The following is a 57,671-nucleotide window of genomic DNA, read 5'->3' on the forward strand; positions in this document are numbered from 1 at the left end:
TCGCCGGGCAGTCGGTGCAGGTCGGCGGCGGGGACACGGCGTTCGTCCGCCCCGTCGTGCACCAGCACGTCGGCGTTCAGGGCGGTGAGGGCGACCGCCATATCTGAGGGGTGGGTGGCCACACAGCTCTTGGAGGCCCCGAGGATTGCGTGGTGGCGCACGTACCCGCCGATCGCCGAGCAGCCGCTGCCGGGCCGGCGTTTGTTGCACGGCGTGGTGACATCCTGGAAGTACACACATCTGGTGCGCTGCAAGAGATTTCCGGCGGTGGTAGCCGCGTTGCGCAGCTGCCCGGACGCACCCGAGAGCAGGGCGCGGGCCAGCATCGGATAGTGCGAACGGATCAACGGATGTGCCGCCAGGTCGCTGTTGCGGACGTTGGCGCCCACCCGCACCCCGCCGTCCTCGGTCCCCGAGATGTCGGCCAGATCGAGGTGACTGACGTCGATGAGCAGATCGGGTTGTGCGACGCCCAGTTTCATGTGGTCGACCAGATTCGTGCCGCCGGCCAGATAGACCGCGTCGGGGTGGCCGGTCAACATGGCGACCGCGTCGGCGGGGCTGGTGGCCACGCGGTATTCGAAGGCCTTCACGACAGTGCCACCCGCCGGATCGCGCTGACGATGTTGGGGTAGGCCGCGCAGCGGCAGAGGTTGCCGCTCATCCGCTCCCGGATCTCGTCCTCGTCGAGTTCGGGGCTCGACTCCAGATCGTCGGTGACGTAGCTGGGCGATCCCGCTTTGGCTTCGTCCAACATGCCGATCGCAGAACAGATCTGGCCGGGGGTGCAGTAACCGCACTGGAAGGCGTCCTCGTCGCAGAACGCCTGGGCCATCTCGTGTAGGCGCTCACCGTCGCCGAGCCCGGCGGCGGTGGTGATGTGCGCGCCGTCGGCGGCCACCGCGAACGTCAGGCAACTGGTCATCCGGCGGCCGTCGACCAGGATGGTGCAGGACCCGCACTGACCGTGATCGCAACCCTTCTTCGGCGCGGTCACCCCGAGATGCTCGCGCAGTGCGTCGAGCAGGGTCACCCGGTTGTCGACGGTCAGCGAACATCGTTCGCCGTCCACGTCCAGGGTCAGGTCAGAGGTGTGATTGGGCTGGGCCACCCACGGCGGGTACCCGAGGGTGCGCGCTGCGAAACGGTGTCAGCGGGTGGCGCCCCGGGTGGTGGAGAGCACGGCGGCGATGGCGGTCGTCAGCGGGACCGACAGGGCCAGGGCGATGCCGCCGACCGCGGACCGGGCGATCTCGATCGCGACGCTCTCACTGACCAGCACATCGCCCAGGGCCCGGTTGGCGACACTGAACAACAGCAGCAGCGGCAGCGCGCTGCCGGCATAGGCCAGCACCAGGGTGTAGACGGTGCTGGCGATGTGGTCGCGGCCGACCCGCATGGCCCCGAAGAACACCTCGCGCCGCGAATCGCTGTGTTCGGCGAGTTCGAATGCCGTCGATGCCTGGGTCACGGTGACGTCGTTGAGTACGCCGAGCGAGCCGATGATGAATCCGGCCAGCAGCAACCCGGTGATGGATACGCCCCCGAGATAGGTCGCGACCGCGTTGTTCTCCTCCTCGGACAGCCCGGTCAGTTGGGTCAGTTCGATTGCTCCCCAGGACAGGGCGGTGGCGAGGATCAGCGAGGTGAGGGTGCCCAGCAGGGCGGCGCTGGTCCGCAGGCTGACGCCGTGCGCCAGGTACAGCACCGCGTACAGGATCAGCGAGGAGGCCACCAGCGCCACCGGGATGGCGGCGGCTCCGTCGCGCAGGGCGGGCAGCATGAACACCACCAGCACACCGAATGCCACCACGATGCCGATCAGCGCGCGCAGCCCCCGCCAGCCCGCGATGGCGACCACCACCACCGCGAAGACCGCGGCCAGGGCGGCCAGCGGCCAGGCCCGCTCGTAGTCATAGAACGAATAGGCGGTGGTCCCGGTGGGATCCACCGCGCGGGTGATCCGGATGTCGTCACCGACCATCAGCTGCGGCTGGCCGGGGCCACCGCTGAATTCCAGCACGGTGTAGGCGCCGGCATTCGGGCCGGACTCGATGCCGATCAGCGACTGGGTGCAATGCGCGTCCGTGCCGGCCGTGGACCCCGGTGGGGCGGTCAGGACGACGCCGACGGCAGGTCCGCCACACGGGGCGGCACTGCTGGACAGCACGCGGCCGGCCTCGGTGCTGACGCTGCCGCCCGCGGAGTTCTGGAACGGCAGCGGGATGTCGACCTTCTGCTGGCTCGGCCACAGCCAGGCCGCTCCGGCCAGCGTCAGCACCCCCAGCGCGATCAGCAGGCCGACCACGATGCGGGCCGCCAGCGGACCCAGCGGGTTCGGTCCCGAGCTGAGCGAGTGCGAATGTGAGTGCGCCACCGGCACAGCCTAGATCGGTCGCTACTGCCGGTAGCTCACCAGGAAGTTGCCGAGCCGCTCGATGGCCGCCGCCAGGTCGCGTGACCACGGCAGCGTCACGATGCGCAGGTGATCCGGTGTGGGCCAATTGAATCCGGTGCCCTGAGTGACCAGGATCTTCTCCTGCAGCAGCAGATCGAGCACCAGTTGCTCATCGTCGTGGATGTCATAGACCTCGGGGTCCAGGCGGGGGAACGCGTACAGCGCGCCCTGCGGCTTCACGCAGGACACCCCGGGGATCTCGTTGAGTTTGGTCCAGGCGGTATCGCGCTGCTCGAGCAGCCGCCCGCCCGGCAGTACCAGATCATCGATGCTCTGATGGCCACCGAGCGCGACCTGAATCGCATGCTGGGCCGGAACATTCGGGCACAGGCGCATGTTCGACAGCAGGCTGATGCCCTCGATGAAGCTGGTGGCGTGTTCCTTGGGTCCGGTGATGACCAGCCAGCCGGAGCGGTAGCCGGCCACCCGGTAGGCCTTGGACAACCCGTTGAACGTCAGGCACAGCAGATCCGGCGCCAACGTGGCCAGGCTGATGTGCTTGGCATCGTCGTAGAGGATCTTGTCGTAGATCTCGTCGGCCAGCAGCAGCAGCTGATGCTTGCGCGCGAGTTCCACCATCTGCTGGAGGACCTCGCGGCTGTACACCGCCCCTGTCGGATTGTTCGGGTTGATCACCACCAGCGCCTTGGTGCGCTCGGTGATCTTGGATTCCAGATCGGCGATGTCGGGGTTCCAGCCCTGCGTCTCATCGCACAGGTAGTGCACCGGGGTGCCGCCGGCCAGTGCCGTCGAGGCCGTCCACAGCGGGTAGTCCGGCGCCGGGATGAGCACCTGATCGCCGTTGTCCAGCAGCGCCTGCAAGGTCATGGTGATCAGCTCGGAGACGCCGTTGCCCAGGTAGACGTCGTCGACGTCGAACTTGGGGAAGCCCTCGACGAGCTCGTAGCGGGTGAACACGGCGCGCCGCGCCGGGATGATGCCCTTGGAGTCGGAGTACCCCTGCGCATACGGCAGCGCCTGGATGATGTCGCGCATGATCACATCGGGGGCCTCGAAGCCGAACGGGGCGGGGTTGCCGATGTTCAGCTTCAGGATGCGGTGGCCCTCGGCTTCCAGCCGCGAGGCGTGCTCGTGTACCGGGCCGCGGATCTCGTAGAGAACGTCCTGCAGCTTGGTCGACTGCGCGAACGTCCGAAGCTTCGGCTGGCTGCCGGTATGCCAGGCCTTATCGGGCAGCTGATGGGTACTCACGCGTCCCAGTGTCCCACGATGTGGCAACCCGATTTATCGCAGCGAGAACACGATTCTGACGAGAGTGTGGAAAAACGGCTGCGCATGCGCCTTTTCACCGTGACCCGGTGCTACCTTCCTCAATCACTATGACGCTTATTACACGTGCGGTGAGTGCGGGATTCGGGATGGTGGCGGCGGCCGGGCTGGCGCTGTCGGTGGGAGCGGGGGCCGCGTACGCCGACCCCCCGCTGCTCAACGGCAATTTCGCCGGCGGCGACGCCGAGAACCTCTGGACCATCGCCTCCACCTGCGCCCCGGCCGGCTGCACCGGTACGGTGTCCAGCAACCAGGGCTGGAGCAGCCCGATGACCCTGCACGACGGCCGCTGGTACTTCTTCGTGACCAAACCCGACGGATTCGTCTGCAGTGACGGCAGTTTCGCGCCCGCGGTCATTCACATGGCGATCGATCCGGTGACGCTCGGCGGGGTGCTGTCGGCCGACTCGAACGGTGCTTGCCCGGGCGGTATCACCAGCGCCACGCCGTTCCAGCTGAAACAGGTCTAGCGCAAAAAAATTTGCGCACATTCCGTAACGGTGAGCGTTACGGAATGTGCGCAAATCGAGGTGTGTCAGCGTTTGCCGGGCCGGCGGGCACCCTTGGCGATACCCAGACCCTTCACCGGGGGCTCGTCACCCACGACGCAGTCTTCACCCGACCCGTTCGACGACGACGCGGGCTCTGCGGCCGGTTCCGGCTCGACAGCCGTGGACGGCGGCTCGGTGGCCGACGACACCGGCTCGGCCGCTGCGGCGGGAGCCGCCGGAGCCGAAGCCTTGGGGGCGGCCTTCTTCGCACCCGGGCGACGTGCGCCCGCGGCGATACCGAGACCCACCACCGGCGGTTCGGACTTGTGCTCCTGCAGGCCCATATCGGAGTCGGCGGTCTCTTCCTTGGCGCCGGCGACCGCCTGATCGGGATCGACGTTCGGCGGCTGTGTCACCGTCGGCTCGCCCTGGTTCGGCGACGCCGGGGCGGCCTTCTTGGCGCCGGGGCGCTTGGCACCGGCGGCCAGGCCGAGTCCCTTGACCGGGGCTGCCGGTGCGGCGGCCTCGGTGGGGGCCGCCTCGGCCGCGGGGGCCGCGGCAGCGGCGGGCGCGGCCTTCTTGGCGCCGGGGCGCTTGGCGCCGCCGGCCAGCCCGAGTCCCTTGACCGGGGCAGCAGGTGTCGCCGCTGCGGCGGCCTCGGCGGGAGCGTCGGCAGCGGCGGGCGCGGCCTTCTTGGCGCCGGGACGCTTGGCGCCACCGGCCAGCCCGAGTCCCTTGACCGGGGCAGCAGGTGCCGCCGGTGCGGCAGCTGCGGCGGGCGCCGCGGGAGCCTCCTCGGCCTCCTCCACGACCGGAGCGGCGGCGGCGACCTTGGCCTCAGCGGCCTCGCGGGCCTCCGCCCGCTTGGCGGATTCGGCCGCGGCAGTGCCCTTTTCGGGCAGCGTGTACAGGCTGGTGTCCAGCGAGCTCAGCAGCAGCTGAGCGACGTCGAGCACCTCGACCTTCTCGATCTCTCGGGTGGCGGCGACATCGTCGACACCGTCGGTGATCATCACGCGGCAGAACGGGCAACCGGTGGCGATCGCCGAGGCGCCGGTGTCGATGGCCTCCTCGGTGCGCTCGGTGTTGACGCGCTTACCGATGTGCTCTTCCATCCACATCCGGGCACCACCGGCGCCACAGCACAGGCCGCGTTCGGCGTGCCGGGGCATCTCGGTGAGCTTGGCGCCGGCCGCGCCGACGAGCTCACGCGGGGCCTCGTACTCCTTGTTGTGCCGGCCCAGGAAGCACGGGTCGTGGTAGGTGACCTCCTGGTCGACCGTGGTGACCGGGATCAGCCTCTTGTCCCGGACCAGGCGGTTCAGCAGCTGGGTGTGGTGCACCACGGTGTAGTTGCTGCCCAGCTGCGGGTATTCGCGGTTGATCGTGTTGTAGCAGTGCGGGCAGGTGACGACGACCTTGCGGTCGACGGCCTCGACGCCCTCGAACAGCTCGTTGATGGTCTCGACGTTCTGCGCGGCGAGCTGCTGGAACAGGAACTCGTTGCCGGCGCGGCGGGCGGAGTCGCCGGTGCAGGTCTCGCCGGTGCCCAGCACCAGGTACTTCACACCCGCGGTGGCCAGCAGTTCGGCGACGGCCTTGGTGGTCTTCTTGGCTCGGTCCTCGTAGGCGCCGGCGCAGCCGACCCAGAACAGGTACTCGAAGCCGTCGAAGGAATCCACGTCCTCGCCGTAGACCGGGACGTCGAAATCGACCTCGTCGATCCAGGTGGTGCGCTCCTTGGCGTTCTGGCCCCAGGGGTTGCCCTTGTTCTCCAGGTTCTTGAACAGCACACCGAGCTCGCCGGGGAACTCGGATTCGACCATCACCTGGTAGCGGCGCATATCGACGATGTGGTCGATGTGCTCGATGTCGACGGGGCACTGCTCGACGCAGGCACCGCAGTTGGTGCAGGACCACAGCACGTCGGGGTCGATGACGCCGCCCTGCTCGGCGGTGCCGACCAGGGGGCGAAGCGCCTGCTCGGGTCCGGAACCCTCGATGCGTGCGAAGCCGTCCTCGGGCACCCCGTGCCCGTGCAGGCTGTCACCCAGCTTCGCGAAGTCGACGGAGCCCTCTTCGGGCATCTCCTTGCCCTCGATCAGATAGGGCGCCTTCGCGAACATGTGGTCGCGCAGGTTCATGATGACGAGCTTGGGGGACAGCGGCTTACCGGTGTTCCAGGCCGGGCACTGCGACTGGCAACGACCGCACTCGGTGCAGGTGGTGAAGTCGAGGTAGCCCTTCCAGGTGAAGTCCTCGATCTTGCCGCGGCCGAAGACCGCATCCTCGGCGGGATCCTCGAAGTCGATCGGCTCGCCCTTGTGCTCCATCGGCAGCAGCGGGCCGAGGCCGTCGGGCAGCCGCTTGAAGGTGACGTTGATCGGGGCCAGGCCGATGTGCAGGTGCTTGGAGTGCAGCACGATCAGCAGGAATACCAGCATGACGCCGATGTGGCCCATCAGTGCCACCGTCTCGATCCACATGTTGGCGGTCGGGCCGAGTGGGGCCAGCAGGGCGGCCATGCCATCGGAGAGGAAGGCGCCGGACTGGTAGGGGAAGTTCTCGCCGAGCACGTTGACCGCGGCACCGCGGAACAGCGCGTAGGTCGCGATGACCAGGAAGATCATGAACAGGATCTCCCACGCGCCACCGGTGTGTGAGCCGTAGAACCGGGAGTCGCGGCCGATCTTCTTGGGGGCGCGGACGACGCGGATGATCGCGAACACGACGATGCCGATGAGCACCGCGAGAGCGAAGAAGTCCTGCAGGAAGCCCAGCACCGGCCAGCGGCCGACGAGCGGGATGTGGAACTCGGGGTTGAACAGCACGCCGTACGCCTCGACGTACACCGAGCCGAGGACGAAGAAGCCCCACATGGTGAAGAAGTGCGCGATACCGGGGATGGACCACTTGAGCAGCTTCGACTGTGCGAAGACTTCCTTGTTCTGGTTCAGGAAGCGGCGCACGAGGTCGTCCTTGCGGCCGCGTTCGTCGCCCAGCTTCTGTCCCGAGCTGATCAGCTTCGTCAGCCACAGCACGCGCCTCGCGGCGAACACCAGGACGATGGCGGTTCCCAGCAATCCGAGGACCAACCTGCTCACTTCGAGCGTGTGCTGCACCGCGCGCCTCCCGAGGTATAAGTTACCGGCTGGTAACTTGAAACGTGTTACTCACCGGTAACTTAAGCTATTTGCCTGCTCATAGTTACATCAACGGTTGACCCATCGCTAGCAAGGCTGTCCTAACTCACCGGTTGGTAGCGAACGGCGGCCCGCAGCGGCGGTCAGGCCGGGGTGCCCAACAGTGCCCGCAGCATGGACAACATCTCCGGCCGCGACTCCGCGCCGAGGCGCCGCCGGATTCGGGCCACGTGATGCTCGACGGTCTTGGCCGAGATGAAGAGTTGGCTGCCGATGTCGCGGTAGGGCATGCCGAGCAGGAGCAGTTCGGCCACCTCGCGTTCCCGGTCGGACAGCCGCGACGAGGGGATCGCCGCAGCCCGCGGCGCCACCCCGGCCGGCCGGGACGGCTCCTCGAACGTTCCCGAGGCCGCAGAGGCCGCAGCGGCCTCGGTGTCGTCCGCAACGGCCGGGACGTCGTCCGCATCGTGGGCCGATACCTTGAGCTCGCGCGCCAACTGCAGCATCACCCCCGACACCCGGGGATCCGGGGTCTGCAACGCGGCCTGGCCGGCCAGCCGGGTCGCATCCCAGGTCAACCCGAACTGGGTGAGCCCGCGCGCCGCCGGCGTCACCTCCTCGACGTCGACCTGATTGGCCAGCACCCGCAGCCACGCCCGCCCGGCCCGTGCCAAGGCCTGCGCGTAGGCGCTGTCGGCGGCCGCCGCGGTGAGTGCCTGACCGTGCGGGGCGACCGCATCCGGCGAGTTGGCCAGGATCCCGGCGTGCACCCCCGCCCAATGCAGCGGCACCGACCACAGCGGTGGCCGGCCGAGGCGCTCGAGCAGGCCCATCGCCTCGTCGAGGTGATGCTGTAGCCGGTCGACCTGGCGCAGCCGCGCGGCCGCGACCCACAATTCGCCCAACGGCAGCAGGGAGTAGAGGTCGAGCGAGTACTCGGCCAGCACGTCCAGCGCGGCATACCAGTGTTGCTGCATGGCGCCGCTGTCCCCGGCGCGGCGGGCGATGGCGGTGTGCAGCGCGGCCGACCACAGTGCGTCCCGGCGGTGCAGTCCCGGTGCCCCGGCCGCCGTGGCATCGGCGGTTGCCCGGTTGAGCCGGCCGTCCAACATCCGGGTCCAGCCCAGCAGCAGCCGGTGCCGAGGCGCGGTGAACGGCGACGACTGCGCGGCGGCCCGGCCGATGATGCTGCGCGCCCGCACCGGGTCCCCGCCATGGATCGCGGCCAGCGTCACCAGGGCCGCGGGGCTGTCCGGGGATACCGATTCCAGCGACCACTCCGAGGTGATCGATCGGCTCAACCCGGCGATGGCGGCCGGGAACGGCCGGTCCAAGGTGTCCAGCAATCCGTCGGCCAGGCTGCGGGCGGCGCGGGCCGTCGACGTGGGCGGGCCCGGATCCTCGACATCGAGGGCGGCCCGGGCCGCGGGTACATCGCCGGTGGCCACCGCCACCACCACCGCCGCGGACGCGATGAACGCATCCGGGTAGGGGCCGAGCCAGCCGAACAGGTCGGCAGCCGCGGCGGCGTCGCCGTCGTGCATGGCCACGCTGGCCGCGATCCGCACCGCGGCGGCTCGCTGCGCCGGGTCGGCGGAGCCGAGCAGATCATCGGCCAACCGCGCGGCGGTCGCGCAGTCTCCGGTCAGTGCCAGCGCGTCACCGAGTTCGGTGCTCAACTGCGTCGAGCCGGCCTCGGATGCCGCCCGGTACAGCGCCGCCGCCCGGGCGGGATCGTCACGGTGCCGTGCCGCCAGCGTGGTCAGAGCCTTGGCGAGCCGCTCGTCCCGCAATCCGTGCTCGGCCATCCGGAGAGCGAGATCGGCTGTCAGCGTGGTCATTTCGAGTTGGGTGTACAGCAGTGAGATCTCGGTGTCGTGGTGGCGGGCGGCCCCGACGATCTCGGCGACCGCCTGGTGCAGTGTGCGGTGGAACGTCGGAGGCTGACCGGGTTCCAGCAGCCCACTCGCCCGGGCGTGGTCCACCAGGAGCTGGGCCGCCGCGGCGTCCACCCGCAAGGCGGCGGCGATGTCGTCGGACCCCAGCCGCCGGTCCAGGGAGCACACCAGCAGGGTGTCGAGCACCGGTTGGTCGAGCCGGCGTAACCGTTCGATGAGCGCGACCCGGGTGGCGTCGACCGGTGCGTCGGCGTCCAGTGCCGCCGACACCAGGAACGGCACGCCGGCCGTCGCGGCCAGTACCGCCTCCGCGTGCCCGACACTGCCGGGACGCAACCGGGCCACCTGGGCCGCGGTCCACGGGCCCAGCACCACCGCCGGATTCTCGCGGGTCAACGCCAGGCCCAGGTCACGCAGTGCGCCGTGGTGTGCCAGCGGTTCGGCGGCGACCACGACGGTGCGGCCCGGGTCGGCGGCCGCCTCGGTCAGGCGCGCCAGCTCGCCCTCGGAAAGCAGCTGGGCGTCATCGACGACCAGTGCCGCGCCGGTCTCGTCGTCGGGGCTGCTGCGCACCGGCACCCCGGCATCCCGCAGTGCGCGGCGCACGGCACCGAGCAGCGTGGTCTTCCCGGCGCCGATGCCACCGGACACCAGAATCTTGGCCGGATCGCGGGGAGCCGCGATCAGGGCCGCGATGGCACCGGAGTCCGAGCCCACGACCGCCGGGGAGGACATCGCCGGGTTACCCCTCTTCGACGGGCGGTTCCACGGGCTCGGGTGCCGGGGCGGGCTCAGGCTCGGGCTCGGGCTCCGGCGCGGGGGCCACCGTGGTCGTGGTGACCGGCGGCTGCGTGGTCGTGGTCACCGGTTTCGTGGTGGTCGTCGTCGGCGGAGTCGTCGTGGTGGTCGTGGTGGTGGTCGTCGTGGTGGTGGTGGTGGTCGTCGTCGTGGTGGACGGAGTCGTGGTGGTGGTGGTGGTCGTGCTCGCCGGCGGCGGCGGGATCTCCGAGGTGGTCACCACGCCGTTGTCGCCGGTCACCGTCACCGTCTGCGGTTGGTTGGCCGCGGGTTCGCCGGGCTGACCGGGCTCGGTGGAGAAGCTGGTCGCGGTCTCGGTCACCGGGCCGCTGGGGCTGCTGGTCCCGGTGAGCGTCACCGCCAGCCCGCCCACCGCGAGCAGCGCGGCCGCGGCCGCGGCGCCGAACAGCAGCGGAGGCCGCTTGTACCAGGGCAGCGGCTCGGGCTCGAGCGGGTAGTCGTCCTCGCCGGGGGCGAAGGCGATCGGCGGGCGGGCATCGGTCGGGGTTGCGGCATAACCGGTTTCGTAATCGGGGCCCTGGTAGGGAACCGGTTCGCCGGTCGGGGCCTCGTCGTCCTCCGACCAGGCCAGCCCGCCGGGGGCGCCCGATTCCGCGGCGGCTGCGCCACCGGCCCAGCCCATCGTCGGGGCCATGCCGGTCGGTGCGGAATCCGGGCTGGCGGCCGGGGCCAGGCCCGTCGGGGCGCCCGCCTCGAAGGCGACGTCGGCAACCAGGGCGGCGCCGGTCGCCGCCGCGGTGAGGGCCTGCGGCGTGGTGGCCACCGGGACCCGCAGCCGCTCGGAAAGCCGCTGCGTGACAAGCGGAATGGCCGCGCCACCGCCGACCGTCGCCACAGCCGACAGTCGATTGCTCGCAATACCGTTGTGCTGCAACAGCTCTTCGATGGCGGTGAGCAGGCCGTCCAGCGGCTGATCGATGAGCTGGTCGAGCTCGGCGCGGGTCACCCGGACATCGGAGCGGAAACCGGGCAACTCGGCGGGCACCACGGTGGCGGTCTCGGCCGACAACCGTTCCTTGGCTCGACGGCATTCGTCGCGCAACCGCCCCAGCGAGCCCACCGCGGCGGTCCCCGCGGGGTCGGCGTCACCCGCGTCGGCGATGCCGGCGATGACGTGATTGAGCAGGGCCTGATCGATCTGCTCCCCGGAGAAGTCGGGGTAGCGCAGCGTCGCGCCGATGGGGGCGAACTGCGCGTCGGCGTCGGCCAGCGTCACGCTGGTGCCGCTGCCGCCGAAATCGCACAGCGCCACCACACCCTGGGGCGGCAGGCTGCCCGCGGCACGCAGGCCGGCCAGTGCGGCGACCGAATCCGGGACCACGGCCGCCGAGGCGAGCCCCGGCTTGTTGCGCAGGGCGGTCTGCAGAGCGGCCACCACAGAGGGGGCCCAGTGCGCGGGCACCGCGATGGTGATGGGGTTGCCCCCGCCGACGGTGTGCGTCATCGCGTCGAGCGCCTCGGCGAGCACCTGGTCGCCGCGGTGTGAGGAGCCGTCGGAGGCCACCAGCGGCACCGGGTCGCCGACCCGGTCGACGAAGCCGCCGAGCACCAGGCCGGGCTGGTTCAGGTTGGGGTTCTCGCTGGGCACACCCACCTCGGGCGCCCGGTCGTTGAACAGGGTCAGCACCGACCGGCGGGTGACCGGTGGCCGTCCGTCGCGGGCCGCCACCAGGTTGGTCATCCCGACGGACAATCCGAGCGAGTCGCTCACGCGATTTCCTCGCAGGCTTGGATCTCGCATGTCAGTCCGATGGTTCGCTCGCAAGCGTCGCTCACGCGAATGCTCCCCTCCTTGTAGACAGTCCCCCACCTTAATGGGAGGGAACCCGGTAGAGCCGGAATCCCCCTAACGTGTCGGAACCCCTAATGGGCGATCCCCTAACGGATGTCGACGACGATTGGGCTGAACACCGATCTCAACGGTGCCGTTCCCCAATAGCATCGGTTCACGAGCTTGCGACGTAACGGAAAAATCGGGGGCGAGACCTGACTCATGGCCAATTCACTGCTCGACTTCGTGATGGCGCTGGTGCGGGACCCCGACGCCTCGGCGCGGTATGCCGCCGATCCCGCGGCCGCTCTCGCCGCCGCCGACCTGCCGGATGTGACGACCGCGGACGTCGACCAACTCATCCCGGTGGTCGCCGACTCGCTGTCCGGACCGGCCCTGTCCACGGGCCTGCCCGCGACGGACGCCAACGTCTGGGCGAGCGGCGCCGCCACCGCGGCCTTCGATGCGTTCGGTATCGACGATGCCTTCTCGGACGCCCTCCCGGTCGTGGCGCACGACCTGGACGATTTCTCGGTGCGTGAGGTGGTGACCACCGTCGCCGAGCCCGACTCGGCGGTGCCCTCGGCCGACGATCTGCCCGCGCTGGAGGTGCCGCTGCTCGACGACCTGCCGGGATACGAGTCCGTTCCCGACGCCGCCGTCCCCGACCCTGGGACCGATCAGGACTGGACTGCCCCGGACCCGTCCGGCTTCGACCTCTTCGACTGACGCCACGAACTGGCCCCACGAACTGGCCCGCGCACCGCGATTCACCGCGGTGAGCGGGCTTTTTCGTGTCTGCGAAGCAGACCCCAATGTCACCCCCTATGCCCCTAATGGGGGACCCCCTAGTGCCCCGTATGGGGGTTTCGGGGGAGGGGATTCAACCCCGTTTCAGCGGGGCCGGAGCGCCCATAACGTGGTTTTCAGTTCGCCGGACCACCCAGCGACAGGTTCTACCCACAACCTGAGAAAGGCCCCGAAATGACCACCATCATCGACTACATCCTCGATCTGTTCCGCAGCCCGAACCTGGCCGGTGCCTTCGTGGCCAACCCGGAACAGGCCATGCGCGACGCCGGCCTGCCCAACGTGACGGCCGCCCAGCTGCAGGCCGTCGCCGCCACCGCGGCCCCGGCCGGCGTGGCCCTCGGCGGCGGGGACCCGGTCCTCGGCCTGCAACGTGCGGTCGCCGACCACCACAGCATCGCCACCTCGTTCGCGCCGATGTACGCCCCGCAGCGGACCTTCGCCCCGGAGACCGACATCGCCAGCCACAACCGGACCAACGCCGAGTTCATGAGCCCCGAGCAGAGCTCCGGCGCCAACTCCCAGATCGGCGGCTTCAACTTCGGCTTCGGTGACATCACCTTCGGCAACAAGACCACCACCACCGCCACCGACGGCGGCGTCATCGTCGCCGGCCCGAACACCGGCACCGTCACCACCGGCGACGACAACGTCGTCGGCGACGAGAACATCACCGGTGATGACAACGTCGTCGGCCACGGCAACACCAAGGTGGACGTCGAAACCGGCAACCACTCACCGGTCATCATCGGCCACGGCAACGACGTCGAGGACAACTCGCAGATCGCCGGCGACGACATCATTTCCGGTAACAAGGGCCCGGTGCTCAACGACGTCGACACCAGCGGGGGGAACGGTGGCGGCGCGGTGGCCGGCGGCGGTCTGCTCGGCGGCGGTCACGCCGACGCCGGCAGCGGCGGAAACGGTGGCGGTATCACCATCATCGACAACTCCGGCGTACTGGACAACAGCGACGACGACAGCTCGGTCGTCACCGTCGTCGACACCGACATCGACAACTCGGTCGACAACTCCAACACCCTGGACATCGACAACACCATCGAGACCAACGTCGACGTGTTCTAACCACGCCCGATCCCGACTGGCGGGGACCGCTTCCTGGTCCCCGCCAGTCGGCGCGCCTACGGTTGACGCTCAGGAGAGGACCCCATGACCCAACCCGCGAGACCGATCGCCGAGGGCGCCCCGGCGAGGCCGGTCAAGGTGATCGTCGAGCTGATCGACCACACCGCCAAGATCGCCGGCCTGTATGACCGCGCCGACCTGGTGGAACGGTTGCACATCGCCAAGGAACGCATCTGCGACCCGCAGATCCGGGTGGTCATCGCCGGCCAGCTCAAGCAGGGCAAGAGCCAACTGCTCAACTCGCTGCTGAACGTGCCGGTCGCCCGCGTCGGCGACGACGAGAGCACCGTGCTGGCCACCGTCGTCTACCACGCCGAGACGCCGACCGCCCGGCTCGTGGTCCTCGGCGCGGACGGCACCGAGGCCGAACTGGTCGACATCGAGATGGCCGACCTCAAAGACGACCTACGCCGGGCCCCGGCCGCCGGTGGGCGTGAGGTGCTGCGCGTCGAGGTCGGGGTGCCCAGCCCCATGCTCAAGAACGGTTTGGCGTTCATCGACACCCCCGGCGTCGGCGGGCACGGGCAGCCGCACCTGTCGGCGACCCTGGGCCTGCTGCCCGACGCGGACGCCGTCCTGATGGTCAGTGACACCAGCCAGGAATTCACCGAACCGGAACTGACCTTCATCCGCCAAGCCGTCGAAATCTGCCCGCTGGCATCGATCATCGCCACCAAGACCGACCTGTACCCGCGCTGGCGCGACATCGTCGCCGTCAACACCGCGCACCTGCAGCGGGCCGGCATAGACACCCCGGTGATCCCGGCCAGCTCGGTGCTGCGCAGCCACGCCATCACCCTCAACGACAAGGAACTCAACGAGGAGTCCAACTTCCCGGCCATCGTGAAATTCCTCTCCGAGAAGGTGATGTCGCGGGAGAACGACCGCATCCGCGACCAGGTTCTCGGCGAGATCCGCGCTGCTGCAGAACATCTCGCGCTCGCGGTGAGTAGCGAACTGTCGGTGCTCGACGATCCGGGAATCCGCGCCCGGTTGACTTCCGAACTGGAGCGGCGCAAGGCCGAAGCCCAGGACGCATTGGCACAGACGTCGTTGTGGCAGCAGACCCTCAACGACGGGATCGCCGATCTGACCGCCGATGTCGACCACGATCTGCGCAACCGGTTCCGGCACATCACCGCGCACACCGAGTCGGTGATCGACGGCTGCGATCCCACCCTGCACTGGGCCGAGATCGGCACCGAACTGGAGAACGCGGTGGCCACCGCGGTGGGGGACAACTTCGTCTGGGCCTATCAGCGTGCCGAGGCGCTGGCCACCGAGGTCGCCCGGTTGTTCACCGAAGCCGGCCTGGACGCGGTCGACCTACCGCAGGTGAGTGCCCGCGACATGGGCGCCGGGCTCGGCGAATTCAAGTCGGTGGCCCGCCTCGACGCCAAGCCCATCAAGGCCGGCCACAAGGTGGTCACCGGTATGCGGGGTTCCTACGGCGGCATCCTGATGTTCGGCATGCTCACCTCCTTCGCGGGGCTGGGCATGTTCAACCCGCTGTCGCTGGGCGCCGGATTCGTGTTGGGTCGCAAGGCCTATAAGGAAGACATGGAGAACCGGATGCTGCGGGTGCGCAACGAGGCGAAGACCAATGTGCGCCGGTTCGTCGACGATGTCTCCTTCGTGGTGAACAAGGAATCCCGGGACCGACTCCGCCTGGTGCAGCGCCAGCTGCGGGATCACTACCGCGCCATCGCCAACCAGACCAGCCGCTCGCTCAACGAGTCGCTGCAGGCCACTCTCGCGGCGGCGAAAATGGAGGAGGACCAGCGCAATACCCGGATCCGGGAACTCGAACGCCAACTCGACATCCTCAAGCAGGTCGTCGACAACGTCGACAAGCTGGTGTCGTCCTGAACACTGCCCGTCGCCCTTAAGCTGGGCACGTCATGAGTACCAGCGATACCGTGCGCGCGATCCTCGGTGGCACCATCGCCGCCTACCGGGCCGATCCCGCGTACCGGCAGCGGCCCGACGTGCACGCCGCGCTCGAGCAGATCGGGCGACGACTCAACGAGCCGATGCGGATCGCGCTGGCCGGCACCCTCAAGGCGGGTAAATCCACCCTGGTCAACGCCTTGGTCGGGGAGGACATCGCGCCGACCGACGCCACCGAGGCCACCCGTATCGTCACCCGGTTCCGGCACGGCCCGTCGCCGAAGGTGACGGCCAATCACCGCGACGGTTCCCGGTCGAACGTCCCCATCGCCCGGGCCGCCGGGGAGCAGCGCAGCCTGACCTTCAGCTTCGCCGGACTCGATCCCGACGGAATCGAGGACCTCGACGTCGAATGGCCCGCCGCCGAACTGATCGACACCACCATCATCGACACCCCGGGCACCTCATCACTGTCGCGTGACGTCTCCCAGCGCACCCTGCGGCTGCTCGTCCCCGAGGACGGTGTGCCCCGGGTGGACGCGGTGGTGTTCCTGCTGCGCACCCTCAACGCCGCCGATATCGCGCTGCTCAAGCAGATCGGTGAACTGGTCGGCGGCGCGGCCGGTTCCGCGGGCGCGCTCGGGGTGATCGGGGTGGCGTCCCGGGCCGACGAGATCGGCGCCGGCCGCATCGACGCGATGCTCTCGGCCCGCGATGTGGCCACCCGCTTCACCGCCGAGATGGACAAGACCGGCATCTGCCAGGCGGTGGTCCCGGTGTCCGGGCTGCTCGCGCTGACCGCGCGGACCCTGCGCCAGAGCGAGTTCGTGGCGCTGGAGAAGCTGGCCGGGGTCCCGCCCGCCGAACTGGCCAAGGCGATGCTGAGCGCGGACCGGTTCGTCCGCGAGGACAGCACGTTGCCGGTGGACGCCGCGACCCGGGCGGCCCTGCTGGAACGGTTCGGGATGTTCGGGATCCGGATCTCCGTCGCGGTGCTCAGCGCCGGCATCAGCGATTCGGTGGCGCTGGCCGACGAGCTGCTCGAGCGCAGCGGGCTGATCGCCCTGCGCGATGTCATCGATCAGCAGTTCGCGCAGCGTTCGGATCTGCTCAAGGCGCACACGGCGTTGCTGTCGCTGCGGCGCTTCGTGGAGGTCAACCCGGTCTACGCGAGCCGCCAGATCCTGGCCGACATCGACCCGCTGCTCGCCGATGCGCACGCCTTCGAGGAACTCCGCCTGCTGAGCCAATTGCGTTCCCGGGAAACCACTTTGACCGAGGACGAGATGGCGTCGCTGCGGCGGCTGATCGGTGGCTCCGGGACGGACGCGGCCAGCCGGCTCGGGCTGGGACTGCCAGGCCCCGACCTGCCCTCTGATGATGGCCCGCGCGCCGCGTTCGCGGCCACCCAGCGCTGGCGCCGCCGGGCCGAGCACCCGCTCAACGACCCGTTCACCAGCAGGGCCTGCCGGGCGGCGGTGCGCAGCGCCGAGGCCCTGGTGGCCGAATTCCGTGCCATGGGGCGGTAAGAGCGCGTTACGGCGCCGGATACAGCGTGCGCGTCTCGTTCTGCCGGGCCCGCCGTTTGGTGGTCGTCGTGGTCTCTTCCGCGTCTTCGGCTCGGGTGGTCGAGGTCCGCGTCCTCGTCGTGGTCGACGAGGTCGTCGAGGACGCCGACGGATCGATCACCTCGCTGATATCGGTGGTCTCCACCGGTCTGGTGGTGGTGGACACCGACGTGGTCGCGGTGGTGGTCGTCGCGCTGCTGCTCGAAGTGTCCGCGAACGGCGTCACGTACTCCAGCGGCGCCGGCTCGGTGCTGCCGGCCTGCCGGACCACGACCATCGTCAACCACACGATGAGGCCGATGGCCGCCAGCGCCGCGACGCTGGCCGCCAGCAGGGTGGGCGTTCGTTCATGCCACTTCGGATCGCCCGTCACGGCCACCGATAGTAACGGTGGGTCAGTCCAGCTGCGGGATGACCTCGGTGGCGAAGAACGCCAGGTGGTCGAGATCGGACATGTCCAGGACCTGGAGATAGACCCGCTGCACTCCGGCGCGGATGAAGGCGCCCAGCTTCTCGACGACCTCGTCGGCGCTGCCGGCCACCGGCGAATTGCCACGCATCTCGTCGAGCTCCCGGCCGATTGCCGCCGCCCGGCCGGTGAGTTCGGCTTCGCCGCGTCCCGCGCACAGCACGAACGCCGCCGAATACACCAGCGAGTCCGGCGCGCGACCCGCCGCGGCGACCGCGGCTGCCACCCGGTCGTACTGCGCCGTCAGGTCCTCCAGGGAGGCGAACGGGATGTTGAACTCGTCGGCGAACTGCGCGGTGAGCGCCGGGGTGCGCTTGGGGCCGGCCCCGCCGATGATGATCGGCGGGCGCGGCGACTGCGCGGGTTTGGGCAGCGCGGGGGAGTCCTTGACGGTGTAGTGCGCCCCGGTGTAATCGAAGGTCTGCCCGGCCGGGGTCTGCCACAGCCCGGTCAGGATGTGCAGTTGCTCGGTGAGCCGGTCGAAACGCTCACCCAACGGCGGGAACGGGATCGCATAGGCCTGGTGCTCGGCCTCGAACCAGCCGGCCCCGATGCCGAGTTCGACTCGGCCGCCGCTCATTTCGTCGACCTGGGCCACCGCGATGGCCAGCGGCCCGGGGTACCGGAACGTCGCCGAGGTGACCATGGTGCCCAACCGGATGGTGGTGGTCTCCCGCGCGATGCCGGCCAGCGTCACCCACGAGTCGGTGGGTCCGGGCAGCCCGTCACCGCTCATCGCCAGGTAGTGGTCGGATCGGAAGAACGCGGAGTAGCCCAGTTGTTCGGCGGCCTTCGCGACGGCCAGCTGGTCGCCGTAGGTCGCGCCCTGCTGTGGTTCGACGAAGACCCGGAAGTCCAGAGATGCCATGCGCTCCAGCCTACGGCGGGGGACAGCGACCCGGGGATGAGGCTAGAGGCCGCGGCGGCTGGCCCGCACCGCCGCGACGGCCTCGGCGTCCCCGTCGAACGTCACCCGGGCCGGTTCGCGGCCCGCCGCGAACAACAGCAGTTCGCCGGGATCGCCGGTGACGGTGACGGGCGCGCCCTTGCCCGCGGTGGCCAGCACCTTGCCCGCGGGGTTGGTCAGAGACACCGCGGCCGGCGCCTTCGACAGCGTCATGCGGGCGAACGAGCTCACCTGCCGTGCCAGGGACGCCGTCGTCTGCTCGTCGAGAACCCTTGGCTCCCATGCGGGCCCGGCGCGGCGGACATCCTCGTGGTGGATGAACATCTCGGCGACGTTCACCAGCGGGTCGAGCAGGATGAACGGCGAATACAGCGGGGGACCGGCCGCCACCTGATGGAGCAGCTCGGCCCAGTCGGTGGAGGCTCTCACCTGCTGCTGGACCCGGGCGGTGTAGCCGGCCAGCTTGGGCACCAGGATGCCCGGCGCGGCGTCGAGACGCCGCTCCCGCACCACCAGATGTGCGGCCAGATCCCGGGTGTCCCAGCCCTCGCAGAGCGTCGGCGCGTCGGGGCCGACAGCGCGCATGGTGTCCACCAGTGCTGCGCGTTCTCTGCGGGCGATGCTCATGAGACGACAGTGTCCATCAGACGACAGTATCCATCAGTACGTCTCCACACCCTCGATCCGGACGAGCATGCCGTGGCCGGTCCCGTCGTTGGTGAACCGGGTGCCCGCGGCAGAGGCTTCGATGGTCCAGCCCAGCGCCGTGTAGGTCCGGTAGTCCAGCGGCACCGTCGGAATATCGCCGAGGTTGCCCACGATCCAGGTGACCGTGCCGTCGGCGGTGAGGTTGACCCCATTGGCCGGGAAACCGTCGATGGACGGGGCGTTCTCGAACTGCGCCTCGCAGCCCACCGCGTCGGCGGTGAGTTGGCAGCGCGTCAGCCCCGACTTGGTCTCGATGTAGACGTAGCCGTCCTGCGGGGTCAGCGCCTGCGCGCCCGGCGGTATCGGGGTGGTCGACGACGGGGGCGCGCTCGGTGGGGCGGAGGTGGTCCGACTCGGCCGGGTGGTCGGGAAGTCCGGTTCGGTGCCCGAGGGTGCCGAACCGACCGGGGTGCCGTCGGTGCTGTCGCTACAGCCGCTCAGGACCACGGCGAGCGCGACGGCGCCGGTCCCGATGCATGTCGCTGCCCGTATCGCCTTGCCTGCCACGGAACCGAGGCTACCGGGCCGGACACCGATTACCCGGGCAGCGCACCGCGACGCGGTCTACTGGTGCAGCAGGATCCGCACCGTTTCGGGGAGCGCGTTGACGGCCTCGGGTTCGTTCCCGAAGTGCTCGATGAGCACCACCTGGAGCTCGCCGACCACACCGCCGAGGATGGCACCGACCGCGATCATGGTCGGTTCGTCGTCCTTGAACACCGGCCGCAGGATCGACTCGTACTCCTCGTTGGTGAGCTGACTCATCTTGTCGATGATGGTGTGCTCCAGGTCGAGCGCCTGCATGGCGTAGTCCTGCGCCTCCAGCAGTGTGGTGGGCAGGCGCTGCACCACCAGTCGCACCAGGCCGTCCTTGAGGGCGTTGTAGCGCTGGGTGCCGACGGCGAGTTTGACCAGCGGGGTCGCGATCCCGGTCTGCGAGTCGATCGCGGCGTTGACCTCCTTGCCCACCAACGCGAACAGTTTGTCCGCGCCGGGCCCGCGCAGGATGCCGTCGAACAGGATCTCGGGGGAGAACAGGTCGTCGGCCAGGATCTTGGCGTAGTCGCGGGTGATCTTCTCGCGCTGCGCGTGCAGCAGACCCTGGAACGTGATGAAGCCGAGATACTTTTTCGGTTCGATCGGCCGGAACAGCATGTTCAGCGCGATGTAGTCGCTGATGAAGCCGACGCCGAACCCGAAGGCCGGCATGATCCACGGGTTCTGGAACAACGCCCAGGCAAACATCTGCACGACACCGATGACCAGGCCGAAGTAGATGCCGCTGCGGCGGACGAACGCCATCGCGTCATCGCCCATGCTGCGCATCAGCTTGTTGAGTTTGTCCTTGTTGCGGACCAGCGTTGTGACGGCGAGGTATTGGATGTCGACGAAGCGCGGGAGGTCCGCGCGCATCTCGTTGAGCAGCGACTCCACCACCCGCGGAGTCTCCTGCTCGATCCGCTTCTGGATGGCGCGCCGGCCCGCCTCGGGCAACGAATCCCACAGGCCGGGCCGGATCTGCTCGGCGACCTCGCGCGATATCTCGTCGATGGCCTCGGTCAGCGGGACCCGCAGCGCTTCGACGGCCTCCTTGGCGTCGACGCGCTCGAGCAGTTCCTCGGGTTTGAGCAGATTCTGGGTGAGCAACTCGATGGTCTTGGAGCCCACCTTGCCGGCGCGCCGCGGCACGATGCCCTGCCAGCCGAACGGGCCGATGCCCTTGAATTCCATTGGCCGGTATAGCATTTCCACCGCGACGATCTTGGTGCTCCACCCGACGAACGCCGCGATGAACGGCATGGACAGGTAGATGAACCAGTTGACCTCGAAGTCGGCCAGGATCTCCGGCCAGGATTGCATGGCCAGGACGCTGTAGGTCATGCGCGATCCGCCTCCGGCTTCTCGCTGGGCGTCATGCAGCGATCCGTCTCCGGCTTATCGCTGTGTGTCACAGACCGTCCTGCTTGATCGCGGCCGCCCACAACCCCTTGCCCAGTCCGGACAGTCGCAGCGACAGCTTCTCCGTGCGGGCGATCAACGGGCCGCGCGATGCGCTCTTGATCGCCTTCAACACCATCGGCTCCGCCATCAACACCTCGTAATCCGCTTTCTGTGACGGGTCCTCCGGACCGATCTCGACCAGTCCAAGGGATAGCAGATGATCGACGTACTGCGGGACCATATTGGGAAGTGCGACGTTGGCGGTCCGCCCGATCAGGCAGGCGTTCTGCAGGACCACCTGGCTGCGGGACCGGCTGTGCACGTTCACCAGTGGTGAGGACGCCCCGTCGGAGAGGGCGCCGATGATCCGGGCCTCATCGGCCACCAGTTGGTCGAGCAGCCGGTGGTAGAGCTCCTGCTGGCTGCCGCTGGTGCTCTGGTCCAGGGCCCGGTCGAGCAGGCGCCCCAACTTGATGTGCAGCGAATCGTTCGACGACGGCTCGGGCGCGGCGGGCTGGGCGGGCCGGGGCGCGGTCTCGAGCGCTTCCAGCCGGGCCTTCACCATCGTGGCCAGCTGTTCCTCGCCCCAGGTGGCGAGTTTGAAGCCCATCTTCGCGGCGTCGATGGCACGGTCGGAGAGGCCGAGCGGGTCGAAAAGCTTGGGCACCACCGGCCGCTGCGTGGGGGTGCGGATCGCGATCGCGATATCACCCAGCGGGGTGGCGAAACGGAACCCCCGGCGGTTGAAGCCGTTGCGCTTGACCGGTGTCTTCTCGGTGACGGTGCCCTCGACGTGTTCCTCGGCGGGGTCGGGTGTGCCGGTGGGTCCGGTGGCCTCGTCATCGATGTCGATGACCTCGGCGACCGGGACCTCGGTCACCGGGATGTCCCCGGGGACCTCCGCAGGGCCATGATGCGGAAATTGCTCTGACACCAGTGATCGACCCCCATGCACGAGACGGTGAGTGGCGCGGTCACCTACGACCGGTTAAGGCACGGTACCGGCTGGCCGGGGGCCGGGGGCTACCGCGGGGGTAGCAGTGGCGGACGGCACACAGCGGAGATCGGGTCCGGCCACCGTCCCCGGGCGCAGGCGGCGCGCTGCCCGGGCTTCGCGGCGCCTCACCCCGGCCGCGTCTGGGCGCAGAGCAGAGTGCTCAACGGCACCGCGAACAACAGCAGCGCCAGGGTCGGGTCGTCGGCGGAGATGTCCGGATAGACCGTGACGATGGCGGCGGTCGCGGCGACCAGCAGCAGCTGGGCCGACACGGTCAGCACGATCCCGCTGTGCGCGTCGCCGGAATCCGATGGCATCGCCCACAGCAGCGCGAACAGTGCGGCCGTCACCGCGATCACCGGCGTCAGTGGAGCGGCGATGACGCTCGGCAGCCAGGATGTGCCGACGACGATGAGCAACGGGATCAGCACCAGCCGGTTCGCCAACTCCGCCGGGATCGGACCGGGTCGCCCGGCCAGGCCGAACAGCGTTGCGGCACAGACGATGACGGTGAGGCAGATGACCACCTGGGATGGCTTGGCCCAGAACGAGACCGGCACCTCGATGCCGAGCTGGTTCAGGGTCACATTGACATAGACGGGCACCAGGAACAGCAGACCCACCCGGGCGACCAGGCGGCCGACCGTGTCGCGCCAGCGGGCGCGCACCGCGACCGGGGCCAGCGTCAGCAGCGCCACCCACATGATCACCAGTTCCAGGCCGGGCGGCGGGGCGATACCGGTCGCCGACGGTCCCATGATCGCGTTGGCGACCAGGTTGGCCGTCACCACGACGGCGATCAGGATCTGATTGGACAGCGCGCTGATGCCGACCGCCAGGGTGGTCGTCACGTCGCCGCGCGGGCTGACCGGGGACCGGAAGGTGCGCTGCGTCCCGTACGCGATGGCCGCGGCGACCAGCATCGCGTGCGGCCAGGTGCCCGGGCCGCCGGGCGTCCAATAGCCGCTCTGGAAGCCCGAGGCGATGCCGCCGACACCGGTGGTCTCCAGCACGATGACGATGACGGCGAGGGTGCACAACAGCGCGGTGAATCCCCACGTCGTGCGGTGCCGCGAGACCGTGTGGGCGATCGCGGACCGCGAATGCGCGGCCATCGCCACACCGCCGGTCGCCATGGCCGCCACGAAGGCCAGCGCGATGGCGGGCACGTAGGTCTGGGTGCCGAGGTCGTCGAGCAGCAGCAGGAGCAGGGCATGTTGATCCTGCTGCGCGGCCGGCGCGTTCACCGCCAGTCCGAGCCGGATGTTGGCGTAGACGGCCGGAAGCCACGGTGCCGCGACCAGGCCGGCGAGCGCGATGCCGGGCCAGGCTCCGATCGGCCGGCGGCGCACGTGCAGGCACCGGAACATCAGCACCGCGGCGGCCAGCCAGGCCGCGACCGCCGGCAGGGCCGGCCAGGCCCGGTCGATCGCCAGCACCAGGATCGGGATCAGCGGGGTGCCGACGCCCGCACACCAGGCGACGATCGCGTGGTGGCGCGGGGCGTCCGCGCCGGTGGCGGTGTACAGGTATCCCACCGCGGCCACCCCCGAGCCGAGCGCGATGCCGCACAGCAGCGGCCAGATGGGGGAGTAGTCGAAGACCAGTTCGCCGGCGTAGAGCGCGTGCTGTTCGGGGGTGAACAGGCCCGGGATGAAGCCGAACCCCAGCATGACGGCGGCGCCGACCCAGCTGAGGATGGCCAGTGCACGGAGGGGCCGCGGCAAGGCGCCCGGGCGAAGACGGGCCGGGCGGTTTTTGGCCTCTTCCCACGCGGTTGCCGCAGCCTCCCATGTGTACACGTGCAGCATCGTCGGGGGCCGCACTTGCAGTCGACTTGCAGTCGGTGTGGGTTGCGGCCGGGCGACCGGGGATTTGAGTAGCGCACTACTCAGATACCCCGTGCCCGGCGCGAGGAATATTCGGCCACAGGACCGGCAACGGACGGGGGCGCGGCGATGAGTATCACCAGCTATATCGGTCGTATCGGTGCAGTGGCTGTTGCGGTGCTGGTGGCAACGGCCACCGCATTTCCGGCGCCGGTGTCGCAGGCGGTCCGGCCGGCCGCCGACACCACCGTGCTCGCGGTGTGCGGGGCCACCTGCCCACAGTGGCCCGCCGCGGACGTCGACCGCATCATCGATGAGTTCGTCACGCCGCTGTTTCCGACTGCCCCGGGCGGTGACATCACTTCGGTCGCGGTGCGCACGCGGGGCGAGTCATGGCCCCTCACCGGGATCTTGCGCCTCCTCGGGCTCGCGGTCGGGGACCCGCGCATCTTCGGACCCGGTGGAGGGTCCTGGCCGAATGTGCCGTGGTGGAAACTCACCGGGCTCTTCGACCTCACCGGCGATCAGTCGATCCGAGCAGGGGCCGCCGCACTGGAGCAGGCGATCGCCGCAGCAACCCCCGGCAACCGTCTGGTGATCTACGCACTGTCCCAGGGTGTGCAATCCACCAACACGGTGCGGGACCGGCTCACCGCGCAGTACTCGGACGGCACTCCGGCACCGGATATCGACTTCATCCTGGAGGGCGATGCCCGGGTTCCCAACGGTGGCCTGCTGTCCCGGTTCCCGGGCTTCTACCTCCCGATCCTCGATTGGACGTTCAACGGACCTGAACAGACCGACACCCCGTTCGACACCGTCGTGGTCAACCGGCAGTACGACGGTTTCGCCGATTTCCCGCTGTATCCACTGAATCTCGTGGCCACGCTGAATGCGGTTCTGGGCATCGTGTACCTGCACACCTGGCCGTTCGGCCTCGACATCCCCGCCGGCGACCCGGCCGCCTCGCCGGCCTATCAAGGTAAGGACGGCAGGACCAGCTACTACCTGTTCGACAGCGATGACCTGCCGCTTTTCGGCCCGCTGCGTTCGTTGGGGGTACCCGAGAGATTCATCGACGTGATCGAGCCGTTCTTTCGGGTGCTCGTGGAGTCGGGTTATGACCGCAGCATCGATCCATGGGAACCAACCCCGGCGCGGCTGATTCCCAGGTTCGATCCGGTGAAGCTCGCCGTAGATCTGATCAACGCCATTGGGGAGGGCATCAACAACGCGCTGGCCATCGTTGGCGTGCCGCCGCTGGTGCGCACCCCCACGCCGGCAATTCCTGCGCCATCGGTTCCCCAAACCGCGAAAGTCGGCATATCCCCACAGCTGACGTCACGCCGCGCGCCGACTGAAACCGAGCAGGAGATGTCGACGCGAACGGAGACGGACACCCGCCAGATTTCGACGAATGTCACCACATCGACGGCGGTGACCGAAACCACGAAGTTCGACGTCCCGCGACAGCGCGCTGCCTCTGAACTGCAGGGTGCTACCGATCTCGAACATCCGCCGTCGATGGCAGTCGGTGCGGTCGAACCTGGCGGGCCCATGGCCGAGGACTCGACTGAGAGCGCCTCGACGACCAAGCAGGCGGAACCTCGACTGCTGTCGCAGGACTCCCTCGAGAGTCAGCAACGGCCTGACCGGCTCGACCGCGGCGACGCTGACCAGCCGACTGTCCGAACTCGCGATGCCGAGGACGCCGACGGTGGTGAGTACGGCGACGGTGGTGAGGGCTCGTCCGGGGATACCAGCGCACCCGGTGGCACTGGAGGAGCAGCCGAGTAGCCCGAGAACGACGGAGTGGCTGTTCCGCGACCCCGCGGGGCAGCCACTCGGTCTATCACCACACCAAGCACGACGGCCTGTGCATCTCTGCCTGTCCGGGAACAATTTCGCACAGACACCCGTTGACCATTTCGACAACTTGAGTGAGACAGACTCAACTCTGGCTTGACAGGCAACCCCGGGTGGGTGCAGGCTTGAGCGAGGTTCACTCAGATCCGAGAAAAGCTATATCAGGAGGCAACACTATGGCTCGTGCGGTCGGTATCGACCTCGGGACCACCAACTCCGTCGTCGCAGTGCTGGAAGGTGGCGACCCCGTCGTCGTCGCCAACTCCGAGGGCTCCCGGACCACCCCGTCGGTCGTCGCGTTCGCGCGCAACGGCGAGGTGCTGGTCGGTCAGCCCGCCAAGAACCAGGCGGTGACCAACGTCGACCGCACCATCCGTTCGGTCAAACGCCACATGGGCAAGGACTGGTCCGTCGAGATCGATGGCAAGAACTACACCCCCCAGGAGATCAGCGCCCGTGTGCTGATGAAGCTCAAGCGTGACGCGGAGGCCTACCTCGGTGAGGACATCACCGACGCCGTGATCACGGTGCCCGCCTACTTCAACGACGCCGAGCGTCAGGCCACCAAGGAAGCCGGTCAGATCGCCGGCCTCAACGTCCTGCGCATCGTCAACGAGCCCACCGCGGCCGCACTGGCGTACGGCCTGGACAAGGGCAGCAAGGAACAGACCATCCTGGTCTTCGACCTCGGTGGCGGCACGTTCGACGTGTCCCTGCTGGAGATCGGCGACGGTGTCGTCGAGGTGCGCGCCACCTCCGGTGACAACCACCTCGGTGGCGACGACTGGGACGACCGGATCGTCGAATGGCTGGTCGACAAGTTCAAGAGCACCAGCGGCATCGACCTGACCAAGGACAAGATGGCCATGCAGCGGCTGCGTGAAGCCGCCGAGAAGGCCAAGATCGAGCTGAGCTCCGGACAGAGCACGTCGATCAACCTGCCCTACATCACCGTGGATGCGGACAAGAACCCGCTGTTCCTCGACGAGCAGCTGACCCGCGCGGAGTTCCAGCGCATCACCCAGGATCTGCTGGACCGCACCCGTGCGCCGTTCCAGCAGGTGATCAAGGACGCCGGCATCTCGGTCGGCGAGATCGACCACGTGGTGCTCGTCGGTGGTTCGACGCGTATGCCCGCGGTCACCGACCTGGTCAAGGAACTGACCGGCGGCAAGGAGCCCAACAAGGGTGTCAACCCCGATGAGGTTGTCGCCGCGGGCGCCGCGCTGCAGGCCGGTGTCCTCAAGGGTGAGGTGAAAGACGTTCTGTTGCTCGACGTCACCCCGCTGTCCCTCGGCATCGAGACCAAGGGTGGCGTGATGACCAAGCTCATCGAACGCAACACCACCATCCCGACCAAGCGCAGCGAGACCTTCACCACGGCCGATGACAATCAGCCCTCGGTGCAGATCCAGGTGTTCCAGGGTGAGCGCGAGATCGCCTCGCACAACAAGCTGCTCGGCTCCTTCGAGCTGACCGGCATCCCGCCGGCCCCGCGCGGTGTCCCGCAGATCGAGGTCACCTTCGACATCGACGCCAACGGCATCGTGCACGTGACCGCCAAGGACAAGGGCACCGGCAAGGAGAACACGATCAAGATCCAGGAGGGCTCCGGCCTCTCCAAGGAAGAGATCGACCGGATGATCAAGGACGCCGAGGCGCACGCCGACGAGGACCGTCAGCGCCGCGAGGAGGCCGATGTCCGCAACCAGGCCGAGTCGCTGGTCTACCAGACGGAGAAGTTCGTCAAGGAGCAGCGTGAGGCCGAGGGTGGATCCAAGGTCTCCGAGGACACCCTGGCCAAGGTCGACGGCGCCATCACCGAGGCGAAGACCGCGCTGGCCGGTACCGACATCGCGGCGATCAAGGCCGCGATGGAGAAGCTGGGCACCGAGAGCCAGGCCCTGGGCCAGGCGATCTACGAGGCCACCCAGGCCGAGCAGGCCGCTGGGACCGGGGGCTCGTCCAGCGCCGATGACAACGTGGTCGACGCCGAAGTCGTCGAAGACGAGGACAATCGGGAGAACAAGTGACACAGGGCGATTCGCACGAAGAGCCGGTGACCGTCACCGACAAGCGGCGCATCGACCCGGAGACCGGCGAGATCCGTGACCCGAGCACCGGGCCGGCCCCCAGTGGGTCGGCTCCGGAGCCGGGTGCGGAGCCCGCCGCCTCCGCGGAGGGCGCCAAGGTTGCCGAACTGACCGCCGATCTGCAACGGGTCCAGGCCGAGTTCGCCAACTACCGCAAGCGGGCCCTGCGCGATCAGCAGGTCAGCGCCGAGCGGGCGAAGGCCACCGTGATCACCCAGCTGCTGGGCGTGCTCGATGATCTCGATCGGGCCCGCAGCCACGGAGATCTGGAGTCCGGCCCCCTCAAGTCGGTCGCCGACAAGCTGGTCAGCACCCTGGAGGGGCTCGGACTGACCGGCTTCGGCGCCGAGGGCGACGAGTTCGACCCGGCACTGCACGAGGCCGTCCAGCATGAGGGTGACGGATCGGTTCCGGTCGTCGGCACCGTCATGCGCCGCGGCTACAAGGTCGGCGACGTCGTGGTGCGCCACGCGATGGTCGGTGTGGTCGACACGGTCGAGAATGCCGACGAGAACAGTGATCAACCAGCAGAATCAGCAGAGTAGAACGGGCGAGGAGGTGACGCACAATGGCTCAGCGTGAGTGGGTCGAGAAGGATTTCTACAAGGAACTCGGCGTCACCTCCAGCGCCACCAAGGATGAGATCAAGCGCGCCGCGCGCAAGATCCTCGCCGAGAACCATCCCGATCGGAACCCGGGCAACACCGCGGCCGAGGAGCGGTACAAGGCCGCTTCCGAGGCCAAAGAGGTGCTCACCGACGACGCCAAGCGCAAGGAGTACGACGAGACCCGGCGGCTGTTCGCCAACGGCGGCTTCGGCCGGCGTGGCGGCGGTACCGGTGGCTTCGGCGGATTCTCCAGTGAGGGAGCCGAATTCAACCTCGGCGACCTGTTCGATCAGGCCGGCCAGGCGGGTGGCGCCAATATCGGCGACCTGTTCGGCGGACTGTTCGGCCGCGGCGCGCAGCAGCCGCGACCCAGTCGGCCGCGCCGCGGCAACGATCTGGAGACCGACACCGAGTTGTCGTTCCTGGAGGCGACCAAGGGCGTGGCGATGCCGCTGCGGCTGACCAGTCCGGCTCCGTGCACCAACTGCCATGGCAGTGGTGCCCGGCCGGGCACCAGCCCGAAGGTGTGCCCCAGCTGCAATGGCGCCGGTGTGGTCAACCGTAACCAGGGCGCGTTCGGTTTCTCCGAACCCTGCACCGAGTGCCGGGGCAGTGGTTCGATCATCGAGCACCCGTGCGATGAATGCCGAGGCACCGGTGTCACCACCAGGACTCGCACCATCAACGTGCGGATCCCGCCGGGCGTCGAGGACGGTCAGCGGATCAGGCTGGCCGGCCAGGGCGAGGCCGGGCTGCGGGGCGCCCCGTCGGGTGACCTGTATGTCACCGTGCACGTGCGCCCGGACAAGGTGTTCGGCCGTGACGGCGACGACCTGACCGTCACCGTACCGGTGAGCTTCCACGAGTTGGCTTTGGGTACAACCCTTTCCGTGCCGACTCTGGAAGGCAAGGTCGGAGTCCGGGTGCCCAAGGGCACCTCGGACGGGCGCATCCTGCGGGTGCGTGGCCGCGGTGTGCCGAAGCGCTCGGGTGGTCACGGTGACCTGCTGGTCACGGTGAAGGTGGCGGTGCCGCCGAACCTGGACGGTGAGGTCGCCGAGGCGCTGGAGGCCTACGCGAAAGCCGAGCGGGCCAGTGGATTCGATCCGCGTGCGGGATGGGCAGGGAACCTGTCATGAGCAAGCGCAACGAAGCTCGGACATTCCTCATCTCGGTGGCCGCCGAGCTGGCCGGTATGCATGCGCAGACCCTGCGCACCTACGACCGGCTCGGTCTGGTCAGCCCGCAACGTAGCTCCGGAGGAGGTCGACGTTATTCGCAGCACGACGTCGACCTGCTCCGCGAGGTGCAGCGGCTGTCCCAGGACGAGGGCGTGAATCTCGCCGGCATCAAACGCATCATCGAGCTGACCAACCAGGTCGAAGCGCTGCAGGGCCGGGTGGCCGAACTGACCGCCGAGGTGGAGCAGCTGCGCAAGCCGAGCACCGCGCTGGTGCTCTGGCAACCCAGGTCGGGGCCTCGGGCCAGCCGGGCCTGACGGCGCCGGCTACGGCCGGTCCCACATCGCCAGGCCCGCGCGGGCCCCGACGGCAGCGGCCTCGCTGCGGTTGGTGACCCCGAGCTTGCGCAGCAGGCCGGTGACGTGAAATTTGACGGTGCTCTCGCTGATGCCCAGGTCTGCGGCTATCGACTTGTTGCGTTTGCCGGCGGCCAAGTGTCCGAGCACTTCCAGCTCGCGCGGATTCAAAGTGCCCAAACGACTCTCGTCGTGGTGCAGCGCGGGCGGGTCGAGCGGCAACGTCGCGACGATGCGGTTTCCCCATCCGGCAACGGTGTCGATCACCAGGCTCCCGTGCAGCGCGTCCACCCGTCCCGCGAGTTGGCGCAGTAAGCCGTTACGGTCGAGGTCGCCCGAACTCTGGTCTCGGACTTCGATGATCACATTGCGTCCATCGCAGTCCCAGGCGATGCGCAGTCGGGTGAACACCGGTTGTGCGCTGCAGGCGATGACGATACTGCGCACAACGGCTCGCGAACCGTGTGCCACCTCTCCGGGTAACGGACGTCCATCGGCAGGCGGTTCGGCGAATTCGACGACGGCTCCATCGCCACGGAACAGTGGGGAGAGTTCTTCGCGCAGCCGGGCGAACGCGGTCAGCACCGATTCCTCGGAGAGCGCGCGGTCGGCTTCGTTGACCGACCGGGTGGCCAGCAGCGCCGCCGATGCTGTCTGACCGGCGATGACGCGGGCCTTGCGGTCGTCCAGATCACTGGACCTCAGGGTGCGCAGGATAGCCGACAGTGTCGCTTCATGGGTCTCGCTCAGTTGCGCGACGGCGCGGGCGCGTTCCTGCGACGCGGCCCTCGACCCGGCGAGGTAGTCGGGGCTGGCCTGCGCCACCTGCTGCCGGATGGAGGTCGCGACGATGCCGAACATCGCAGAAACCTGTTCGGCGGCAGCGGGTTCCATCTCCGAGTCGGTATCCGCTGCCGGTACCAACAGCAGCAGGGTGTCACTGGCGTCGCGCCGCAACCAGACACTGCGGTAAGTGCCGGCGATCAGGCACCGCTGAATCCGGCTGTGTCCCAGCGGTATGGCGTGCCGGAGTTCTTCCAACTCGCCGACTGTCACCCGGTCGATGATGTCCGGGCTGCCTGCGACCTTGCGGGGCCGGCCGGTGCATTCCCGGGTGAAGATGACCAGCGCCACGTGGGGCGCCGTGCTCGCGATGAACGCGGAGAACCGCACCGCGATCTCCGACAGGGCACCGTCGATGACTTCCCGTATGCCCAGCCACGCCGCTGCAGGTGGTGCAGCGCACGGATCCGCAACCGTCACAGACCCACCTTAGTGTGCACGGTCCGGTGTCCCGATCACCGCCGTCGAAGCCGCGCATCGGTTGGCGTCCAGGGCCCTTCGCATATCCAGATCGTTTGCCGGGCCGGTTGGGATGCCAGCTAGTACCATCACCGGAATGGGTTCGCCTCACTCCGTCTCTCGCGTCACCGCGGGCGGTCTGCCTGCCGAGCCCACCCGTTTCGTCGGGCGCTCGCGCGAGCTGAAGCAGCTGACCCGGCTGCTCACGAACGAGCGGCTGATCACTCTCACCGGGGCCGGCGGAGCCGGTAAATCGCGGCTGGCGATCCAGGCGGCGACCCGGGTACGCAGCACCTTCACCGACGGCGTGATCTACGTGTCGCTCGCCGACCTGCAGGACGGTGAACTGCTCTACCAACTCGTCGGCGAGGCACTCGGGTACCACGGCTCCGTCCATCGATGGACCGCCCACACCGTGGTCGCGCACCTCGGCGACTCCCGGCGTTTGCTGGTGCTCGACAACTGTGAGCACCTCATCGGCGTGTGCGCCGAACTCATCGAGGCGGTCCTGCACACATGCCCGGACGTCGCCGTCCTGGCGACCAGTCGCGAGCCGGTGATGGTGTTGGGAGAGAACGCGTTTCCCATCCTCCCACTGGAGGTTCCCGGACCGGACTGCGCGCTGGAGGCGTTCGGCCTGCATGACGCGGTCCGGCTGTTCGTGGAACGGGCCGTCGCGGTGGTGCCGGAGTTCGCGGTCAACGAGGCCAACCACCGGGCCGTCGCCGAGCTGTGCCGCCGGCTGGACGGTCTGCCGCTGGCGCTGGAGCTCGCGGCGGTCCGGCTGCGAGCCCTGTCCCTGGAACAGATCCTGGGGCTGCTGTCGGCCCGGCCGGAACTGCTCGACGGCGGACGCCGCGGTGGACCGGCCCGTCAGCGCACCCTGAGTGCGTCGATGTCGTGGAGCTACGATCTGTGTTCCCCGGCCGAGCAGCTGTTGTGGGCGCGGTTGTCGGTGTTCTCCGGAGGCGTGGAAATCCAAGCTGCCGAGGGGATCTGCGCCGACGACGAGCTACCCGTGGGGGTCATCCTGCCGCTACTCACGGCCCTGGTGGACAAGTCCATCCTCATCCGCGAAGAGCACTCGGGACGGGTGCGGTTCCGTTTGCTGGAGACGGTACGTCAGTTCGGCTTGAGCCGGCTCGACGGTCGCGACGACGATGTGACGGCATGGCGGCGACGGCACTGCCGCTGGTATGTGGACATCGTCGAACAGACGATGTCGGGCTGGCGGGCCCCCGGCCATCCCGAACGGCTGTCGATGCTCCGCTCCGATGTGTCGAATCTGCGCGCAGCGCTGGAGTTCTGCGTCGAGCACCCACAGGACGCCGCCGTCGGGCTCCAGATGGCCAGTTCGCTGTACCACTATTGGCTGATGAGCGGGCTGCTCGGTGAGGGCAGTTACTGGCTCGATCGGCTGCTTGCGGTGGTGGGCGAGTCCGAACCGGTGCGTGCCCGGGGTCTGTACGCGACCGCCTGCCTCGCGATACTGCGCGGTGACCTGCGGGACGCCGAACGTATGCTGGGCGAAGCCGAGGACCTGTGCCAGCGGCACGGCGACAAGATCGGCAGTGCCTACGTGGTGCAGGCACTCGGGCTGAAGGCCTTCATCGAAGACGACACCGCCCTGGCGTCTTCGCTGCTGGCGGAATCAGTGCAGACCCTCGACGCGTCCGGGGACCACGCCGGAGCGACGTACGGCACGGTGCTGTACTGCATCATGTCCATGTTGAGTGGCGAGTCCGACCGGCTGGCCGAGGCACACGAGCGATGTCGCGAGATGACGGTCCCGTACGACGAGTCGTGGATGTGGTCGTTCTCGCTGTGGGCGATGGGCATGGATGCCTGGAACCGTGGAGATCTGGTTACGGCATCGGAAACACTCGACGCGGCACTGCGGCTCAAACGCCCGCTGCAGGACCTGATGGGCATCGCAGAGTGCATCGAGGGCATCGCCTGGGTGATGGCTACCAGCAACAAACTTCAGCGCGCCGCGGTCCTGTTGGGTGCCGCCGAGACTGCTTGGGAGAGCATGGGATTGCACATCGACACCATCCCGGGCTTCAACCGGCACCGGCAGGACAGCGCGAAGGTCGCCCGCACGCTGGGTGAACGTCCTTTTCAGGCCGCACACCGGCAGGGACGGCTGCTGGATCTGGACGAGGCCATCGCATTCGCGCTTGACGAAACCCGTGCCGAGCCGGGTTCCCCCGATGCCACCAAACCCACCAAGCGGGAGTTGCAGATCGCCGAGTTGGTCGCACAGGGGCGCAGCAACCAATCCATCGCCGACGAACTGATGCTGTCCCGCCGCACCGTGGAAGCCCACATCCAGCATCTACTGGCGAAACTCGGCTTCAATTCACGCAGCCAGGTCGCCGCCTGGGTGGCTCAGCGCAATGCCGCACTCGATCGCTGAGCCGGCGTAACCCCTGGTCTCAGTCTGCGCTTCGGGTAGCCGCGAGCAGATCACCGGCCAGCTGGTCGGCGACCCTTCCCGGCGTCACCGAATCGGAACGTGCGCGGTCCAGGATCGCCAGCACGGTGTCGTAGATCTTCTCCACGCGCTCACATACCCACGCCTCGCCCGCGCCGGACAGCTCTCCGGAAACCTGGATCAGGCCACCGGCATTGGCGACATAGTCGGGGACCCAGAGCACGCCGCGATCGCTCAGCGTCGCACCGATGTGCGGACTCTGCAACTGGTTGTTCGCGCCACCACAGATCACCGACGCCTGGATTGCCGCGGCCGTCTCAGCGGTGACCGTGCCACCGAGCGCACACGGTGCGTAGACGTCCATCCGCTCCCCGAGTACATGGCCGGTGGTGCCGATCTCGGGGAACCGTTCGGTGGTCCTGGCCAACGCGAACGGATCCGCGTCGCACGCCACCACATCGGCGCCGTCGGCGAGCAGCAACGCGATCAGCTCACTGCCCACCTTTCCGACACCTTCCACACCGACTTTGCGCCCGGCCAGGCCGGGTTCGCCCCAACGCACCGTCGCGGCCGCTCGCATGGCCTGGTGGACACCGAGCGCGGTGGTGGGCCCGCTGTTTCCGGAACCGCCCGCCGCCGAGGTGCGGCCGACGACGTGTGACGTGCGCTCACCGACCACGTCGAGGTCCTCGGGGCCGATGCCCACATCGCCTGCGGTGATGTACCGCCCGCCGAGGTATTCGACGACCTGACCGTAGGCGCGCAGCAGGCCCGCGGTCTTCAGCTCTGCCGGGTCACCGATGATGACGGCCTTGCCGCCGCCGAGCGGTACCCCGGCGATCGCCGCCTTGTAGGTCATTCCGCCGGACAGCCGCAGGACATCGGTCAGCGCGGCATCCTGATCGGCGTAGGGGTAGAAGCGGGTGCCTCCGAGTGCCGGACCGAGGGTCGTCGAGTGGATGGCGATGATGGTCCGCAGTCCGCTGGCATGATCCTCGCTGAACAGCACCTGTTCATGGGGGAGTCCGGGAATCACATCGGGACGATCGAACACGGCGGCAGTCGACATATGAGTTCTTCTCCAGGTGGTCGGGATTCAGCGGTGTGCGTGCAACGGTTGGCCGGCCAACGCCATGGCCGCCTCACCGAGCGCCTCGTTCTGGGTGGGATGAGCGTGGACCAGGGCGGCGACGTCCTGCGGGAATGCGCCCCAGTTGACGATCAGCTGGGCCTCACCGATGAGTTCGCCGACGCGCTCGCCGTACATGTGCACGCCGACGATCGGACCGTCGGCGACGCGCACCAGTTTGATGGCCCCGGCGGTCTGGAGTATCTGGCTCTTCCCGTTGCCCGCGAGGTCGTAGACGGTGGTCTGGATGGCCGGATAGCGTTCCCGCGCCGCGGATTCGGTCAGGCCGACGGATGCGACCTCCGGTGCGGTGTACACGACCCGGGGGATGTTCACATCGTCCACCGCAGCCGGAGCCAGGCCCGCGATCGATTCGGCCACGAATGTGCCCTGCTGGAATCCGCGGTGTGCGAGTTGCGGACCGGGCGTGATGTCGCCGACCGCGTAGACATCGTCGACGGTGGTCCGCAACCGATCGTCGACCCGAACGAAGCCTCGATCGTCAAGGGCCACTCCGTGTTCGGCGAATCCGGTGTCCGCGGTGCGGGGTGCACGCCCGACGGCGACCAGCAGGACGTCGGCGTGCAGCGTCTCCCCGGACTCCATGGTGACGGTGACCGACGACGCGTCCTCGTACGCAGCCGCGACGCGGGTTTCGGTCAGCACGGTGATGCCTCGCTTGCCGAGCGCTCGGGTGAGGTGCTCGGAGGACCACTCGTCCTCGCCGGCGATCAGCCGGGGCAGCGCCTCGATCACGGTGACATCGGCGCCCAGCGACGCCCAGATGCCGGCGAATTCGACGCCGATGACGCCACCGCCGAGGACGATGGCACGGCGGGGAACGTGCGGGTGGGTCAGCGCCTGTTCACTGGTCAGGATCCGGGCACCGATCGGGAACCCGGGCAGGTCGCGGACCTGGGATCCGGTGGCCAGCACCAATCGTGATCCGGTGATGCGGCGGCCGCCGACCTCGACGGTGGTGCCCCCGCCGTAGCGTCCGGTGCCCTGCACCAGTTCGATCTTGCGGCCCGCGATCAGGCTCCGCAGGCCCTGGTGGAGGCGGTCGACGATGCCACTCTGGTAGCGGTGTACCGCCGCGAGGTCGATGTCGCCGAGGGTGGCGGTGATGCCGATCGACGGCGCATGCCCGATCGTGTCGACGACCGAAGCGGCGTGCACCAGCGCCTTGGTCGGGATGCATCCGCGGTGCAGGCAGGTGCCGCCCACCTTGTCGGCCTCGATGAGCGTGACGGTCTTGCCGAGTTGGGCTGCCCGCAGTGCGCAGGCGTAGCCGCCGGATCCGCCGCCCAGGATCAGGACATCAGGATGCTCTGTCAACGATGGATTCCTTTGCGTGTCAGGCGAATGCGATGAGGGTCAGCGGGTCGGCCAGGATCGCGGCGATATCGGCGAGGAACTTCGACCCCTGCTCGCCGTCGGCCAGCCGATGATCGAACGACAGGCCCAGCGTCGTCACCGAGCGCAACGCGACCTCGCCCCGGTACTCCCACGGTCGGCGCCGGATGGCACCGACGCACAGGATCGCGGCCTCGCCCGGGTTGAGGATCGGTGTGCCGGTGTCGATGCCGAACACGCCGATGTTGGTGATGGTGATGGTGCCGTCGGAGAGGTCGGCGGGAGGTGTCTTGCCCTCCTTGGTGGTGCTGGTCAGTTCCGACAGTGCGACGGCCAGATCGCGGAGACCGAGGGTGTGCGCGTCCTTGATGTTGGGCACCATCAGGCCGCGCGGGGTCGCCGCGGCGATGCCGAGATTCACATAGTGCTTGGTGACGATCTCCTGGGCGGCCTCGTCCCAGGCGCTGTTGAGACTCGGATGGCTGCGGACCGCGACGAGCAGCGCCTTGGCCACCAAGGCCAGCGGTGTCAACCGCACACCGGCGAAATGCGTTGACGCACGCAGGTGCTCGATGAGCTCGACCGTCGGCGTCACGTCGACGTCGACGAACACCGTGACGTGCGGTGCGGTGAACGCGCTGCGCACCATGGCGTCGGCGGTGTGCTTGCGCACACCCTTGACCGGGGTACGGACTTCCCGGGCTTCCGGTACTTCCTCGCCGGCGGTCGAGCCGGAATTCAGGTGCCGTTCGAGATCGACCCGGGTGACTTCACCGCGGGCGCCGGTCGGCACCACATCGGCGAGATCGATGCCGTGCCGGCGTGCGGCGAAACGCACCGGCGGTGCGGCCAGCGGCCGCCCGCCGGACGCCTCGGCCGGGGCAACCTGGTGGTTCTGCCGGGATCGGACGCGTCGGCGGGTGGCGGCCTCTTCGGCCACGCCGTACCCGACCAGAACCGGGACCCGCTCGCCGCCGCCGGTCTCCTCGGCGACCTCGAAGTCGATGAGCGGCTTGCCGACATCGACGGTGGTGCCCGCGGCGGCGTGCAAGGCGAGCACGGTTCCGGCATACGGGGACGGGAGTTCCACCATTGCCTTGGCGGTCTCGACCTCGGCGATGATCTGATTGAGCGTGACCGTGTCGCCGACGCCGACCGACCAGGACAGCAGCTCCGCCTCGGTGAGACCCTCGCCGAGATCAGGGAGCAGGAATGTCTTGACGGTGCCCGTTCTCTCGGCGCCCATTGTTTCGGTGCCCATCGGGGATCCAGTCCTTCCTTAGTGGGTGAGGGTGGTGTCCACCGCGTCGAGCATGCGGTCGATATCGGGCAGGTAGTGCTCTTCGAGCTTGGCCGGCGGGTAGGGCAGCGCGAATCCGCCCACCCGGGCCACCGGAGCCTCCAGGTGGTAGAAGCACCGCTCGGTGACCCGCGCGGCGATCTCGGCGCCGATGCCCAGGAAGACCGGGGCCTCATGGGTGACCACCAGGCGCCCGGTCCGCTGCACGGACTCACAGATGGTGTCCATGTCGAGCGGGGACAGTGATCGCAGGTCGATAACCTCGATCGAGATGCCTTCGGCGCGAGCGGCTTCGGCGGCCCGGAGCGCGGTCGTGACCAGCGGTCCGTAGGCCACCAACGTGACGTCGGTGCCCTCGACGAGTACGCGGGCCTTGTGCAGCGGGTACGCACCGGCGGGTGTGTCCAGTGTGCCCTTCTCCCAATAACGCCGCTTGGGCTCGAAGAACAGCACCGGATCATCGGCGGCGATCGCCTGCTGGATCATCGTGTAGGCGTCGGCGGCATTGCCGCAGGTGACGACGCGCAGGCCGGCGGTGGCGGCGAAGTAGCCCTCGGGTGACTCGGAATGGTGTTCGACGGCGCCGATCCCGCCACCGTAGGGGACCCGGATGGTGATCGGCATCTTGATGTTCCCGGACGTCCGGTAGTGCAGCTTGGCGACCTGGGACACGATCTGGTCGAAGGCCGGGTAGATGAAGCCGTCGAACTGGATCTCGCACACCGGGCGGTATCCGCGGATGGCCAGCCCGATTGCGGTGCCGATGATTCCGGACTCGGCCAGCGGGGTGTCGATCACCCGGTCGGGGCCGAAGTCGGCCTGCAACCCGTCGGTGATGCGGAAGACACCGCCCAGCTTGCCGATGTCTTCACCCATCAGGACGACTTTGGGATCGTCCTGCAGCGCGCGCCGCAGACCGGCGGTGATGGCCTTGCCGAGCGGCAGGGTGGCCGGCACCGGAATCGCGGCCGGCGCGGCGTTGACGGTGGCTGCGGTCATCGATCGACTCCTTCCAAGGTGTCCAGGTATCGCCGGAATGTGGCGCGTTCCTCGTCGATCAGCGGATGCTGGTCGGCGTATACGTTGTCGAACATCGACATCGGGCTCGGCTCAACGGTTTCCAGGCAGCCACGGCGCAGGGCGGCTGCGATGTCGTCGGCGCGTCGCTGCACGACCGCCTGATGCTCGTCGTCCGTGGCGCCGATCCTGTCGAGCAGCTTGTGCATCCGGTCGATCGGGTCTTTGTGCCGCCACGCCTCGTCGGCGCTCGCGTCGCGGTATTTGGTCGGATCGTCGGAGGTGGTGTGCGGCCCCATCCGGTAGGTCACGGCCTCGATGAGAGTGGGCCCGTCACCGCGCCGCGCTCGTTCGAGGGCGGCGCGGGTGACGGCCAGGACGGCCAGCACGTCGTTGCCGTCCACCCGCACGGCGGGGACACCGAAGCCGGGACCGCGGTGCGACAGCGGGGTGCGGGTCTGCAGGTGAACCGGTTCGGAGATGGCCCACTGGTTGTTCTGGCAGAAGAACACCACCGGGGCGGCGAAGCTGGCGGCGAAGACCATGGCCTCGGAGATGTCACCCTGGCTGGTCGCGCCGTCGCCGAAGTAGGTGATCGACGCGTTGTCGGAGCCGTCGAAGTGGATGCCCATCGCGTAACCGGTGGCGTGCAGCGCCTGGGCGCCCACGATGATGGCCGGCGTGTTCATCCGGTAGCGGATCGGGTCCCAGCCGGAAAACGTTGAGCCGCGCCAGAAGCGGAGCAGTTCGGCGGGGTCGATGCCGCGGCAGTAGGCGACTCCGTGCTCGCGGTAGCTGCTGAACACGAAATCGTCGGCATGCAGGGCGCGTGCCGATCCGACCTGGGCGGCCTCCTGGCCGAGTAGCGGGGGCCAGAGGCCGAGTTCTCCCTGGCGTTGCAACGCGGTGGCCTCGGCGTCGATGCGCCGGACGATCACCAGGTCCTCGTAGAGGGCTCGGAGTTCCGCCACGCCGATGTCCTGGACGCACGGGGAGAAGTCGGGATGGTCTTGTCGCTCACCGTTTTCGGTGACGAGTTGCACGACCTCGTCGGAATCGAGCATGGGTACCTCCGATGGCATGACGGACCTGCTGTGTGGGTCGCAACCCAATCAGCGGTGCTGCAAGCTGCACAAGATGTGTGGACAAAATGACGCAATATGCCCAAACTGCCGAAAAGTGGACGTGCATACTGTGCTTTATGGCCAATCTCGATCGCACCGATGCCCGGATTCTGCTCGCGCTCTGCGAGGCGCCCCGGGCATCCGGAGTGCAGGTCGCCGCGATGCTGAACCTGGCCCGCAACACCGTGCAGGCCAGGATGGCCCGCTGGGAGGAGCGCGGACTGCTTGCCCCCGTCGACCGCTGCGTATCACCCCGCGACGCCGGTTATCCGCTGCGGGCCTTCGTATCTGCAGTGGTGGATCAACACAAGATGGAGGCCATCATCCGGAATCTGGCCGAGATCCCGGAGGTGGCCGAGGTGGTGGGGATATCGGGGGCGGCCGATCTGCACATCGAGGTGAACACCCGCGACGCCGACGACCTCTACCGGGTGGCGGGGCTCATCCTGGCGGTGCCCGGCGTCGAGCGCACCGTGGTCTCGGTCGCGGTCCGCCAGGCCATCCCGTACCGGACACGACCACTGCTGCAGCGGGTCGCCGGCCGCCGCTGAGGCAGCGTCGACAGTACCTACATAGGTAGCAAGTCTGCGGTTCATACGGATGTGTCGGACCGCGCTCGCTCGCATCCTTGCTGGATACACATCACACGTGTGGCCGGAAAGGCAGCGGATGGCGAATGCAAGGGGATGCAGCGGTCCCGGACGGGTGCGGGCTCACAATTGACTGCGCCGACAATACTAGCGAAGCCGCTGCGCTCGATCGGCGACTTCTTCGCGATGAGCCTGGACACCTTCGTCCAGATCGTGCGTGGGCCGTTCGCCTGGCGCGAGTACCTGGTGCAGACCTGGTTCGTGGCCCGGGTGTCACTGGTCCCGGCGCTGATGCTGACGATTCCCTACTCGGTGCTGCTGGTGTTCACCCTCAATATCCTGCTCATCGAATTCGGCGCTGCCGACCTGTCCGGCACCGGGGCGGCACTGGGGACCGTGACCCAGATCGGCCCGTTGGCAACCGTTCTCGTGATTGCCGGGTCCGGGGCGACCGCCATGTGCGCGGACCTGGGCGCCCGCACGATCCGCGAGGAACTCGACGCCTTGCGGGTCATGGGCATCAATCCGATTCAGGCGCTGGTGGTGCCGCGGGTGCTGGCCGCCGCGACCGTGACCACCGCGCTGTCATCGACGGTGATCCTGGTCGGCCTGGTCGGCGCCTACTTCTTCTGCGTGTTCGTGCAGAACGTGTCGCCGGGCAACTTCGTCGCCGGGTTCACCCTGCTGACCGGCATCGGTGAGGTCATCATCGCTCTGGTCAAGGGCGCCATCTTCGGTACGGTCGCCGGGCTCATCGCGTGCTACAAGGGCATCTCGGTCGGGGGCGGGCCCGCCGGCGTCGGTAACGCGGTGAACGAGACGGTGGTGTTCACCTTCATGACGCTGTTCGCCATCAACATCCTGGTGACTGCGGTGGGAGTGCAGGCGACCTTATGAGCACCGCACTCGGCGGGCTGCGCCAGGGCTGGCGCAAACTCGGCACGCAGACCGAGTTTCATGTCCGGACACTGCAGTACAGCGCCGACGCGATATTGCATTACCGCAAGGAGGTGTTGCGGCTCATCGCCCAGATGGGACTCGGGGTCGGGGCGTTGGCCATCATCGGCGGCACCGTCGCCATCGTCGGGTTCCTCACGCTGTCCACGGGGGCCGTCATCGCGGTACAGGGGTACAACCAGTTCGCCAACATCGGCGTGGAAGCGCTCACCGGCTTCGCGTCGGCCTTCCTGAACGTCCGCATCATCGCCCCCGGCACCACCGCGATCGCGTTGTCGGCCACCATCGGTGCCGGCGCCACCGCGCAACTCGGTGCGATGCGCATCAACGAAGAGATCGATGCGCTCGAGGTGATCGGCATCCGCAGCATCGCTTATCTGGCATCCACCCGGGTGATCGCCGGGGTCATCGTGGTGATCCCGCTGTACTGCGTCGGTGTCGCGATGTCCTTCACCGCCGCCCGGGTGGGCACCACCGCGATCTACGGCCAATCCACTGGCGTCTACGACCATTACTTCAAAACGTTCCTCAACCCCACCGACCTCATCTGGTCCTTCGGGCAGTCGATCACGATGGCCGCCGTCATCATGCTCGTGCACACGTACTACGGCTTCACCGCATCGGGCGGCCCCGCCGGGGTCGGCGAAGCGGTGGGCCGGGCGGTACGTACGTCGCTGATCGTCGCGGCGTGCGTGGTCACCATCATCTCGCTCGCTGTCTACGGACAGTCCGGCAACTTCAATTTGGCGGGGTGAGGATGGCGACCGGGTCGGCGGGCCGGCGGATATCACCGGACGTCTGGGCGTTGCTGCTGGTGGGCGCCATCGTCCTCATTCTGCTCACGGCTGCGGCCATGTTCACCGGGAAATTCAATTCCTATGTGCCGGTGACGGTTACCTCTCCTCGTGCCGGTCTGGTGATGGACTCGGGCGCCAAGGTCAAGATGCGGGGCGTGCAGGTCGGCCGCGTCGCGGGTGTCGACAGCGGCGGGCCGGTACGGCTCAAGCTGGAACTGTTCCCCGACCGGGTCGATCACATTCCCGCCAATGTGCAGGCCGAGATCCTGGCCACCACCGCGTTCGGGGCCAAGTACGTCGATCTTGTCGTCCCGGAGAACCCGAGCCCGCAACGGATTTCGGCGGGCGCGGTGATCGCGTCGCGCAACGTGGCGATCGAGGTCAACACCGTCTTCCAGAACCTGGTGGGCGTGCTGGACCGCATTGATCCGGTGAAGCTCAACGCGACGCTCAGTGCGCTCGCCGAAGGGGTACGCGGGCAGGGCCCCCGGATGGGCGAGGCCACGTCGGCCGCCAACACGGTGCTGCTGGAGCTCAACCCGCGGATGGGTACCGCGCAGGAAGGGTGGCAGGCGGTCCGAGGCGCTGCCGACGTCTACGCCGGCGCCGCGGACGACATCGTGGAAATCCTCGACGCCTCGGCCACACTCAGCGAAACGATCACCGACAACGCTGCCGCGCTCGACAGCCTGCTGATCAATGTGATCGGTTTCTCCGAGTCGGCCAACAGCCTGATCGGTCCGAACCAGGAGAACCTGGTCGACGCGATCAACAAGCTGGCTCCCACCACCGCTCTGCTGATGAAGTACAACCCCACCTACACCTGCATGTTGCTGGGAGCCGTGTGGTTCCTCGACAACGGCGGGCACAAGCAGGTCGGCGGGAACGGCCGGAGCATCGTGCTGGACAGCGCGATCAACCTCGGTGAAGACCCGTACCGGTACCCGGAGAATCTGCCCATCGTCGCCGCCAAGGGCGGCCCCGGCGGCAAACCGGGTTGCGGGTCGCTGCCCGACGTCAGCAAGCAGTTCCCGGTGCGGCAACTGATCACCAACACCGGGTGGGGCACGGGTATCGACTGGCGGCCGAACCCCGGCATCGGGCATCCCTGGTGGGCGAACTACCTGCCGAGCACCAGGGCCGTGCCCGAAGCCCCGAGTGTCCGCGGCGCCGGACCACCGGCACCTGGACCGTTCACCTACCCCGGGGCCCCGCCCTATGCGCCCCTGCCGCCGCCAGTAACGGAGACACCGCAACCGTGAGATACGAGATGTCCGGCGTGCTCTGGCGGCTCGGCGCCTTCCTCACGGTCTGCGGGATCGGCGCGTTCGTCCTACTGAGCGTGTTCGCGGAACTGAGGTTCAACGCGGAGAAGACCTACCGCGCCGAGTATGTCAACGTCAGCGGCCTGGAAAACGGGAACTTCGTGCGCATCGCAGGAGTGGAAGTCGGCAAGGTCAAAGACATCTCGGTCAACTCCGACAACCTCGCGGTGGTCGAATTCTCGGTTGACGACTCGGTGGTCCTCACCGAGGGGACCCGCGCGGCGGTCCGCTACGACAACCTGATCGGTGGCCGTTTCATGGAGCTGCTGGACGGCCCGGGGGACGTGCGGCCGTTGGCGGCGGGCCAGACGATACCGGCCGGCCGCACCGAACCCGCGCTGGATCTCGATGCGCTCATCGGCGGCTTCCGGCCACTGTTCCGTGCGCTGGACCCGGAGAAGATGAACGCTCTCACCGGACAACTGATCCAGGCCCTGCAGGGGCAGGGGCCCACCATCGGATCCTTTCTGTCCCAGACCGCCTCGCTGACCAATTCGCTCGCCGATCGGGACGAGTTGATCGGACAGGTCATCGGAAACCTGCAGACGGTGCTGGGCTCACTGGCCGACGAGAGCGACCGCTTCGACGACACCGTCGACACCCTGGCCCAGCTGGTCCATGCGCTCGCCGAACGCAAGGAGGATGTCAGCGCGAGCATCGTGTCCACCAACGCCGCCGCGGCCGGCATCGCCGGGCTGCTCGAACAATCCCGTCCGGCGATCAAACCCGTCGTGGAACACGCGAACCGGGTCGCCACGACCGTGCTGGCCGACAAGGACTACGTCGACGACCTGCTGAACACGCTGCCGGACACCTACCGCGCCCTGAACCGGATGGCGCTGCACGGTGACTACTTCTCGTTCTACCTGTGCGACGCGATCCTGAAAGTCAACGGTAAGGGCGGACAACCGGTCTACGTGAAACTGGCAGGCCAGGACACCGGGCGGTGCGCACCGAAATGAAACCATTCTCCGAGCGGAATCCCTTCCTGATCGGCGGTGTCGGGCTCGTCGTGGTCGCCGTCATCGCGGCGGCTGCCCTGCAATACAAGAACCTGCCGTTCTTCAACTCCGGCCGGCAGTACTCGGCGTACTTCGCCGATGCCAGCGGGCTGATGACCGGAGCCGCGGTGCAGGTCGCCGGCCATCAGGTCGGGGAGGTCCGCGATATCACGCTGGACGGCCCACGGGTGCTGATCACGTTCGACGTGGACCGCTCCATCCGCCTCGGTGACCGCACCGAGGCTGCGGTCAAGACCAAGAGCCTGCTCGGGTCCAAGGTCCTGGAAGTCACTCCGCGGGGTGCGGGGACGCTGGCCGGCGCCATCGAGATGGACCGCACCACACCGGCGTATCAGCTTCCCGACGCCCTGGGCGACCTTGCCGACGTGGTGGGCGGACTCGATACGGATCAACTGAACCGGTCGCTGGCGACGCTGACCGATGCGTTCCGTGACACCCCACCGGAGCTACAGGTCGCCGTCGACGGCGTCGCCCGGTTCTCCCGCACGATGGGCGAGCGGGACGAGCAACTGCGGGCGTTGCTGAAGAACGCCGAGAAGGCCACCGCGGTCCTCGGCAGACGCACCGATCAGGTGGTCGATCTGATCGCGCAGAGCAACGCCCTGCTGGCCCAACTGCGGTCACAGAGCGCGGCACTCGATCAGATCGCGGGCAACATCGCCGCGGCGACACAACAGATGTCGGCGTTCGTCGAGGAGAACCAGGCCGAACTCGGGCCGGCGCTGGAGCGGATCAACGGCGTTCTGGCGATCATCGACCTGCGCAAGGAACGCATCCAGGAGGTGCTGGGCATGCTGCACCGGTACGCCATGTCTCTCGGTGAGTCCGTCGCCTCGGGCCCCTTCTTCAAGGCCTACCTGTCGAACCTGCTGCCGGGGCAGTTCGTACAACCGTTCGTGGAGGCCGCCTTCTCCGATCTCGGTCTGGACCCCGCCGTGCTGGCCCCCACCGAGTTGCACGACCCGCAGGTGGGGCAACCCGCGCTACCGGCGCTGCCGGTGCCCTATCCGCGGACCGGACAGAGCGGCGAGCCACGCCTGAACCTGCCGGATGCGATCACCGGAAATCCGGGCGATCCGCGCTACCCGTACCGGGAACCACCGCCCGCCCCGCAGCCCGGCGGACCACCGCCGGGACCACCCGCTCAGGAAGGTGAATCATGATGCGGCGCCGTCATCTCCAGATCGGACTGGGTGTGCTGCTCGCCGTCGTCATGGTCGCCGGATCGATCCTGCTCACCGGCGCGCTGCGCGCGAAGAACAGGACGACGGTCACCGCGTACTTCGACAACAGCAACGGCATCTTCGTCGGCGACAACGTCGTGATGCTCGGCGTCCGCATCGGACGGATCGAGAGTATCGAGCCGCAACCCGACCGCGCCAAGATCACCTTCTGGTTCGACCGCAAGTACCAGGTCCCCGCGGACGCGAACGCGGTGATCCTGTCGCCACAACTGATCACGTCGAGGGCCATTCAACTGACACCGGCCTACACGGGCGGCGCCGAGCTGACCGACGACGCCGTCATCCCGCAGAGCCGCACCGCGGTCCCGGTGGAGTGGGACGACTTCCGTCAACAGTTGGAGAAACTCAGTTCCAGCCTGCAGCCGGGTCCCGACGGGCTGAGCCCGATGGGCGCGTTCGTCGACGTCGCCGCGCAGAACCTGCGCGGCCGCGGTACCGACATCCGGGCCGCGATCACGGAACTCTCGCGTGCGTTGTCAACGCTCGGCGATCACAGCACCGATATCTTCGGCACCGTCAAGAACCTGGCGACCCTGGTGTCCGGTCTGCAGTCCAGCACCGCACTGATGAAGGAGCTCAACCTCAATCTGGCCGGCGCGACCGGTCTGCTGGCAGACCACCCGGCGCAGATCGGTGCGGCCGTCGAGGGCTTGAACACTGCGACACAGGACATCACATCGTTCATCTCCACGCACCGCGAGGCGCTGGGGGTGACATCGGACAAGCTGGGCTCGGTGGCGCAGGCCCTGGTCGACAGCACCGACGACATCAAACAGGTCCTGCACCTGGCGCCCAACACCTTTCAGAACCTGATCAACATCTTCGAACCCGCGCACTCCGCGCTGACCGGTGCACTGGTGATGAACAACTTCGCCAACCCCATCCAATTCCTCTGTGGGGCCATCCAGGCGGCCTCCCGGCTCGGTGCCGAGCACGCGGCGAAACTCTGCGTCCAGTACCTCGCGCCCATCATGAAGAACCGGCAGTACAACTTCCCGCCGATCGGGTTGAACCCGATCGTCAACGCCGCCGCGCGGCCCAACGAAATCACTTACAGCGAGAACTGGATGCGCCCGGACCACCGGGAATCGACCAACCCGGACGCCGGGCTGCCGGGCATGATGGTGGCCGCCGGGGCAGGGTCATGACCCGGCAGCGGCGACGGGCCGGTGTCGTCCTGCTGGCGGTGCTGTTGGTGACCACCGGCTGCAGTTGGCGGGGATTGAACTCGCTGGCGTTGCCCGGCGTCGAAGGGCGCGGATCCGGCTCGTTCGAGGTCTGGGCGCAGCTGCCCAACGTCTCGAACATCGAACAGAACTCCCGTGTCCGCGTCTCGGATGTCATCGTCGGCAGCGTCACCGGGATAACCCGCCAGGGCTGGCACGCATTGGTCACCATGCGACTCAACAAGGAGGTGACGCTGCCGGAGAATGTCACGGTCACGGTCGGGCAGACCAGCCTGCTGGGATCCCTGCACATCGAACTCGCGCCCCCCGTGGATGAACCGCCGCGCGGGCGCCTGCACCAGGGATCGCTGATCCCGCTCGAGCGCAGCGGCAGCTACCCCACCACCGAGCAGACCCTCGCGGCGGCGTCGATGCTGCTCAACGGCGGCGGCCTCGGTCAGGTTCAGGACATCACCGAGGCGTTCAGTGTGGCCTTCGCCGGCAGGGAAGACGAGTTGCGCAGCTTCATCGAACAACTCGATCAGTTCATCGGTCACCTGGACGGGCAGAAGGACGACATCGTGGCCGCGATGGACAGCCTGAACACGCTCAGCGGACGATTCGCCGCCGACAAACCGGTCCTGGACCGGGCATTGCGGACCCTGCCGCTGGCACTGCAGGTGCTCAACGACGACCGTACGGAGCTGCTCACGGCGCTGGACACCTTCGGCGACTTCAGCGCACTGGCGGCGGACACCGTCGAGCGGACCGAGGAGTCGTTCGTCGCGGAGCTCAAAGACATGGCGCCGGTACTGGATTCGCTGGCGAATGCCGGCCCGGCACTGACGCGGTCACTGTCGCTGTACTCCACGTTCCCATGGCCCAAGGAGGGCGTGCTCAATTGGTTGCGCGGCGACTACGCGAATCTGACGGCCATCTTCGATCTGACGCTGAGCCGGCTGGACACCTCGCTGCTCACCGGAACCCGATGGGAGGGTGCACTGACCAGGTTGGAGATGCAGTGGGGCCGCACCATCGGCCAGATGCCCAGCCCGGCGACAGTCGGCAATCCGCTCATCGTCCCGTACCAGGGGAACCAGGGGCCGTGACATGTACCTGAACCGTTTGACCAGGATCCAGTTGGTCGTCTTCATGGTGATCGCCGCCGCGTCGGTGGTGATGATGGCGGTCGGCTACATGAACCTGCCGGCGATGTTGTTCGGAATCGGCCGCTATGACGTGACCGTCGAACTCGAACGATCGGGTGGACTCTACGAGCGCGGCAATGTCACCTACCGAGGCACCGAAGTGGGGCAGGTCCGTGACGTTCAGCTCACCGAAGACGGTGCACGGGCGATACTTTCGATCGACTCCAAGTACAAGATCCCCTCGGACCTGGAGGCCGAAGTGCACAGTCAGACTGCAATCGGGGAACTCTACGTCGCGCTGATCCCGCGGAACGGCGCTGCGCCACCGCTCGCCGAGGGAGACGTGATCCCGGTCGACCGGACCCGGGTGCCGCCGGACATCAATCAGCTGCTCGATGCCACCAACCGAGGACTGACCGCCATACCGCAGGACAACCTACAGACCGTGATCGACGAGAGTTACACGGCGGTGGGCGGATTGGGTCCTGAGCTGGCGCGGATTGTGAAAGGCGGATCACAGCTGGCGATCGATGCCGAGCGTGAGTTGGCGCCGATGGTCACACTGATCGAGCAGTCCAAACCGGTGCTGGACACCCAGATCGAGACCGCAGGTGCGATCCAGTCCTGGGCGGCCAACGTTGCCGCCATCACCCGGCAACTGCAGGTGCACGACACGGCGGTCGAAGGCGTGCTTGCGCACGGGGCGGCGACGGCCGACGAGGCACGGCAGCTGATGGAGCGGCTGCGTCCGACGCTGCCGGTGCTGCTCGCCAACCTGGTCAGCGTCGAACAGGTGGCCCTCGACTATCAGCCGGCACTGGAACAACTCCTCGTGCTCCTGCCGCAGGGCACGGCGATGATGGGTGCGCTCGGGGTGCCGAACCTGAACACCAAGCAGGACTACACCGGCATGTATCTGGACTTCAACCTGAACATCAACCTGCCGCCACCGTGCAACACCGGCTTCCTGCCGCCTCAGCAGCAGCGGTCACCGGCACATGTGGACTCTCCGGAGCGCACCACCGGATCACTGTATTGCCGTGTGCCGCAGGATCACCCATTGCTCGCGGTGCGCGGGGCCAGAAACACGCCGTGCCTCACCGTGCCGGGCAAGCGCGCCCCCACGGCGCAAATGTGTGAGAGCGACGAACAGTACGTCCCGCTCAACGACGGATACAACTGGAAGGGAGACCCGAACGCCACCCTGAGCGGGCAGGGGGTACCGCAGATGCCGCCGGGACAGCAACCCGAAGTGGCTGCGGCCACCTACGACCCCGACAACGGCAGCTATACCGGCCCGGACGGGAACATGTACACCCGCACCGACCTCGCCACGAACTCCGCACCGGAGAGTTGGCAGGACCTGCTGGCGCCGCGCGGCAACTGAGCCGGCAACGCGTCGACACGGAGTACCTACGTAGGGACTTTGCGGTCTCTACGGATGTGCTCCGCCCGCCCGCTGAGGATTCTTGGTGAATCCCCTGCGGGTCCGAAAGATTCAAACCGTATTGAGTGGAGGTACGTGTGGTCGACGTGATCGAACAAGAGGATGCCGCAGCAATAGTGCGAGATCTGGTCATCGGCAACGTTGCCGACCCGTTCCCGCTCTATGACCGGCTGCGCGAGATCGGTACCGGTGTGCACTGGTCGGATGTGCTCGGCGCCTGGGTCGTCACTCGTTACGACGACGTCAAGGCGATGGTCGGCAGCCACGAGGCATTCTCCAGCGACACCTTCTTCGACGGTGCGCCGGGCATACACAATCCGGATGACCCCGAACAGCGCCGGTTCATCTCGATCAGTTCGCGCCAGTTCATCTTCCAGGATCCGCCGACGCATACGAGGATTCGGTCGATCTTCCGGCATGCGTTCACCAAACAGGCGATCAAACGCTGGCGGGCGACCATGGAGGACGTCGCCGACGAGGTGCTGAGCCGCTACCGGCCGGGCCAGGAGCTCGACATCATGCCCGGCCTGGCCGCCGACATCCCGGTCGCCGTGATCGCCTCCATGCTCGGGGTACCTCGGGAACGCTGGGGGCAGCTGCGGGAATGGTCCGAGTCGTTCGGACGGACCCTGGACCCCGGTGTGCAGGGTCCGCTGCGGGACCAGTCGATCGGCACCTCGCTGGAGATGATGGATTACCTCGGTGATCTGCTCCACCAGCGCAGAGCCGACCCGCAGGACGATCTGATCTCGCTGATCGCCACGACGGCCGCGGACGACGGCGAACGGCTCACCGACGAGGAGGCCATCTCCCAGCTGACGCTGCTGCTCGCCGCCGGCAACGACACCACCGCATCCCTGATCGGGAGCGCGATGACGCTGCTGATCGACCACCCGGACGTCAAACAGGAACTCAAGGACGATCCGTCGCGCATCCCGGTGGTGATCGAGGAGATGCTGCGCTTCGATCCGCCCTTCCATCTGAACTTCCGGAAGGCCCGCCGCGACGCGGTATTCGGCGGCGAGCAGATAAAAGCGGGTCAGATGTGTTTCCAGGTGATCGCCGCGGCGAACCGGGATCCCCGGCAGTTCGGCGATCCGAACACCTTCGACATCACCCGCGACGCGTCCAAGCACCTGACCTTCAGCCACGGCATCCACTTCTGTGTGGGCGCACCGCTGGCCCGAATGGAGGGTGAGGTGGTGCTGTCCAAGATCCTGGAGCGGTTCCCCGATTTCTCCGCCGGCAGCACACCGCCGGTGCGGCGGGCGAACAACATTCTGGCCCGCGGCTGGCACAGCCGCCCGGTCACGCTGTGAGCGGGGAGGCACCATCGTGCGATTGAAGGTGTACTCCGAGCACTGCATGGCCAACGGCAGCTGCCAGCGCGCGGCCCCGGAGGTGTTCGGAAGCACGGCGGAGGGTTGGGTCGTGCTGATGGACGAGAACCCGAGCGCCGAACTGCGGGAATCGGTTGTGCGGGCGGCAGATTCCTGCCCGATGGGCGCCATCGTCATCGATGACGGCCCCGATCAGTAGACCCAGCGAGAGGACAAGGTAAGCGTCATGACCGTTCGAGATGGCAGGCAGGTGGGCGTCCTGCTGGGCAGTACCACACCACCCGAACAGATCGCCGAGCTCGCCAAGTCGGTGGAAAACAGCGGGTTCGGTGAACTCTGGATCCCGGAGGACTACTTCTTCCTCGGCGGCATCGCCGCGTCGGCGATCGCGCTCAGTGCGACCGAGCGCATCCGGGTGGGCATAGCGGTGGTGTCCTCGATGGTCCGCCATCCGGCACTGCTGGGCATGGAGATCGCCACGCTCGCGCGTGCGTTCCCAGGGCGGTTCGCCCCGGGCATCGGGCACGGGGTGCCGGCGTGGACGGCCCAGATGGGGCTGACGGTGCGCTCACCGATGAGCGCACTACGGGAAACGCTGACCGGCGTGCGTGACCTGCTGGCCGGGCAGACCGTCACCGCGGAGGGCAAGGTGCACAGCTTCACCGACGTGACGCTCACCCACCCGCCCGCCGACCGGGTGCCGATCTACACCGGGGTCCTGGGGGACAAGGGCATCGCACTCACCGGCGAGCTGGCCGACGGGCTGGTCGTCAGTGCGTTGGCCCCCGCGGAGTACGTCGCCGCGACCCGCCTCAAGCTCGACAAGGCCGCGGCCGAGGCGGGCCGGACCGAACGTCCGGAACTCGTTGTGCTGTCCGCGGTCAACGTGGCCCGTGATCCTGCCGCGGCCGCACAGACCCGCGAACAGATCAAGCCCGTACTGGCCTTCTACCTCGCCGCGACCGGCCCCAACCCCATGCTGGCGGCGATCGGGGGCAACGAGCTGCTGACGGACATGATCGCCCGGGGCGGGCCCGAGGTGATCGAGGCCGAGATGCCCGATGAGTGGGTCGACGCCATGTCGGTGACCGGGACGCCGGAGCAGGCCGACGCGGGCTTCGGCCGTTTCTTCGACGCCGGCGCCGACAAGGTGATCGTGGTCCCGATCGTCGAGAGCACCAGCCGGGAGTCGCTGGCCGCCATCGCCTCGCTGATCTCCGATTCGTAAGCGCAGAAAGGGCTTTTCAACATGACACAATCCGACATCGATGCGATCCTGGCCGTGCACGACGGCTGGACGGCCGCCAACGTGGAATTGGTCGCCGAGAACATGATCGAGTTCTTTCCGTCCGGTGACAATTACCTGCAGTTCAACCTGAACGGGTTCACCTATCACGGTGTGCAGGACAAGGCCAAGCTGTGGCGCAATCTGCAGGCGGTGGGTGCGCGGATCAGTCGGATCGGTGACCTCGCGCCGCCCACGGTGCAGGTTTTCGGTGATGTCGCCCTGCTCACCTCGGAAGGTGAATGCGAGGTCCTGTTGCCGACACCCAGTGGCACCCTTGAGAGTTCGGGCGCGCTGCGGTACCGCAACACCGAGTTCTACCGCCGTGACGACGGCGACGGCGGCGCCCAATGGCGGATCTGGCACATGCATGTGAGCGAGGCCGCCGCCGAAGGTCTGCTGAAGTACGCGACCGAATGACGGACACATCCGAGACCAGGGTGGTGGACGGCCCGACCGGACCGTTGGCGCTGCACGTGTCCGGCCGGTTGGCCGGGCAGACACCCGTTGTGCTCGTGCACCCCATCAACACCGGGGCCGTGGTCTGGCGACAGGTGATACCCCTGCTGCAGCGTCCGGTTGTCGCCATCGATCTGCGGGGACACGGAAGCTCGGGTCTCCGTGGGCCGTTCACCGTCACCGACGGTTACCTGCTCGACGTGCTGGCGGTGCTCGACGCGCTCGGCCTGGACACCGTGCATCTGGCGGGCGGTTCGCTGGGTGGAACGATATCGCTGGCGCTGGCCGCGCTGCACCCGGCCCGGGTGCACAGCGTGACCACCCTCGGGTCGACGCTGGGCACCGGCCTGCCGGACGCCGCCATCGAGCAGATGGTCACCGACCTCACGGCGGTGGGGTCGAAGCAGTACTTCGCCGATCTGGTGCCGCAGGTGGTGGGCCCCGAATTCACCGCTGCGCCCGGTCTGGACGAGACGGCCCGGGTTGCCGGGAGCCGTCCGGAACAGACGGTCGCCGCCATCCTGCGGGCCGCCTTCAGCTCGGACATCCGCGACCTCGCGCCGCGGGTCCAGGCTCCGGTGCTCGCGGTCGCGGGAACCGCGGATCCCACGTGTCCGCCGGCGATGACCGAGGAGATCGCCGCGACGACCGGTGGCACCGTCGTCACACTGGCCGGGGTCGGGCATCTCCCGATGGTGGAGGTGCCCGACCGGGTGGCCGAACTGATCAACCGACACACCACGAACGGAGCATCGCCCCGATGACGTACTCGATCGTCGCCCGCGACCCGGCCACCGGCGAGCTCGGGATCGGTTCGCAGTCACACTTTTTCGGTGTCGGACGCCTGGTGGGCTGGGGTGAGACCGGTGTGGGAGTGGCCGCCACCCAGGCATTCGTCAACGTCGACTACGGGCCGCAGGCCGTGGCGGCCATGCGGGCGGGCGCATCCGCGCAGCAGGCCGTGGACCAGGTCACCGCCGCCGACCCGCTGAGTGCGTACCGGCAACTCGGCGTCGTCGATGCGAACGGTCTGGCGGTCTCCTTCACCGGCGGACGTTGCGCGCCGGCGGCCGGCGGGTTGGTTGCCGATGGCGTCGCGGTGCAGGGCAACATGCTGGCCCGCGACCGGGTGTACCACGACATGCTGGACGCTTACCAGGACGCGAAGGGCCCACTGGCCGAACGGATCCTGGCCGCGATGGTCGCGGCGGAGCAGGCCGGTGGCGATGTTCGCGGCTCGCAGTCGGCCGTGCTCACCGTCTACGGGCCGGACCGCTCGCAAACCCCGTGGCAGCATGTGCGGATCGACATCCGGGTGGATGACCACCCCGACCCGATATCCGAACTGTCCCGGTTGCTGCCCCGGCATCGGGCGTTCGACTTCATCGGTGAGGTCATCTTCGCCCAGGATCTGATGATCGGCCCGTATCAGAACGTCTCCCCGGAGACGTTGGAGGAGAAACTGTCCGGTCTGGCCGCCGCCGCCGAACTGCTCGGTGAGGACAACCGCGAAGCACAGTTCTGGCAGGCGTTGCTGATGGCACGCAGCGGTGACCGTGCCGGGGCGCGCCGGTTGTTCACCGAACTGTTCGGCTACCGTCCGGCGCTGCGGGAGTTCCTGATCGGCATCGCACCGCTGGGGTTCCTCGACGACGTGGCCGACTACCTGTGAGCGCCGCCTGCAGTGCGGTCGCGGCGGTCAACGATTGGCGCTGCGCGGAACTGACCGCCGCGATGGTGCGCTGTGACACCCGCAATCCGCCGGGTGACGAGACGGCCATCGTCGCCCTGCTCACCGATGTCCTGGTGGGGTTGGGGGCGAGTCCCGAGGTCTTCGAGCCCGCGCCCGGTCGGACCTCGCTGCTGGCCACCGTCACCGGTGCCGGTCCGTCCCCGCGGCCGACCCTGCTGATCAACGGTCACATCGACGTCGTGCCGGTGGTCGAGGAGGACTGGACACTGCCGCCCTTCGGTGGCGTCGTCCGCGACGGCCGGGTGTACGGGCGGGGGGCCTGCGATATGAAGGGCGGCATCGCGGCGGCTCTCGAGGGGCTGCGTGCATGCTTCGACGCCGACCTGCCCCCGCACTGTGACGTGGTGTTCCATCTGGTCGCCGACGAGGAGACAGGTGGCCGGTGGGGGACCGAAGCGCTGATGAACGCCGGCCGGATCTCGGCGGACGCGGCGATCGTCCCCGAGCCCAGCGAACTTCAGGTCTGCGTGGCGGAGCGCGGTGTGCTGCTCGCCGAGATCACGGTGTCCGGTCGGGCCGCGCACGGGAGCGATCCCGCTGTGGGGCACTCGGCGATCGCGGACGCGGCCCGGCTGGTGCAGGCACTGCACGAGGCCGACTTCGGGGGCACCGTCCACCCGCTGCTGGGCAGTCCCACCTGCAACGTCGGGACGATCGACGGCGGCACCGCGCCGAACATCGTCGCGAGTTCCTGCGTCCTGCGGGTGGATCGGCGGATCCTGCCCGGCCAGACCGAACATGACGCGGTGGCCGAACTGAACTCCCTGCTGGACCGCCTGGTACCGGATGTCGACCGGACACTGACAGTGCTGGCCTTCGCCGAAGCGTCGGAGTTGGTCGCCGATCACCCGTTCGCCGAGTTGGTGGGTACAGCCGCGGAGACGCGGCGTCCGGTCCGCGGCCTGTTCCTCGGGACCGATGCCCGGTTCCTCCGAAACCAGTTGGGAATTCCGACGGTGGTCTACGGGCCGGGGTCGATGACCGTGGCCCACAGCTGCGACGAGTATGTCGAGATCGCCGAGTTGGCAGAGGCAGCACGGACTTTCGCGACCGTCTTCAGCCGTTTCGGGGACCGACCGTGACCGAGAACCGGGCCGTCTCCGGTTGTCCGGGTGCGGCCGTCCGGTAACCCCCGCGGCGCAGCGCATCCGTGGGCGCGGCCATCGGTTCGATGGCGATCAGGTCATCCCCTGCTGGGGCGAACAGCTGCGCGGCCGGATAGCCCGCATCGAAGCTCACGTCGATGCGGTGCTCCCCGCCGGCGATGGTGAACACCGAGCCCGGCGCCACCTCGTCGAAGCCGTCGTCGAGCACCCGTTCGGCGAGCGGCGCCGACGCGGCGGGCAGGGGTTCGTGTGCGCCGGTCGGGATGCCGCGCTCGTCGACCGGCAGGTGCCGCATCGCCGGTGTGCCGAGTTCCCATTGCCCGCGCGGCACACCCGGAATCGTGAAGTACGGGTGGTACCCGAAGCACAGCGGCACCGGTACTGCCGCGGTGGGCTCGACGGTGGTCGCGATGCTCAGCGTGCGGTCGGCGAGCGTGATCCGCTGGGTGAGTACATGCCGGAACGGGAACGCCGCCAGGAGCTCGTCTGTGTCGTAATCGAGCGTGGCGGTGAGACTGTCGGATGACCGCTCGGTGATCTTCCAGCCGGGGTAGGCGGCCAGCACACCGTGTATCGGGGCGCCGTGTGGATCGGTACGCACCCGCCCTTCACCGGCGGTGAGATGGACCTGCGCTCCCTCCGCCCGGTAGTGATCAGCGCCCAGCCGGTTCGCCCACGGGTACAGGATCGGGATGCCCATCGTCTTGGCGTCGGTGACGTAGGCGTCCAAGCCACGGCGCCGGCCGAGGAATTCGAGCTCGCCCTCGGCCAGCGATGTGCCGATCATTCCGGCGTCCGGGACGAAGGTGGCCGTCAGCGCGGAGGACCGATCCCGCAGGGTGATGCGCTCCAACTCGGGCATAGGGCGATTCTGTCACGCCAGGGGATCATGCTGGATGCGCTCAGGGGGAGCGCCTTTGGCGATCAGCGCGGCCTTCGTCGCGGTCACCATATCGGGGCTGCCACAGATCAGTATCTGTCGGTCACCCCAACTGCCGTAACCGGTCACCACGTCGGGCAGCCGACCGGTCTGGCGGACATGCAGCCCGCGTGGCGGCCGGTGGTCGGGGTACTCCACGGCCCACGGCGGATCGGTGGCGTACTCCGAGACCGGAGTGACCGACAGCCACGGGTTCATCGACGCGATCTCCCACAGCGTGGGCAGGTCGTAGAGGTCGCAGGGGTAGCGGCCACCGAAGAACAGGTGCACCCGCGGATTGTCGGCGTAGAGGCACAGATCGGAGATCAACGCCCGCAGTGGGGCCAGCCCGGTTCCGCCCGCCACCAGCAGCACGTCGCCGTCGGTGCGGTCGATGTGCAGTCCACCATGCGGATTGGACAGCCGCCACCGGTCCCCGGGGCGGGTCTCGCCGACGATCGCCGGGCTGACCATGCCGCCGGACACCGAACGGATGTGAAATTCGATGGCCCCGCTGCTGTCGGAGGGGATGGAAGGGCTCAGGTAGCGCCACCGGCGCGGCCACTGCGGCACCTGGACCGTCACGTATTGGCCAGGGTGATACGGCAGCTGCCGGTCCAACTGCAACCGGATGACGGACACGTCCCGCGTCGCGCGGATGTGTTCGATCACCGTGCCGTCGACGTATGGCGGCCCCTGCTCGGCATTGGCCGCCCCGCGCATCACCCCGACCACCAGTTGAACGAAATCGGATGTGGCTTCGGCGATCCGAGCATCCCATGAATCCGCCAGCTGGTCGCGCAGAGTGCTCAGCAGTGCCTGGTGCAGGGCGTCGTAGTGCGCGGAGGTGACGCCGTACTTGCGGTGGTCCCGGCCGAGTTGGGCCATGAAGGCGACCGGTTCCTCGGCGCGTTGGGCGATCATCTCGGCCAGCAGCCAGTCCAGGGCCTCGGCGAAGGCGGCACGCTGGCGTGTCAGGTCCGGGGGGAACAGGTCGCGAGCCGACATGTCGGTGGCGAACCACCGGGCATAGAACCGGCCGATCACCCCGTCGGCGCCGACCGCGGCGCGCAGCGTCTGGAGTGCGTCGCGGTCGTCGAGTCCCACGGGACACGAGTCTAGGTGCGTCGCGCCGCGGCGATTCCGACGAGCACCGTTTCCGCGAGTGCCCAGCAGGTCAGAGCCACAATTGCGAGACCGCGCCGGACC

The 57,671-nt window shown here is 68.1% G+C and carries 50 protein-coding genes (2 of these 50 running past the window's edge); 27 read left to right on the top strand and 23 right to left on the bottom strand.

Annotated features, from left to right (window positions below):
* The 4 genes in view from K0O62_RS03190 to K0O62_RS03205 are tightly spaced (at most 39 nt apart) and all read right to left on the bottom strand, a layout consistent with a single transcriptional unit that may run on beyond the window.
* Nucleotides 1–593, bottom strand: the 5' portion of a protein-coding gene (locus K0O62_RS03190; protein WP_073855647.1) for an FAD binding domain-containing protein. It extends 400 nt beyond the left edge of the window; only the first 593 of its 993 coding nucleotides appear in the window; the start codon lies at nucleotides 591–593; its stop codon lies off the left edge, out of view.
* Nucleotides 590–1,111, bottom strand: coding sequence for a 2Fe-2S iron-sulfur cluster-binding protein (locus tag K0O62_RS03195; RefSeq protein ID WP_073855648.1), 522 nt, complete (start codon nucleotides 1,109–1,111; stop codon nucleotides 590–592). The genes K0O62_RS03190 and K0O62_RS03195 overlap by 4 nt, the downstream gene beginning before the upstream one ends.
* A 39-nt stretch (nucleotides 1,112–1,150) precedes the next feature.
* Nucleotides 1,151–2,377, bottom strand: coding sequence for a YibE/F family protein (locus tag K0O62_RS03200; RefSeq protein ID WP_073855785.1), 1,227 nt, complete (start codon nucleotides 2,375–2,377; stop codon nucleotides 1,151–1,153).
* 21 nt (nucleotides 2,378–2,398) lie between these two features.
* Nucleotides 2,399–3,697 carry a pyridoxal phosphate-dependent aminotransferase gene (locus K0O62_RS03205; protein ID WP_073855649.1) on the bottom strand — a complete coding sequence of 433 codons (1,299 nt, stop codon included), beginning with the start codon at nucleotides 3,695–3,697 and terminating at the stop codon, nucleotides 2,399–2,401.
* Between the two features lie 122 nt (nucleotides 3,698–3,819).
* Here K0O62_RS03205 and K0O62_RS03210 point away from each other — a divergent pair, with 122 nt between their 5' ends.
* A complete protein-coding gene (locus tag K0O62_RS03210; protein ID WP_234800024.1) occupies nucleotides 3,820–4,218 on the top strand; it encodes a hypothetical protein in 399 nt (132 codons plus the stop codon).
* A gap of 65 nt (nucleotides 4,219–4,283) precedes the next feature.
* On the opposite strand, the gene K0O62_RS03215 is transcribed toward K0O62_RS03210, so the two are convergent.
* The 3 genes from K0O62_RS03215 to K0O62_RS03225 all read right to left on the bottom strand — a co-directional run bounded on the left by K0O62_RS03215 (nucleotide 4,284) and on the right by K0O62_RS03225 (nucleotide 11,810).
* A complete protein-coding gene (locus tag K0O62_RS03215; RefSeq protein ID WP_097933996.1) occupies nucleotides 4,284–7,361 on the bottom strand; it encodes a (Fe-S)-binding protein in 3,078 nt (1,025 codons plus the stop codon).
* A gap of 164 nt (nucleotides 7,362–7,525) precedes the next feature.
* The gene (gene iniR / locus K0O62_RS03220; RefSeq protein WP_073855652.1) at nucleotides 7,526–10,015 is read right to left on the bottom strand and encodes an isoniazid response ATPase/transcriptional regulator IniR; all 2,490 of its coding nucleotides are present in this window, start codon (nucleotides 10,013–10,015) and stop codon (nucleotides 7,526–7,528) included.
* Nucleotides 10,016–10,022: 7 nt separating this feature from the next.
* Nucleotides 10,023–11,810, bottom strand: a complete 1,788-nt coding sequence (locus K0O62_RS03225; RefSeq protein WP_073855653.1) for an Hsp70 family protein — start codon at nucleotides 11,808–11,810, stop codon at nucleotides 10,023–10,025.
* Between the two features lie 282 nt (nucleotides 11,811–12,092).
* On the opposite strand from K0O62_RS03225, the gene K0O62_RS03230 reads away from it, so the two are divergent.
* The 4 genes from K0O62_RS03230 (at nucleotide 12,093) to K0O62_RS03245 (ending at nucleotide 17,245) form a co-directional block, all read left to right on the top strand.
* Nucleotides 12,093–12,599: an Rv0340 family IniB-related protein gene (locus K0O62_RS03230; RefSeq protein ID WP_073855654.1), complete on the top strand. Its 507-nt coding sequence runs from the start codon at nucleotides 12,093–12,095 to the stop codon at nucleotides 12,597–12,599.
* A 255-nt stretch (nucleotides 12,600–12,854) separates the two neighbouring features.
* Nucleotides 12,855–13,766: an IniB N-terminal domain-containing protein gene (locus K0O62_RS03235; RefSeq protein WP_073855655.1), complete on the top strand. Its 912-nt coding sequence runs from the start codon at nucleotides 12,855–12,857 to the stop codon at nucleotides 13,764–13,766.
* Between the two features lie 84 nt (nucleotides 13,767–13,850).
* Complete coding sequence (gene iniA, locus K0O62_RS03240; RefSeq protein ID WP_073855656.1) at nucleotides 13,851–15,695, top strand: isoniazid-induced dynamin-like GTPase IniA; 1,845 nt, start codon at nucleotides 13,851–13,853, stop codon at nucleotides 15,693–15,695.
* Between the two features lie 32 nt (nucleotides 15,696–15,727).
* On the top strand, nucleotides 15,728–17,245 hold the full coding sequence (locus K0O62_RS03245) for a dynamin family protein (protein WP_073855657.1): 1,518 nt from the start codon (nucleotides 15,728–15,730) through the stop codon (nucleotides 17,243–17,245).
* 7 nt (nucleotides 17,246–17,252) lie between these two features.
* Here the strand turns inward: K0O62_RS03245 and K0O62_RS03250 are convergent, their stop codons facing one another.
* The 7 genes from K0O62_RS03250 to K0O62_RS03280 form a co-directional block, all read right to left on the bottom strand.
* A complete protein-coding gene (locus K0O62_RS03250; protein WP_131817386.1) occupies nucleotides 17,253–17,657 on the bottom strand; it encodes a hypothetical protein in 405 nt (134 codons plus the stop codon).
* 22 nt (nucleotides 17,658–17,679) lie between these two features.
* The gene (locus tag K0O62_RS03255; protein WP_073855659.1) at nucleotides 17,680–18,621 is read right to left on the bottom strand and encodes an LLM class F420-dependent oxidoreductase; all 942 of its coding nucleotides are present in this window, start codon (nucleotides 18,619–18,621) and stop codon (nucleotides 17,680–17,682) included.
* A 42-nt stretch (nucleotides 18,622–18,663) separates the two neighbouring features.
* Nucleotides 18,664–19,287, bottom strand: coding sequence for a TIGR03085 family metal-binding protein (locus K0O62_RS03260; RefSeq protein ID WP_073855660.1), 624 nt, complete (start codon nucleotides 19,285–19,287; stop codon nucleotides 18,664–18,666).
* A gap of 33 nt (nucleotides 19,288–19,320) precedes the next feature.
* The gene (locus K0O62_RS03265) at nucleotides 19,321–19,875 is read right to left on the bottom strand and encodes a hypothetical protein (protein ID WP_073855661.1); all 555 of its coding nucleotides are present in this window, start codon (nucleotides 19,873–19,875) and stop codon (nucleotides 19,321–19,323) included.
* Between the two features lie 57 nt (nucleotides 19,876–19,932).
* Nucleotides 19,933–21,249 carry a DUF445 domain-containing protein gene (locus K0O62_RS03270; protein WP_073855662.1) on the bottom strand — a complete coding sequence of 439 codons (1,317 nt, stop codon included), beginning with the start codon at nucleotides 21,247–21,249 and terminating at the stop codon, nucleotides 19,933–19,935.
* A gap of 67 nt (nucleotides 21,250–21,316) precedes the next feature.
* Nucleotides 21,317–22,189, bottom strand: a complete 873-nt coding sequence (locus K0O62_RS03275; RefSeq protein WP_234800025.1) for an Abi-alpha family protein — start codon at nucleotides 22,187–22,189, stop codon at nucleotides 21,317–21,319.
* 242 nt (nucleotides 22,190–22,431) lie between these two features.
* A complete protein-coding gene (locus K0O62_RS03280) occupies nucleotides 22,432–24,033 on the bottom strand; it encodes a hypothetical protein (RefSeq protein ID WP_131817387.1) in 1,602 nt (533 codons plus the stop codon).
* Nucleotides 24,034–24,264: 231 nt separating this feature from the next.
* On the opposite strand from K0O62_RS03280, the gene K0O62_RS03285 reads away from it, so the two are divergent.
* From K0O62_RS03285 to K0O62_RS03305, 5 genes are all read left to right on the top strand, one after another.
* Nucleotides 24,265–25,932, top strand: coding sequence for a PE-PPE domain-containing protein (locus K0O62_RS03285; protein WP_073855664.1), 1,668 nt, complete (start codon nucleotides 24,265–24,267; stop codon nucleotides 25,930–25,932).
* A 245-nt stretch (nucleotides 25,933–26,177) separates the two neighbouring features.
* The gene (dnaK, locus tag K0O62_RS03290; RefSeq protein WP_073855665.1) at nucleotides 26,178–28,034 is read left to right on the top strand and encodes a molecular chaperone DnaK; all 1,857 of its coding nucleotides are present in this window, start codon (nucleotides 26,178–26,180) and stop codon (nucleotides 28,032–28,034) included.
* Nucleotides 28,031–28,639, top strand: a complete 609-nt coding sequence (grpE, locus tag K0O62_RS03295; RefSeq protein ID WP_073855666.1) for a nucleotide exchange factor GrpE — start codon at nucleotides 28,031–28,033, stop codon at nucleotides 28,637–28,639. The genes dnaK and grpE overlap by 4 nt, the downstream gene beginning before the upstream one ends.
* Before the next feature lie 23 nt (nucleotides 28,640–28,662).
* Entirely contained in the window at nucleotides 28,663–29,841 is a 1,179-nt protein-coding gene (dnaJ, locus tag K0O62_RS03300; RefSeq protein ID WP_073855667.1) for a molecular chaperone DnaJ, read from the top strand.
* Entirely contained in the window at nucleotides 29,838–30,200 is a 363-nt protein-coding gene (locus K0O62_RS03305; RefSeq protein WP_073855668.1) for a heat shock protein transcriptional repressor HspR, read from the top strand. Before dnaJ ends, K0O62_RS03305 begins: the two co-directional genes overlap by 4 nt.
* 9 nt (nucleotides 30,201–30,209) lie before the next feature.
* Here the strand turns inward: K0O62_RS03305 and K0O62_RS03310 are convergent, their stop codons facing one another.
* Nucleotides 30,210–31,502 (bottom strand): helix-turn-helix transcriptional regulator, encoded by a 1,293-nt coding sequence (locus tag K0O62_RS03310; RefSeq protein WP_234800026.1) that lies wholly within the window; start codon nucleotides 31,500–31,502, stop codon nucleotides 30,210–30,212.
* A 136-nt stretch (nucleotides 31,503–31,638) separates the two neighbouring features.
* Here K0O62_RS03310 and K0O62_RS03315 point away from each other — a divergent pair, with 136 nt between their 5' ends.
* Nucleotides 31,639–33,960 carry an ATP-binding protein gene (locus K0O62_RS03315; protein ID WP_165636963.1) on the top strand — a complete coding sequence of 774 codons (2,322 nt, stop codon included), beginning with the start codon at nucleotides 31,639–31,641 and terminating at the stop codon, nucleotides 33,958–33,960.
* Nucleotides 33,961–33,979: 19 nt separating this feature from the next.
* Here the strand turns inward: K0O62_RS03315 and K0O62_RS03320 are convergent, their stop codons facing one another.
* The 5 genes from K0O62_RS03320 to pdhA are packed head-to-tail and all read right to left on the bottom strand — an operon-like array spanning nucleotide 33,980 to nucleotide 39,844.
* Complete coding sequence (locus tag K0O62_RS03320) at nucleotides 33,980–35,047, bottom strand: Glu/Leu/Phe/Val dehydrogenase dimerization domain-containing protein (RefSeq protein WP_073855670.1); 1,068 nt, start codon at nucleotides 35,045–35,047, stop codon at nucleotides 33,980–33,982.
* 27 nt (nucleotides 35,048–35,074) lie between these two features.
* Nucleotides 35,075–36,445 (bottom strand): dihydrolipoyl dehydrogenase, encoded by a 1,371-nt coding sequence (lpdA, locus tag K0O62_RS03325; protein ID WP_073855671.1) that lies wholly within the window; start codon nucleotides 36,443–36,445, stop codon nucleotides 35,075–35,077.
* A 19-nt stretch (nucleotides 36,446–36,464) separates the two neighbouring features.
* Nucleotides 36,465–37,724, bottom strand: coding sequence for a dihydrolipoamide acetyltransferase family protein (locus K0O62_RS03330; RefSeq protein WP_234800027.1), 1,260 nt, complete (start codon nucleotides 37,722–37,724; stop codon nucleotides 36,465–36,467).
* Nucleotides 37,725–37,742: 18 nt separating this feature from the next.
* The gene (locus tag K0O62_RS03335) at nucleotides 37,743–38,762 is read right to left on the bottom strand and encodes an alpha-ketoacid dehydrogenase subunit beta (RefSeq protein WP_073855673.1); all 1,020 of its coding nucleotides are present in this window, start codon (nucleotides 38,760–38,762) and stop codon (nucleotides 37,743–37,745) included.
* On the bottom strand, nucleotides 38,759–39,844 hold the full coding sequence (gene pdhA / locus K0O62_RS03340; protein ID WP_097934000.1) for a pyruvate dehydrogenase (acetyl-transferring) E1 component subunit alpha: 1,086 nt from the start codon (nucleotides 39,842–39,844) through the stop codon (nucleotides 38,759–38,761). Before pdhA ends, K0O62_RS03335 begins: the two co-directional genes overlap by 4 nt.
* 137 nt (nucleotides 39,845–39,981) lie before the next feature.
* Between pdhA and K0O62_RS03345 the strand changes: the two genes are divergently transcribed.
* The 16 genes from K0O62_RS03345 (at nucleotide 39,982) to K0O62_RS03420 (ending at nucleotide 55,519) form a co-directional block, all read left to right on the top strand.
* The gene (locus K0O62_RS03345; RefSeq protein ID WP_073855675.1) at nucleotides 39,982–40,455 is read left to right on the top strand and encodes an Lrp/AsnC family transcriptional regulator; all 474 of its coding nucleotides are present in this window, start codon (nucleotides 39,982–39,984) and stop codon (nucleotides 40,453–40,455) included.
* Between the two features lie 135 nt (nucleotides 40,456–40,590).
* Nucleotides 40,591–41,391, top strand: a complete 801-nt coding sequence (locus tag K0O62_RS03350) for an MlaE family ABC transporter permease (protein WP_165693830.1) — start codon at nucleotides 40,591–40,593, stop codon at nucleotides 41,389–41,391.
* Entirely contained in the window at nucleotides 41,388–42,206 is an 819-nt protein-coding gene (locus K0O62_RS03355) for an ABC transporter permease (protein WP_073855677.1), read from the top strand. Before K0O62_RS03350 ends, K0O62_RS03355 begins: the two co-directional genes overlap by 4 nt.
* 2 nt (nucleotides 42,207–42,208) lie before the next feature.
* Nucleotides 42,209–43,510 (top strand): MCE family protein, encoded by a 1,302-nt coding sequence (locus K0O62_RS03360; protein WP_073855678.1) that lies wholly within the window; start codon nucleotides 42,209–42,211, stop codon nucleotides 43,508–43,510.
* Nucleotides 43,507–44,535, top strand: a complete 1,029-nt coding sequence (locus K0O62_RS03365; protein WP_097934002.1) for an MCE family protein — start codon at nucleotides 43,507–43,509, stop codon at nucleotides 44,533–44,535. The genes K0O62_RS03360 and K0O62_RS03365 overlap by 4 nt, the downstream gene beginning before the upstream one ends.
* On the top strand, nucleotides 44,532–45,758 hold the full coding sequence (locus K0O62_RS03370) for an MCE family protein (protein ID WP_079244816.1): 1,227 nt from the start codon (nucleotides 44,532–44,534) through the stop codon (nucleotides 45,756–45,758). The genes K0O62_RS03365 and K0O62_RS03370 overlap by 4 nt, the downstream gene beginning before the upstream one ends.
* Nucleotides 45,755–46,987, top strand: a complete 1,233-nt coding sequence (locus tag K0O62_RS03375) for an MCE family protein (protein ID WP_073855681.1) — start codon at nucleotides 45,755–45,757, stop codon at nucleotides 46,985–46,987. The genes K0O62_RS03370 and K0O62_RS03375 overlap by 4 nt, the downstream gene beginning before the upstream one ends.
* The gene (locus K0O62_RS03380; protein WP_073855682.1) at nucleotides 46,984–48,114 is read left to right on the top strand and encodes an MCE family protein; all 1,131 of its coding nucleotides are present in this window, start codon (nucleotides 46,984–46,986) and stop codon (nucleotides 48,112–48,114) included. The genes K0O62_RS03375 and K0O62_RS03380 overlap by 4 nt, the downstream gene beginning before the upstream one ends.
* Nucleotide 48,115: 1 nt before the next feature.
* Nucleotides 48,116–49,540 carry an MCE family protein gene (locus K0O62_RS03385; RefSeq protein ID WP_073855683.1) on the top strand — a complete coding sequence of 475 codons (1,425 nt, stop codon included), beginning with the start codon at nucleotides 48,116–48,118 and terminating at the stop codon, nucleotides 49,538–49,540.
* A 137-nt stretch (nucleotides 49,541–49,677) separates the two neighbouring features.
* Nucleotides 49,678–50,919 (top strand): cytochrome P450, encoded by a 1,242-nt coding sequence (locus K0O62_RS03390; RefSeq protein ID WP_234800028.1) that lies wholly within the window; start codon nucleotides 49,678–49,680, stop codon nucleotides 50,917–50,919.
* A 16-nt stretch (nucleotides 50,920–50,935) separates the two neighbouring features.
* Nucleotides 50,936–51,139 (top strand): ferredoxin, encoded by a 204-nt coding sequence (locus K0O62_RS03395; protein WP_073855684.1) that lies wholly within the window; start codon nucleotides 50,936–50,938, stop codon nucleotides 51,137–51,139.
* Nucleotides 51,140–51,166: 27 nt separating this feature from the next.
* A complete protein-coding gene (locus tag K0O62_RS03400; RefSeq protein WP_073855685.1) occupies nucleotides 51,167–52,168 on the top strand; it encodes an LLM class flavin-dependent oxidoreductase in 1,002 nt (333 codons plus the stop codon).
* Nucleotides 52,169–52,189: 21 nt separating this feature from the next.
* Nucleotides 52,190–52,645, top strand: coding sequence for a Cif family virulence factor (locus tag K0O62_RS03405; protein ID WP_073855686.1), 456 nt, complete (start codon nucleotides 52,190–52,192; stop codon nucleotides 52,643–52,645).
* Nucleotides 52,642–53,448 carry an alpha/beta fold hydrolase gene (locus K0O62_RS03410; RefSeq protein WP_073855687.1) on the top strand — a complete coding sequence of 269 codons (807 nt, stop codon included), beginning with the start codon at nucleotides 52,642–52,644 and terminating at the stop codon, nucleotides 53,446–53,448. The genes K0O62_RS03405 and K0O62_RS03410 overlap by 4 nt, the downstream gene beginning before the upstream one ends.
* On the top strand, nucleotides 53,445–54,356 hold the full coding sequence (locus tag K0O62_RS03415) for a DUF1028 domain-containing protein (RefSeq protein ID WP_073855688.1): 912 nt from the start codon (nucleotides 53,445–53,447) through the stop codon (nucleotides 54,354–54,356). Before K0O62_RS03410 ends, K0O62_RS03415 begins: the two co-directional genes overlap by 4 nt.
* Nucleotides 54,353–55,519: a M20 family metallopeptidase gene (locus tag K0O62_RS03420; RefSeq protein WP_234800029.1), complete on the top strand. Its 1,167-nt coding sequence runs from the start codon at nucleotides 54,353–54,355 to the stop codon at nucleotides 55,517–55,519. Before K0O62_RS03415 ends, K0O62_RS03420 begins: the two co-directional genes overlap by 4 nt.
* On the opposite strand, the gene K0O62_RS03425 is transcribed toward K0O62_RS03420, so the two are convergent.
* The 3 genes from K0O62_RS03425 to K0O62_RS03435 form a co-directional block, all read right to left on the bottom strand.
* Complete coding sequence (locus K0O62_RS03425; protein ID WP_073855689.1) at nucleotides 55,494–56,405, bottom strand: aldose 1-epimerase; 912 nt, start codon at nucleotides 56,403–56,405, stop codon at nucleotides 55,494–55,496. The two genes, K0O62_RS03420 and K0O62_RS03425, sit on opposite strands and share 26 nt — an antisense overlap.
* Before the next feature lie 12 nt (nucleotides 56,406–56,417).
* Nucleotides 56,418–57,569 (bottom strand): FAD-binding oxidoreductase, encoded by a 1,152-nt coding sequence (locus tag K0O62_RS03430; RefSeq protein ID WP_073855690.1) that lies wholly within the window; start codon nucleotides 57,567–57,569, stop codon nucleotides 56,418–56,420.
* Between the two features lie 70 nt (nucleotides 57,570–57,639).
* Nucleotides 57,640–57,671, bottom strand: partial view of a hypothetical protein gene (locus K0O62_RS03435; RefSeq protein WP_079244607.1) — the 3' portion only. Its footprint extends 199 nt past the window's final position; only the last 32 of its 231 coding nucleotides appear in the window; its start codon lies beyond the right edge, outside the window — the gene reads right to left on this strand; it ends in the stop codon at nucleotides 57,640–57,642.

It is taken from the genome of Mycolicibacterium diernhoferi (assembly GCF_019456655.1).
Lineage (GTDB): Bacteria > Actinomycetota > Actinomycetes > Mycobacteriales > Mycobacteriaceae > Mycobacterium > Mycobacterium diernhoferi.

Excerpts from the sequence above, each read along its gene's own strand:
- iniA (WP_073855656.1), top strand. The coding sequence starts at position 13,851 with ATGACCCAACCCGCGAGACCGATCGCCGAGGGCGCCCCGGCGAGGCCG.
- K0O62_RS03410 (WP_073855687.1), top strand. The coding sequence starts at position 52,642 with ATGACGGACACATCCGAGACCAGGGTGGTGGACGGCCCGACCGGACCG.
- K0O62_RS03335 (WP_073855673.1), bottom strand. The coding sequence starts at position 38,762 with ATGACCGCAGCCACCGTCAACGCCGCGCCGGCCGCGATTCCGGTGCCG.
- K0O62_RS03260 (WP_073855660.1), bottom strand. The coding sequence starts at position 19,287 with ATGAGCATCGCCCGCAGAGAACGCGCAGCACTGGTGGACACCATGCGC.
- K0O62_RS03405 (WP_073855686.1), top strand. The coding sequence starts at position 52,190 with ATGACACAATCCGACATCGATGCGATCCTGGCCGTGCACGACGGCTGG.
- K0O62_RS03355 (WP_073855677.1), top strand. The coding sequence starts at position 41,388 with ATGAGCACCGCACTCGGCGGGCTGCGCCAGGGCTGGCGCAAACTCGGC.
- K0O62_RS03385 (WP_073855683.1), top strand. The coding sequence starts at position 48,116 with ATGTACCTGAACCGTTTGACCAGGATCCAGTTGGTCGTCTTCATGGTG.
- K0O62_RS03415 (WP_073855688.1), top strand. The coding sequence starts at position 53,445 with ATGACGTACTCGATCGTCGCCCGCGACCCGGCCACCGGCGAGCTCGGG.
- K0O62_RS03230 (WP_073855654.1), top strand. The coding sequence starts at position 12,093 with ATGGCCAATTCACTGCTCGACTTCGTGATGGCGCTGGTGCGGGACCCC.
- dnaK (WP_073855665.1), top strand. The coding sequence starts at position 26,178 with ATGGCTCGTGCGGTCGGTATCGACCTCGGGACCACCAACTCCGTCGTC.
- K0O62_RS03315 (WP_165636963.1), top strand. The coding sequence starts at position 31,639 with ATGGGTTCGCCTCACTCCGTCTCTCGCGTCACCGCGGGCGGTCTGCCT.
- K0O62_RS03350 (WP_165693830.1), top strand. The coding sequence starts at position 40,591 with ATGCAGCGGTCCCGGACGGGTGCGGGCTCACAATTGACTGCGCCGACA.
- K0O62_RS03285 (WP_073855664.1), top strand. The coding sequence starts at position 24,265 with ATGAGTATCACCAGCTATATCGGTCGTATCGGTGCAGTGGCTGTTGCG.
- K0O62_RS03320 (WP_073855670.1), bottom strand. The coding sequence starts at position 35,047 with ATGTCGACTGCCGCCGTGTTCGATCGTCCCGATGTGATTCCCGGACTC.
- K0O62_RS03270 (WP_073855662.1), bottom strand. The coding sequence starts at position 21,249 with ATGACCTACAGCGTCCTGGCCATGCAATCCTGGCCGGAGATCCTGGCC.
- K0O62_RS03375 (WP_073855681.1), top strand. The coding sequence starts at position 45,755 with ATGATGCGGCGCCGTCATCTCCAGATCGGACTGGGTGTGCTGCTCGCC.
- pdhA (WP_097934000.1), bottom strand. The coding sequence starts at position 39,844 with ATGCTCGATTCCGACGAGGTCGTGCAACTCGTCACCGAAAACGGTGAG.
- K0O62_RS03360 (WP_073855678.1), top strand. The coding sequence starts at position 42,209 with ATGGCGACCGGGTCGGCGGGCCGGCGGATATCACCGGACGTCTGGGCG.
- K0O62_RS03255 (WP_073855659.1), bottom strand. The coding sequence starts at position 18,621 with ATGGCATCTCTGGACTTCCGGGTCTTCGTCGAACCACAGCAGGGCGCG.
- K0O62_RS03380 (WP_073855682.1), top strand. The coding sequence starts at position 46,984 with ATGACCCGGCAGCGGCGACGGGCCGGTGTCGTCCTGCTGGCGGTGCTG.
- K0O62_RS03400 (WP_073855685.1), top strand. The coding sequence starts at position 51,167 with ATGACCGTTCGAGATGGCAGGCAGGTGGGCGTCCTGCTGGGCAGTACC.
- iniR (WP_073855652.1), bottom strand. The coding sequence starts at position 10,015 with ATGTCCTCCCCGGCGGTCGTGGGCTCGGACTCCGGTGCCATCGCGGCC.
- K0O62_RS03235 (WP_073855655.1), top strand. The coding sequence starts at position 12,855 with ATGACCACCATCATCGACTACATCCTCGATCTGTTCCGCAGCCCGAAC.
- K0O62_RS03305 (WP_073855668.1), top strand. The coding sequence starts at position 29,838 with ATGAGCAAGCGCAACGAAGCTCGGACATTCCTCATCTCGGTGGCCGCC.
- K0O62_RS03345 (WP_073855675.1), top strand. The coding sequence starts at position 39,982 with ATGGCCAATCTCGATCGCACCGATGCCCGGATTCTGCTCGCGCTCTGC.
- K0O62_RS03330 (WP_234800027.1), bottom strand. The coding sequence starts at position 37,724 with ATGGGCACCGAAACAATGGGCGCCGAGAGAACGGGCACCGTCAAGACA.
- K0O62_RS03425 (WP_073855689.1), bottom strand. The coding sequence starts at position 56,405 with ATGCCCGAGTTGGAGCGCATCACCCTGCGGGATCGGTCCTCCGCGCTG.
- K0O62_RS03245 (WP_073855657.1), top strand. The coding sequence starts at position 15,728 with ATGAGTACCAGCGATACCGTGCGCGCGATCCTCGGTGGCACCATCGCC.
- K0O62_RS03370 (WP_079244816.1), top strand. The coding sequence starts at position 44,532 with ATGAAACCATTCTCCGAGCGGAATCCCTTCCTGATCGGCGGTGTCGGG.
- dnaJ (WP_073855667.1), top strand. The coding sequence starts at position 28,663 with ATGGCTCAGCGTGAGTGGGTCGAGAAGGATTTCTACAAGGAACTCGGC.